Below are 41,847 nucleotides of genomic sequence, written 5' to 3'. Positions count from 1 at the left end.
CCAACAAATATTATAGAACCTAAAAAACAACAGAGTTTGCGAAAATAGCTTTTATTTAAAACTACTCTAATACTGATATCCAAAATAAAAAACGAAGGGCAAATGCCCTTCGTTTAGTTCTTTACCTTGACGGAGTTGACAATCTCCATCATAGTAGCGGCGTCAGATGATAAATGTTTGGTTTTGGATTGAGTGGATATTTTTACGCCGCCAATTCCGACGATCAGTTCATTTTCGTCTTTTTTATCGCTGTTGATTAATAGGAATCCCCTATGTCCATCTTTGGTATAGGTTTCATTCACATCATAATCCTTTTTCTGCTTTACCGTTGCATCGTAGACAACTTTGCTGTTCGGGCCTTCATGAGGATTGTAAAATAGAATATACGTTTTTGATCCATTTTTTAAAATGATGTTATTAGGGCTTTCCTCTTTTACTTCTACCCCGAAAGGCAAATAATATTCTATATCTTTATTCTTATGATTGGTCTTTTCAGATGTTTTGTTGAATGCTTCCTCTGCAGCATTCTTAGCGGCTGTTTGCTCTTCTTCTAATGATGCTGAACAAGCACTGAGCAGTAGTACTGAAATAATAAAGAGCAAGGCTGCGGTGAATCTTTTATTCATACTAAAATCCCCCCTTGCCAGGAAATCTATCATCCTTACTTATCATACATTTCTTCTTAATAGTCTGACAACCCTTCTTGTTGGAAATGACAGCCTTTTCAGTGCGTTACTTCTTAGAAGAAATGTTAAAATATAAGAATCATGCATAAAGGAGGAAAAATTATGGAAATAACCGTATATTTAGCGGGCGAAATTCACTCCAATTGGCGCAGCGAATTAAAAGAGAAAGCAAAATCTCTTCAGCTTCCCATTCACTTTGCAGGGCCAATGGAGAACCATGACCGTTCAGACATGATTGGTGAGGAGATCCTTGGGAAACAGCCTGATGCCATCTTCCGGGATGAAGCAGCTTCAAGCATCAATAATTTAAGAACGCAGCTTCTCATGCAGAAATCTGATCTTGTGATTGCTTTATTCGGAGAAAAATATAAACAGTGGAATACCGCTATGGATGCCAGCGCAGCTGTTACTTTAGGCAAGCCGCTGATCCTGATCCGGCCTAAGGAGCTTCACCATCCATTAAAGGAGCTTTCAAGCAAAGCCAATGTTACTGTTGAAACGGTTAACCAGGCATTAAAAGTATTATCCTATATCTTTGAAACCGAATAAAAAATAGGGGTTAGCCGTAGTGCTACCCCCTTTTTCTATATTCGTATTGTCCAATCAGCAACTTCATAACATGAGAGAACATTTCTGACCGATTTACCTGCCCATTCGTAAAGATCCCTACCGCCCCTTCATTTTTGCGGACATTTATTTTTTTAGCGTAATCATCCATAACCGGTCCTAGCTCTTCGCCAGAAAGCAGTCTTGCCGAAATTTCTTCCGGAAGCGGAATCCTCGCTCCTCCCCCGATAATAGGAGGCTTACCTTCCTCTGCCAATGCACCCCAGTTGCATAAGAAAAGACCGTACTCTGTTTTATGCACGCCTCCTTCAAGGCCAATGCCAATTTGGCCTCCGGCTATTTTAAGCGCTCCAAATGCTCGATTGATCGCACCTTTAATGGTTTCTTCATCAGAAAATGGCTGGTCACTTACGCCTGATGGCACGTCATACGGAATGATTCCAGCTTCATAATCGCTAAAAGCTGTTTGCACCGCCATAATTTTTGCCGGATTCTTTGAACCAATAATGATTTTCATAAGCTGCTCCTTTCTGGAAAAATGCAAGCGCCTTGACCAGCTCGACAAGTACAAGACGAGCTTCACAGGAAGGCGTTCTTTGCCTTATGGGAAGGATCAGTTTGTGACCTCGAGGGGTTAGGCGTGCTGTGTTTAAGCTGCCGAAGCATTCCTTTGTGGAACTTGAAAGTACTCAAAGTTCAAATTTATATTTTTCTCACTCATTGGAAAAAGAGACAGCATTGCTGTCTCTCAAACAATTAACTATTTTGACGAATCGTTTCCACTGTAGAACGGTCACATGATTTAACAAGTTTTACAAGCAGCTCTTTTGCTGCAGCATAATCATCCACATGGACCATAGAAGCATGGGTATGAATATAACGGGAGCAAATGCCGATAACCGCACTTGGAACACCTTCATTTGAGATATGAACCTTGCCTGCATCTGTTCCGCCTTGCGATACAAAATATTGATACGGAATGTTATGTGTTTCAGCCGTATCAAGAACAAATTCTCTCATTCCACGATGAGTTACCATCGAACGATCCAGAATTCGGAGAAGGGCTCCCTTGCCTAAATGGCCGAATTCATTTTTGTCGCCGGTCATGTCGTTGGCTGGGCTCGCATCCAAAGCGAAGAAAATGTCAGGATTGATCATATTCGCCGCTGTCTGCGCACCCCTTAAGCCCACTTCTTCCTGTACAGTCGCTCCGGAATAAAGGATATTTGGCAGCTTTTCGGCTTGGACTTCTTCCAAAAGTTCAACTGCCAAACCGCAGCCATAGCGGTTATCCCATGCCTTGGCCAATATTTTCTTTTCATTTGCCATTGGCGTAAACGGACAAATAGGAAGAATTTGCTGCCCAGGCTTTATGCCGATTTTTTTTGCGTCTTCCCGGTCATCAGCACCAATATCAATCAGCATATTTTTAATTTCCATTGGCTTGTTGCGCTTTGCTTCATCCAAAAGGTGCGGGGGGATGGAACCAATTACACCTGTAACGGGGCCATTGTCCGTAATAATCTGGACTCTTTGTGCAAGAAGAACCTGGCTCCACCAGCCGCCAAGCGTCTGGAATCGGATCATGCCATTATCCGTTATGGAGGTAACCATGAAACCTACTTCATCCATATGGCCTGCTACCATAACAGTCGGACCGTTTTCATCTCCTCTTCTTACGCCAAAGATGCCTCCAAGCTTATCCTGGACCACTTCATCCGTATACTGGCTGATTTGTTCGCGCATAAATTTGCGCACTAAATATTCGTTCCCGGGTGCTCCCGGCAATTCTGTCAATGTTTTAAAAAGCTGCAATGTTTTTTCGTTCATTTTTCTGCTCCTTTAACACTCGCATAGATTGGTTTTGAATTATGTATATTTCTATTTTACAGAACTTTCATACGGCTTGCCACCATTTCAGACGCAAACTTCGTTAATCAAAATTTTATTCCCTCTTACAAAAGATTCATGAACAAAAAGGATTAGCAATGGGATCAATTGACCGTAAACGTCCAGTTCGTTCAACCTGCTATTAGCAGAGAATGGAAATTCGCTTTATTGCGATACGTTATTTATTTTAGTGTTAGCCTTTTTTTGGTAAGATAGAAGTGTGTTAAAGTTATCCGAATTTTTTTGAAAACTATTTTAAGATCCGCTTTTTTTTATCATCCGCTTTGGGAGGTACACTTATGAACTGGAAATCATTTATTTTAGGCGTAGGGGTTGGCTTGGCTGGCGGATACGCTGCAAGGGAACTGCTATCACAAAATGCTTCCGTTTCTCCGGAGAAAGCTTTGGAAAATGCAAAGGAAGCATTCAAACAGGAGGGGCCGATAAGCGGCTCGTGGATTCAAATGAAGGCTGAGCCCTATGAAAAGGGGCATTTGAAATACCAAGTATATAAAGGCGGCATTTCAACATTTTCCGGTGAAAAAGCCGAGCAGTACGAATTTATTGCCGATGCAGGGACTGGAGCTATTTTGGACGTTTTTCCGCTGCATTAAAAAATCCCCGAATGGGGATTTTTATTTTCTTTCTCTTTCCACTTTATCTGAGAAGCTTCTTCCTGTTTCATCCCATTTTACTGCGCGGTAAAATGCATCGTGGTAAAAGGTGAACCAAGCATTATTTTTCATTCCGTATTCCATCCATTTTTGTTTGGCACTGATTGAATCCATTGGATAATCATCGTAAGCCAGTACCCATAATACATTTTGGTGTGCATGTGTTGGCATGATATCAGCCATATGGACAATAATGTCGTTGCCGTCTTCTATGACGAGGATAGAATGTCCGTCGCTATGTCCGCCGGTATGCACCATTTTAATAGGACCAAGCGTCCATTCTCTTTCAAAAACCTCTACTTGGTTTTCTATTGCCTCCCAATTTTCTTTCCAATATGTATTTCTTGACCGAATATTCGGGTTTCTCATCTCTTCCCACTCAATTGCTGAGGCAATGATTTTGGCATTCGGGAAAACAGAAACAAATCCACCGTCTGCTGGTTTTGTCAGACCGCATGCATGATCAAAATGAAGATGCGTCATTAGTATATAATCGATATCATCAGGAGATAGGCCCTGCTCAGCCAGGTCCTGTATAACATTAGACTCTTCAAGAGCCCCAAAGTTGCGCTTTTGTTTTTCATCCAGCTTGCCATTTCCCAATCCAGACTCCACTAAAATACTTTTGCCATCAGCTTGAATCAAAATCGGATCTGACCGCAATTCGATTTGATTTTTGTCATTGCAAGGATATTTTTTTGACCATAACGGCTTAGGAACAACCCCAAACATCGCTCCTCCATCAAGATGCGTTACCCCGCCGCGAAGCCAGGTAAGCTTTATGTTTTGCAGTTCCAATGTTTCCATATTTCTCTCCTCCAAACAAGTGATCTAACTTTATAGTAACACTTAAACTTTCATTTGTAGAAATATTTAAATTATTCATTGGATTAAAAAAAGCCTACCCAAAGGGATAGACTCTAGCTTATCTATACTGCACTTCACATCTGTAAATGCGATTTCCTTTTGAAGAAAACTTCTCCTCATATTCAGTCATAATATTGCCTTCATATTCGCTGTTATGCAGATCAAGGCTCACATAAGTCAGCAGCATGCCGTATTCAGAAAAGCTCATTAGAGAAGATTCAAATAAGCCCTGGTTATCAGTCTTAAAGTGAATTTCTCCTTTATCAATGAGGATGTTTTCATATATTTCCAGAAAACTTCTATAGGTCAGCCTGCGCTTTGCATGGCGTTTTTTTGGCCAGGGATCTGAGAAGTTGAGGTATACACGGTCGACTTCTCCTTTATCAAAATACTCTTGCAGATCATTCGCATTTACATTTAGCAGCTTTACATTAGGCAGTTCTTCTTCAATGATCCGGTCAAGAGCCGTGACAATAACACTGTCAGCCAGTTCAATCCCGATGTAATTGATATCCGGATTAGCTTTTGCCATTCCAGTGATAAAACGGCCTTTACCTGTTCCAATTTCAATATGAAGCGGCTGGTTCTTATCAAATGCTTCATTCCATTTCCCTTTATATTTTTCAGGTTCAGAGATCACATATTGAGGGTGCTCGGCTAATTTATCCTTAGCCCACGGTTTATTTCGCTGTCGCATATTGACACTCCTAAAAATTAATATCGTTCAAACAATATCATGCAAATTGTAGTGGTGCAACTTTATTTTACCTTGTCTGTTTTCTAAAATGATTTATTGATGATTTTAGTGTAACCAATTCGCCCCTGGAACAAATAAATTACAGATGACGACATGAATAAATTAAAAAGGAATCCACAACCTAAAGGTGAATTCCTTTTTGTTTTTCCCGCATTAACGCAGTTCGTCCCCAAGAAAATCAAATGGTGAATCAAAGGGGCGCAAGTGCCAACTGCCGGCAAAAGCCCAATTGATAACCAGCAGCGGGAGTTTCACTTATCTATCTTCAGATTCAGGAAGAAAGGGTGTTTGCAATGCCGCTTGGACAGCAGGATCAGTTAAATTTATTAAAAGATATATTAAGCAATCACCAGACAGATTGCTGTGGCTCTATTTCAGAATGTGAACAATTGGAACGGCTGGTTAAATCCTTAATGGTCAATGGCAATATTAATCAAAATGTCAAAACAGTATTAGAAGAAATATATGAGTACAGTCAGCATGGGATAAATTCTTCCCAGTTGGATAATCATATTGAATCCCATCAGAATGAATTATCACAATGGGTTCATGATATCGATCAGTTTTCCTGATTTTACAGCAGCTCATCCAAAAACGAAACCCATTTATCCATTTCCTGGTACCTGAACTTATTTTTATGCCATTGGATAGAAGTCAATGTTTGAGCAATGACATACCATTTCATTCGAAGCATCAGATCATCAGTAAGCTCGATGCCATAACGTTCTACCCAATTAGGCCATTCCCCTTTTGGGATATACCAGTACAACAGCATCCCCAAATCTATGGCTGGATCCGCAATCATGGCTCCATCCCAATCAATCAAGTACAGCTGGTTGTTTTCCGAAAGCAGCCAGTTGTTATGATTCACATCGCAATGGCAAACTGTTTTTTCCTCACAATGGATATTGGCAACCTCTTTTTTCAAGAAATCAATTGACTCAATGACAGCTCTCAGCTGCTTTAAATCGGAATCAAGTTCTTCCTCAATCATATGCAAAAGTGTTTCAGGCTGCAGCGGGGACTTTCCCATCCGTGTAAGCATGCCCAGCAAAGCATTTGAAGAATGAATTTTCTTCAACAGCTTTGCAACGCTTTCCTGGTTCATGTCCCCTGCTTTAAGCTCTCTTCCATTTAACCATTGCTGAGCAGTAATGACATCCCCATTTTCCATCCTTTTCGTCCAGACGAGCTTCGGGACGATGCCTTCAGCAGAAAGAACTGCCAGAAAGGGCGAGGAATTCCTTTTTAAAAATAGCCTTTGCTCTTCATGCTGGGCATAAAAAGCTTCACCCGTCGCACCTCCGGCGGGAACAATCTCCCAGTCATGTCCAAATAAATGTTCCAAAATTGTTCACCTGCAATTTAGTAAGCTATTTTTTCAAAAATAGCTTTAGTTGAAAAACGTAAGCCCTGGTTAATGGCAATCAAAACTTAATTCTCCCGGCCGATCTGGAATGGCCTATCCAGAAAAAGCTTTCTACCGGATAAGCAAAAACTCATATGGGCATATGGTAAATTTATATTTCAAAAAGTCCATACATAGCCTGTAAAATCGGGTAAATCATACAACGCACCTATACCACGCAGGGTAAACAGGCGAATATATTTTATATGAGGCCCCTTGTTCCAAGGGACGCAGATTGATATCGTAAAATAAAAAAAGAGCTATTGATGCAAGTTTCTCACAATAGCCATCTTTATAAATTTTATTCTTACTAGCTTTTTTCGTCAAGTGTATCTATTTAGGTTTCCGGAATATTGAACGAAAAAATGAAGAACATTCGTCCAATTCCTGCTGTTTTTTCTATATAAGGATAATGTTTACAAAATTAAAGTTTATCCAGCTTTGTTATTGCCTGCAAACCAATACATAGGTGCTGATCGGCATTACGGTTAAACTTTGGGCCATTTTCCCCTTAGGTATTAACCCTGCAGTTTGCCCATCCGCAAGTAGTTCCCAATCCCCGTCTGGCAGTTCTACCCTCTCTTCAGCCATGGTAGGATTGAAAACTACAGCAGCCCGGCTCCACAAAGTATTTTCCTCTCCACTGCTTAAAACAAAACCAATCAATGGCTTCTTCATATCAATAAACCGCATGGAACTTCGGATTAAATCTGCACTTGCAAGCCTGAAAAGCGGGATATTTTTTCTTATATCAATGATTCCTTTAATATATTGAACATTATCAGAAAAACAGCTCTTCCGTTCCCAGTCAAGCTTATTTATGGAATCCGGTGCACGGTAGCTGTTTCCGTTCCCTTCTTTGGTGCGGAAAAATTCCAGGCCACTGTGCAGAAATGGAATCCCCTGCGAGAGAAGCACCATGACTGTAGTAAGGCGATGCTTTCTCTGCTGAGTGGTTTCATCTGCACTCTCGGAGCACACCAGAATTTTATCCCAAAGAGTGTGATTATCGTGTGATTCCACATAATTTACTGATTGGGCAGGAGACAGGAATATACCCTTTTCCTTTTTTTCAAGGCCAATACTGCCGGCCAAAACCTGCTTTGCCGCTTCATAATAGTGCTCATTTCCCAATGCATACCCTTTATCATACAAATTAAAAGTGCTGCCTTTAATGGAGTCCCGGAACCAGTCATTAAATTGGCCAATTCCAGGAATTTTATCCTGATTGCGGATGCTTGCCTTTTGATCCTCCGGGATTGGAGTATTCAAATCCCACCCTTCACCGATAATAATAGCAGTGGGGTCGATCGAATTTACTTTTCTCCGAACGCTGTTCATGGTTTCAATATCGAGTATACCCATTAAATCAAACCTAAACCCATCCAGCTGATATTCCTTCATCCAATACTCAACTGAATCAAGAATAAATTTTCTGGCCATCAGCCGTTCTGAAGCAAAGTCATTTCCGACTCCTGTACCATTTGAAGGCATTCCGAATTCGTCATGGCGAAAGAAGTAACCAGGCACAATTTTTTCAAAAGAAGAATCTTCTCTGATATAGACATGGTTATAAACCACGTCCATGATGACTCTTATCCCCTCGGAATGAACAGCGTTGATCATCGCCTTTAACTCCCTGATCCGTGAGTAAGGATCACCAGGATCAGTGGAATAACTTCCTTCAGGCGCATTAAAGTGCAAAGGATTATAGCCCCAATTATAGTCCTTTTTTGGGCCTCTTTCGTCCACACCTTCATAATCATGGAAAGGCAGGAATTCGATATGGGTTATGCCCAGCTGTTTTACATAGGAAAGGCAGGTTGGATGACCATCATTTCCAGTAGTGTTTACTTCACCGGCTCCAAGGTACAAGCCTTTCCTTGCGGCTCCGCTCCCCGGATGAATGGTAAAATCCCTGATATGCGTTTCATAAATGATTGCGTCTGTCGGCTGCAGGAGAGGAGGGAGCTCAGGCTTAACTTTTTTAGTGCTTTCCAGATTAACCACAGCCCCATATTCTCCATTAACAGCTACGGAAACAGCATAGGGATCAATTGCTTCTCTCCATTCAAGATTTACACAAACAAGGAACGAGTATAAATGACGATCGAGATCACCCGGAATCTCGCAGCTCCACACTCCTTTTTCCCCTCTGGCCATCTCTGCTGTTTTAGCTTTATCATCCACGGTTGCTTTTATCTTGAGCTTGACTTTAGTTGCAGTAGGGGCCCATAGCCTGAAGAGGGTCTTTTCTTTGCTATAAGAAAACCCCAATGGCCCTTCATAGTAAAATTCTTCGTCAAAAGGCACGGTTCGAATAACTGCCCCAATTTGCAGGTCGGTTTTTTCGCCATATTCGTCCACAACCCAGTATTGTTGCCCTATAACCAAATCCTGCTCAATCCGGCATGTATATTTAATGGACTCCTCAATCGGCATGCTGGTCACTATTTCCATTGGAATTTCCTCTGTACCTGCAAGCAGAGAGAACCTTGAGGAACGCCCTTGATGATATTGGAAAGGAAGTAAGATCGTAATGATGTGCATTTCATCTAAATAGGCATAATAGTTCCGTTCAATTGATATCATTGCGAGCTCATCTCCTTTACTTCCTCTTTTTTAAAATGACTGGTAGTTCATTCCTGCATACAGATACTGTTAATGGTGTGCACCCGAGAGGCTCTCCATCAGCATGGGCAGGGATAGGATGTGAAGAACGTATCCTAATCGTTTTGCCTTGAAGAAACGCTACCTCTTTAAATGCAACATGCTTTCCTTTAAAAACAGAAGCAAAAACAAACAATAGTTTAAACTTTGATATATTATGGACAATCGTCAGATTTAGAATTCCATCAAACGGATTAGCATCGGGAGATATCTTCATGCCGCCTCCATAAAACGGCTGATTGGATACGGTTACAAACCAGGCAGAATGAAAAGATTGTTTTCTCCCGTCTACCTCGATTTCTAGGGTGGAGCATTTATAGACAAACAGCTCTTTGATCAGAAAAAGAGCATAAACAAATTTCCCAAGTGATAATCGATTTAAAATTCCTTTCATTTTGGAACGGTTAACTTTTTCGGAGATTTGGGCATCAAAGCCTGCACCCATATTATTAATAAAGTATGTTTCGTTTTTTCCTGTGTGTCTGACCATTCCTATGTCGGTTCTGACTGTCTCAACATCTTTCCCCTTTAAAATCGCAATTAGTGCTGCTACTGGATCTTTGGGAACCCCAAATCCGCGGGAAAAGTCATTCCCCGAGCCCCCTGGAATAAACCCTACTGTCACATTCGGATACATGGCAGTTCCATTAATAACTTCATGAAGAGTTCCATCTCCTCCGACCGCAATAATAGATAATCTCTGGCCGCAGGCTTGTTCTGCATAGTACTCGGCCATCTCCTTGGCATGCCCTCTATATTCTGTGCGGCTGGCGGAATAGGGGACGTTTTCATGCTGCAGCACCTGCTCAACCTTCCTCCAGACCTTCTGGCAATAACCGTTCTTTGCCTGTGGGTTAATAATGAAAATGGTCGGCCTCATCTTATCTGTCCTCTGCTGAAGTGGAGGTTTCATTGATCATCCGAATTCTCCCACTCCAGCCTTCTGATTGATGTTGTCTGGCAATACTGAAGCAGGGCTTGAGCTCCCTTAAGCTGAATATGCTTCAGTGGGGAACGCTGGCTTCTCATTATTTGGAACCATTGCTCATAATTTCTTTTTTCAATAAGCTGGACATCAAAAGGGGCAGCAGGATAATCAATATACCCGTTTCGGCTAATGACTGCCTTTTTAATCGGAAAATCTATTTTATGGACCTCAAATACTTTACGGACAATCTTTTCCGTTCTGGTCAAAGCAAGCAACGGATTAAGAATCTTTCTCTGTTCCCCTGTTCCCTTTTTGATCCAGAACCTATCCTTTGAACCTGAAAATACTGCTAAATCTTCTGCTTCAAGAAAACTGATGCACCAAGTTTCGGTCGGGCTTATTAAAATAGTTTCTGTTTCCACAGGTGCCTGTTTCAGCAGAAAAATAGGATGGTACATTAACAGATAAGTATCAGGAAATCTCTGCAAAAAATACTTCAATTTTTCTTCATAATAGTATCGTTTATCAGGAAAAGACTTTTCCGTTAAAGTGGATGTAGCCCATTTCATTTGAAAACGGTAAAGCTGGTCAAGAAACTGATGTTTTAAATTCTCTGCCGTTTCCGGACGAACCATAAATGAAGCCTCAAAATCAAGTTCATCCGCTATCTTTTTTTCTTCCGGATGTTCTTGTGGACTATACTCATCTTCAGCTTCATTCTTTCCGCGTTTTAATAAACCCTTCAACTTATCCATAAGCGGTTCTTTTTCTTCCTCTGGCCAGTACCCGCCATTCCTTGATAGAGAGGACTGCGGCTCAAAGCTAAAGGCTTCATTTGAATCCCATGCTTTATGCCACTTATCCCATTGCTGTTTCTTCAGCCTGACAAAACGGGATGGATAGACAAAAATATCCTGTTCATAACGTGAAACATAGTCCTGCAATTTAATTAACTGTCCCATTTCTCCTAGCCCTGCTTTCATAAATAACTTCTATCTATTAATTTTAAAATGGTTATGTACCTAATTTTATTCCGGCAAAAGCGGAAAGATGGCAACACTTTCGTATTTAGGCGTTTTATCCAAGTATGTCTGATATAAGACGACCTCTGAAACGGTAAATTCAGGCGGGTTATCACGAAAAGGGTTATATTCATCCAGCATGCTTTTCTGAAATGAATCGATGCCGACCCATTTTCTCGCAATCGTAATATGGGGCTTAAAAGGTCTTGTCTCAAGTTCGAATCCTGCTTTCTTGCATGCGAAAAAAACTTTGTCCCTAAGAGTATGCAGCCGCTCTTCCCGTTGAGTGTCGCACCAAAATATTCTTGGCGTACTTTCTTTTCCAAAGACACCCAGCCGGTTAATGTATAGCGGAAACGGCTGTTCTCCTTTAATCGATTCAGCCACCAGCTTTTCAGCCGTCCGGAGCTTGTCCTCAGGCGCCGACCCAAGAAATGCTAACGTAATATGATAATCCTCATGATGAACCCAGCGGCTAAAACGGATATTCCCTTTTAAATCCTCAATGTATTCTTTCAGCCTATTCTTTGTCTCAGCCGGTATTTTGACCGCAAAGAAAAAATGAGCATTCTGATTTTCCAACTGATTCTACCTCCATATTTTTACCTATTTTATCAAACATCACATAAAATTGGCAGATTCTTTATGCCTGCCTGCTAATTCAGTATATTTGTTAAGAACTTAACCTAAATCCCTTTGATTTGATTGGAATAGTCTGTTTTAGGTATGATGAATATGATATAACATAAATATAGATTTCCTTATTGAGGATTGAATTAAACAGAACCACACAAAATAACAAGAGACTATAGCGAATATTCATTCCCTATCTTGCTTGTTATAAAAAATACCACCTTTATATGAAAGGGAGAGTCAGAGATGAAAATAGTCAATAATCTTGCAGATTTAATCGGAGATACTCCGCTTGTAAAATTAAACAGGCTGGCTCCTGAAAACGGCGCAAGCATTTATGGCAAGCTTGAGTTTTACAATCCTAGCCGAAGCGTAAAGGACCGTGCTGCTTTCAATATGATTGTTGAAGCAGAGAAAGCAGGCAAGCTTAAACCAGGCTCAACCATTATTGAACCAACAAGCGGTAACACAGGCATTGGGCTGGCGATGAACGCAGCAGCACGCGGCTATAAAGCTATTCTTGTTATGCCGGATACGATGACGGCGGAACGCATTAATATTTTAAAAGCATATGGTGCAGAAGTGGTCCTGACACCTGGAGATGAAAAAATGCCGGGTTCCATAAAAAAAGCTAATGAACTTGCTGCCGAAATTCCAGACAGCTTTGTACCCATGCAATTTGAAAACAATGCAAATCCGGATGCACATAGACATTCCACCGCCCTGGAAATTATCGACGGTATGAAACAGATCGGCAAGAACCTTTCCGCATTCGTGGCTACTGCGGGAACAGGCGGTACCATTACAGGGACAGGCGAGGTATTAAAAGAGAATTATCCAGGCTTGGAAGTGCACGTTGTTGAGCCAAAGGGTTCACCAGTATTATCAGGCGGAAAGCCAGGTAAACATAAACTCGTTGGCACAAGCCCTGGATTTGTCCCGGAAATACTCAATACGGATGTTTATGATGAAATTCATCAAATTAAGGATGAAGAAGCATATGATACAACGCGCAGATTGGCAAGGGAGGAAGGGATTCTTGTCGGCCCTTCATCAGGAGCAGCCTGCTATGCCGCCATCCAGGTGGCAAAAAGGCTGAAGCCGGAAGATGTCGTGGTATTTATCGTTTGCGATACAGGCGAAAGATATCTATCAAGCGATCTTTTTCAATTTGAATAAAATTTTTTGGCTGTTTCCTTAAACTTTGTTGCATTTAAACAAGTAGTGAGGAGAGGTTGATTTCCGCTCCAGGATGCTCCCTTTCCGTTGGGCGGGCGGTGAGCCTCCCGCAAAGTCTCGCACCTTACGCTCCAATCAACCAACTTATTTATCAATGTTCTTATTCACAAATCTATTTAAAAACAACTACCTCTTAGAGAACGACCAATTTTCAAGACCCCGGGAGTGAATTCGGGGTCTTTTGTTAGGCTGATTATGCCTCATTTTTTAGTGTAATTTCTGGAAACTAAGTGCTTAGGTGTAGGTTAAAGCCAGCATAATCTGAAATTAAAAAACAGCCGGGCTGTCCGGCTGCTCTGCATTATCTTAATTTTATCGTTAAATCCCCGCACTGCTTTTCAATTTCTTTTTCAAAAAGATCCTGCAAATTCCATGTAACTGGTCCAGGAGTTCCGCTGCCAACCGGCTTTCCTTCAATTTCTGTGATAGGTGTAATTTCCGCAGACGTACTGGACATAAATACTTCATCTGCGTGTTTTAAGCTCTCAAGCGTAAAAGCTGATTCTTCAACGGCAATTCCATTTTCATGGCAGATCTCATTAATTTTGCGGCGGGTAATGCCATTAAGAATCAGGTTAGTGGCAGGGTGGGTGTACACCTTGCCATCTTTTACAATGGCGATATTGGATGAGCTTCCTTCTGTTACTGTGTCTCCACGGTGCTGAATAGCTTCGTAGCAGCCGGACTGTGCCGCTTTTTGCTTTGCTATTATGTTTCCAAGCAAATTCAGGCTTTTAATATCGCAGCGCAGCCAGCGGATATCTTCTATTAAGAGAGCCTTTACGCCATTTTTCATGCTGTCAACCGGCCTTGCAGTTTCACGTGTATAAGCTGTGAATGCAGGCAGCACATCTGCACCAGGATAAGCATGGTTTCTTGGCGATGCACCTCTTGTAAATTGCATATAAACAATTCCCTGTTCCAGCTTATTTTTCATGATCATCTCTTCTAGCTGATGTTTTAGCTGTTCAACGGTATAAGGTATGTTCAATTCTATTTTCTTTCCGCTATCAAGCAGCCGGCCAAGGTGTTCAGCTGCTGTGAACATCTTTCCGTTGTAAATTCGGATAACCTCATAAACCCCATCACCAAATTGATAGCCGCGGTCTTCAATATCGACTTTCGCCTCGGAACGCTCGATAAATTCCCCATTCAAAATGACATATTCCATTCACACTGCCACTCCCTGCATCTGGTTTCTCGTATCAGTTATTTTCTAGTGTAAAATCTTTCAGCCATCATATCAGGTTTCAGCTCTATTTCGCAAGCTCATAAATGGCCTGTGCATAAATAGCTGTAGCTTTAAGCATGTCTTCAATAAACATATATTCATCTTTTTGATGAGCGATGTCTTCCCGGCCTGGGAATAGCGGACCGAAGGCAACACCTGACTTCAAGGAACGTGCATAAGTGCCACCTCCGATGGAAAGAAGCTCTGCCTTATCACCTGTCTGCTGTTCATACACTTTTTTCAGCGTTTGAATCAGGAAATCATCCTCTTCCACATGATGCGGCTTGGAATCCGTAAAATTTTCTAATCTGAAGTGCTCTTTTTCGATCAAGTTCTGCAATTTGTCTTTTGTTTCTGCCATATCATTTGTAACAGGATAACGTACATTAAAACCGAGACGGCCGCCATTCTCCTGGGTATAAGAAAGTTTGCCGACATTGACGGTTAAGTCGCCTGTTATATCATCCGAGCAGGCAATCCCCAGCTTCCTTCCTCTTGAATCATCGCATAAATAATGGGATATAAACTGGAAGTATTGGCACGCCTTCTCATCGATCTGAAGGGAAGCCAGGAAGGATGCCATCAGAATACCGGCATTCTTCCCATTGTCAGGCTCCATTCCATGAGCGGATACTCCCTGAAGTTCAAGAATCAGTTCTCCGTTATCTATGTAATACTTTCCTTTGAGTTCAGTCTTTTTTAGAAAGTCGATATACCTTTGTACGACCTCTGTCGGTTCGAGATGGACGACAAGGCTGGCTCTCGCAAAATCCGGAACCATATTATACCTTCTCCCTGACTGGAAAGAGGTTACTTCCGCCAATACCTCTCTTTCCGTTCCTTCATATTTGCCGATTTGCACAAGGTCAAAATCAGATATTCCCTTTTCCGCGTAAATAATCGGGAAGTCTGCATCTGGAGCAAATCCCATAGATGGCATTTCCTCATGTTTAAAATAGTGTTCCACACAGCGCCAATCGCTTTCTTCATCTGTACCGATAATCATGCGGACACGTTTGCTTAAAGGCAGCTCCATTTCTTTAACTATTTTCATGGCATAGTAAGCAGCCATTGTCGGTCCTTTGTCGTCAATTGCCCCTCTGGCGAATATCTTACCATCTCGGATTTCTGCGCCAAATGGATCGCTTGTCCAACCATCTCCTTCAGGAACAACATCAACATGGCATAACACTCCAACGATCTCTTCGCCTTCACCGAATTCCAAATGGCCTGCCAAATTGCCGACATTTTTCGCTGTGAATCTATCCTTTTCACCCAGCTCCAGCATAAAATCCAAAGCCTCCTTAACTCCTTCTCCAAGCGGAGCATTATCTGTGGCATTTTCTTCGTCAAGGAGACTTTTAATTCGGAGCAAATTTTGCGCATCTTCAATTAGGGCGTCTTTCCTTTTTTCCACTTCTTTTTTCCAATCCAGCACGTTCATACAATTTTCCTCCTTATTATTTGTCGGCTATCAAATTTGAGTATGTATCATGATCACAAATAATATATAAAATAGATCCTGGCGGTATCTTCTCATCAAGCCGGCGGTTAATATTCATATCCTGCCCCGAACTGATTAAGGTTGCTCCCTTTTCTAGCAAGCCATGAAAAGCATCCCTGTAGGTTGCCCACTTTGGGGATGCAGGAAGCTGATACAAATCTTCGCCCACTTTACGGCTCATCAGCTGCGAATATATGGTAGTCGCTCCATTGGAAAGGACAGCTTGTGCAGCCATTCTTGAGATCATTTCATCCGAAATGATAAACTCATCAACAGACACATGCTTAAATAGCTCCATATGCTTCTCAACCTTTAACTCCACTGTTATGTGAAGGTCGCCTGCGAGACGTTCGATTCCAGTGGCAATCAACAAAGATTTCCCATCTGTCAGCTGGTTATCTTCAATGGAGTCATCCGCAAATATAATAACACTTTTCGCTTCTTTAATATTGGCCCTTTCCAGTACTGCTTCATCTGCAGCATCCCCTTGAACAAAGTGGACATTATCATGCTTGACCGGCGTCTTTTCCATCATAGCAATCAGTACGATTTCTTTGCTGGGATCTGCCAGCCTGATTTCCTCAAGGGCATGCTCCGCTTTTTTAGACCAGCCAACCACTACAATATGATTTTTCCCATTATAACTCATTTTGCCCTCCTCTTGCTTAATACGAAATTGAGCAAAGCCTTCGACTAATTTTCCAATCACAATCCCGATAAGGCCAATCCCAATCAAGTACAAAAATACAGCGTATACTCTTCCGGCAACGGATACAGGAAAGAAATCACCATATCCTACAGTCGTTACAGTCGTCATTACCCACCAAAAGGAATCGAAGTAATTCGAAAAAGTCTCCGGTTCTATGAGAGTCATAATAATCGTACTAAAAATAATTAAAAATCCGCTTGAAATAAAAATCAGCCAATTATTCAGCGTATAAAGCCTTTTCAGAAACCTTCTAAAAAGAATGGTCCATCCCTCCTCATCTGACCTTATTATTATAAAGGAATCCCCCCGGCATTTTCCTCAAAAATATATTCAAGAACCAAACCCTCCAAGAATCCCAAACTTGGATAAAACGATTAACCAGCATGCCAGCACCAGCCCTAATAGCATAATCGCCAATAAAAACAATCCCCACACAGTTTTTTTCCTTGCAGAATAATAGAATTCCTTTTCACGATATTTTTTTGTAAAAGGATGGGACATAATGGCCTTATCCCAGGTAATCGACAGCCAGGAGTAGGCTAAAAAAAGGAATATGCCTAAAACAATTGCTTTTATCCATAAAGGTGGAATGATCATGATACCGGCAGCGCTTATCGATATGATCTGAAAATAACTGATGATATACGACGGGTTCCGGATAAATATCTTTAAAAATAATTCAATTAGTCCTGTAACCGGTGTCCTCTTTTTAAAGAGCCGTTTGGATTTTCGAAAAAACAGCGGTTTGCTGCGAATTGAAAAAGCAGGCTTTTCAATTTCAGGAGCCATCATAAAAATCCATTGAATATACTTTGTTTTTACCTTCTGATCCAGCTTAACTTCAAAGTCTATGGCCGAAACCCGATTTAACAGCTGGAATATTCGCGCAAGCGTACCTGCCAGGAGAACCGCTGACGTGATATAAACCGGCAAAACTTCCCCAAGATCCCAAAGGAAATAAACGAGCTGGCTGAACCAGCTAAACAAAACAAAAAGCAAAAAGCCCAGAACATATTTTTTAAATTTATTTTCAATCCTCTTCATCTGGTAGGAAACGGTCATAATCGTCCACTTCAGTATAAGGAAAAAAACGAGCAGGGCAGTAATCTGGCTCCATTCCAAAAAATATCTGTTTATTAGAAACGGTAATAGCAATAGAATCAATGCTGCTGTGCTGATTGCCTGAAGAAGAAACGAATAACCAAGCCCCCATTTTCTCATGCCTAAATAGAGACTCCTATTTTTAAAAAGAAACGCTTTATCTGCTTCCTGAACAAAAAGACGGACATTTCCCAGCCATGAGAATAAATAAAGCAAAAAGAAAAGCAGGAATAAGGGCAAGTTTGCAATCCAATCAGGCGTTTCAGTCCACCAGGAACGGTACATCATCACTAAAATGGCTGTTCCTGGAAGAAGGATGTACAGCCAGATCGTCCAATCTGCGATCGATCGGAATACGCCGTACTGATATTTCCAGCTGCTGATTAATCTACTAAAAAAGATATCAACGCTCCTCATTGCCGGCTCCCTCCGCAATTTGATGGAAACAATCATAGAGTGATCCTGACGGAAGACTGCATTGCTGCCTAATTTCACTTAAAGTACCCGATGCTTTGAGCTGGCCTTCATGCAGAATCAAAAAGCGGCTGCAGACTTTTTCTGCCGTATCAAGAACATGGGTAGACATAAGGATTCCTGCTCCTCTTCTCCTCTCTTTTACAATTGATTCAAGAAACAGTTTCATAGCATTCGGATCGAGGCCAATAAACGGTTCATCAATTATATAAACGTCCGGATTTGCAATCATAGCAAGAATCAGCATAGCCTTTTGCTGCATTCCTTTTGAGTAAGTTCCGGGGAACTTATGGGCATGCTCAGACAGCTTATATTGTTCCAAAAGACCTGCTGCCCTGTTTTTGAATTCTTTTTCAGGAAGCCCTTCTACAGCAGCCGCAAAGTCAAGATGCTCCCAGAGTGTCAGTTCATCGTAAAAAATAGGTCGTTCCGGAATATAAGAATAATTGGCCCCTTCCTTAAAATCTACTAACCCCTTTTTGTGCTCCAGCAGTCCCAGGATCGTTTTAATCGTGGTGCTTTTTCCTGCACCATTTGGTCCAATAAGGCCAATCAATTCTCCTTTCTTAAGTTCAAAATGAATATTATGTATAATCGAATTTTCATTTTCATAGCCTGCAGAGGCAATATCTACATTCAATAAATTCATTTTCTCTCTCCTCCTGTCTATTCTTACGGATGAGATTGGAAAAGGTTTACTATTTTTCATATATTCTCACAATATTTTTTGCCTTTTTTTGAATTTTCTGCACATAATACTAGCCTCCTGCACCATAAGGTATACTAAGAGGCAATTTCCCAGTGAATGTTTAACTCGCTATTTAAAGGGAAATGAAAATACATTAAAAAGGAGGGAGATGTACAGACTATAAACAGGAAGCATTATAAATATTTTGTAAATTTGTTTCCTTAAAGTAGAAATTATCAGATAATAGAGTTACAATATAGTCAGAGGTATGACATCTAGACTAAAAATATCCAGAATACAAAGGGGTTGTCTGGGGAAAAGAAAACTACATACTTTTGAAGGAACTTTTTCTTCAATGTAGCTGTCGGTTGCAGGGAATTGCCATGGGGTTTGAAAAAAGGATAGGGAGTGGTTTTTTGAAACCTTCAACTAACCGGATGTTAAACCGTGTAAAATCCGTCTACATGTTTATTAGTAAGCGCGGAACTGTAACAACTCAGGAGCTTGTAGAGGAATTTGGTATTACTCCTCGCACCATACAAAGAGATTTAAATGTCCTTGCTTACAATGACTTGGTTAAAAGCCCAAGCAGAGGCAAATGGACCATTACCCAAAAGAAAGTAAAGATTTCTTCTTAACACAAACGTTAACCAACATAATAGATTGAAAAAATCGCCCTCGTTAAGGGCGATTTTTTTGTCTTCATTTCACTTCATAATCTAGCAGCATTTCAAGCTCTTCTTCTGTCAATTCCCGATATTCTCCCAATTCCAATGTCTCATCAAGCCGGAGAGGCCCCATTGTAAGCCTTTTTAAATAAATGACTCTTTTACCGACAGCCTCAAACATTCTTTTCACCTGATGAAACTTTCCTTCTGTAATGGTTAATTCAATATCAGAGGTTATACCTGATTTTAAAATCTTAAGTTCTCCAGGCTTGGTTTCATAGCCATCATCCAAGATGACACCTTCTTTAAATGCGGCAATATCTTTATCTGTGACCTCACTGTCAATGACTGCAAAGTAGGTTTTAGGAACATGCTTCTTGGGAGAAAGCAGCCGATGTGCAAGCTGGCCGTCATTCGTCAGCAGCAAAAGACCCTCAGTATCCTTATCCAGACGGCCGACGGGAAACGGGGAAAAAACAAGGTCATCCATTTCCAGCAGGTCCACAACGGTTTCAAACTGGGTATCCTCAGTTGCTGAGATCACGCCAGGAGGTTTGTTCATCATTAAATAAATGAATTCCTTATACTCAACCCTCTCTCCATTAATCACTACAGCATCCTCTTCAGGATTTACATGGTGCTTCGGGTCTTTCACTTTTTCATCGTTAACCGTTACGGCTCCATCCTTTAAAAGCTTTTTAACATCTTTTCGGCTGCCATAGCCCAGATTGGCCAGCATTTTATCAATTCTCATCGTTGTTTGACCCTCCAATTCAAAAAATTTACATGGGCTACTGTCCATGTCACATCCGCACGCAATACATAGACTAATATCATATGTTCGAATAAAAAATATAAAAGAGGAGCTGATTAGTATGTACCCTCGCCAGCAAGGGCAAGGCATATATATTCCACTTCCCGGTATTTCGCCAGGTTATCCTGGATACCCGGGAGGAGGCAATACAGATAGACGACTCGACCGACTCGAACGCCAGGTGCAAAGGCTCGACCAGCAGGTTGACCGGCTCAATCGCAGGCTTGACCGGATCGAAAGGCGTCTCGGCATCGGCGACGGCGGCTATGGCCAGTATTAAATTAAGCGAAAAGGTCTCCATCTTGCGGAGACCTTTTTATTATGCCCTCAGCCTAAGCTTCTTCATCATTCTATCCACTCTTGACCCGAACAGGATAAAGATTAACTTTGTTCTGAAGCTCAAGTAGAAATAGATGCCCGCACCAGCTGCCGCACAGGTGGCGACAATGATGATCGCTTGTAAATCAGTTGCCGGCGATAAGAAAATGGTTAACGTTTTATAGACAATGCTTGTTGCGATGAACATACAAAATGTAAATAATACAATCAGCATGCCTCTTCTTAAGACAAGCTTAAACGGATATTTGGCATACGTTTTAATTACATATAGATTAATTAATATTGCCACTGTATAGCCAAGAGCTGTTGCGAAAACCGCTCCTTGTGTTTCAAACAGCTTAATAAGCGGAATATTCAAAGACAGCTTTACCAGCAGGCCTGTGAGCAAGCTGAGAATCGTAAAGCGCTGCTCATTGATTCCCTGCAAAATGGCTGCCGTAACCGAGAAATAGGCAAATAGGATTGCTACTGGTGCATAAGTTCGTAATACTTCAGTTCCCAGCTCTTTATGCTCGTAAAATAAAGTAAAGACCGGTTCTGCCAGCAGGGACAGGCCGACTACGGCAGGAAGAGTCAGAAACAGAAGGACCTGGAACGTCTGATTGAGCTGGCGGTTTAAATCTGACCGGTCTTCTTCCATAAACGCCTTTGTTACACTCGGAACAAGCGTCAGTGAAAAGGCTGTTGCCAATGATACCGGAATAATGACTAGCTTATGTGTTTCAAAGTTTAGGACAGAGAATGCTGCTACCGCATTTGCTTTCTCACCGATTGATGCCATTGCTCTCATAAAGGTAACCTGGTCAATAAACTGAAAAAGCGGATTTGCAAGACCTACAAACACAAAGGGAGCTGCATAAAGAATGATTTCTTTATAAATATCTTTTAGGGATATATCGACCGTTCCTTTATCATCCTCAAGCAATTTGTCCAAATGAGGCTTGCGCTTATACCAATACCAAAACAGAACCCCGAGACTGCCCAGCCCGCCAATAAACGCCGCAAAGGTGGCAACACTAATTGCGGCAGTAAGCGAGCCTTTCATTACGTTTAAGACAATATACGCACCGACCAGGACAAACAGGATTCGGACAATTTGTTCCACAACCTGTGAAACTGCTGTGGGCCCCATTGACTGATGGCCCTGAAAGAATCCTCTAATTAAGCTCATAAAAGGAATAATAATTAATGCAAATGAAACCGCCCGGATAACGGTGGTCACATCCCCAATGCTGACTTCAACATCTTTTCCTGCAAGTGTCATTTCAGCCACAACCGGAGCCATCAAAAATAAGATGAGAAACGAAAGTATTCCACTGGCCAGCATGATTACCAAGCCTGATTTAAAAAGCTTTCTGCCGACTGCATATTCCTCTATAGCGTTATATTTGGATATAAACTTCGAAACGGCCAGCGGCACACCCGCTGTCGCAATACTAATAAAGATCGTATAAGGTGTATACGAAAAGGAATAAAGCGCGGTTCCTTCCTTCCCGACAATATGGTAAAAAGGAATAACATAAAACAAACCAAGAACCTTTGAGATAATCGTCCCGAGCGTTAAAATGAAGGTTCCCTTTAAAAGCTTAGATGACATATAATCCCTTCCTTAAAAAACTGCAGCCTGCAATCTGTGAGAATCGTATGATAAGGCCGAAGCTAATAGCGACAATGATTTTACCATAAATAATATAAGAATTCGTCAATTTTCTATCTTTTTAGACACACTATTTGTAGTGTACTCTTCTTGACGAAGAAATGCCACTTACAAAACCTGTATATAACGGCATTATTTTTAGAAAACGGATAATTGCATTATAATAGAACTATTGCTTAAAAAGTGAATCAAGATAAGTTGGTGGAAATATGAAATATGATGTAATTGTAATTGGCGGAGGACCGTCAGGATTAATGGCTGCCATCGGAGCAGCCGAACAGAAGGCAAAAGTGCTTTTGATCGACAAAGGGGACAAGCTTGGCAGGAAGCTCGCGATTTCCGGCGGTGGCCGATGCAATGTCACAAATAGGCTGCCAGTAGACGAGATCATTAAACACATACCTGGGAATGGGCGTTTTTTGTATAGCGCCTTCTCCCTTTTCAGCAATGAGGATATTATTAGATTCTTTGAAAACCTGGGCATTAAACTGAAAGAAGAAGATCACGGACGGATGTTTCCGGTAACGGATAAAGCCCAATCTGTTGTGGATGCCCTGATCACAAAACTTAAAGAGTTAAAGGTAGATATTAAAACCAATAGCCCCATCCATGATGTCCATTATGAAAATGGCAGAGTGAAATCGGTAGAATTAAAGACAGGTGATGTTTATGATGCAGATGCTGTGGTCATTGCGGTCGGAGGTAAATCAGTCCCGCATACAGGTTCAACCGGAGATGGCTATGCATGGGCGAAAAAAGCGGGCCATACGATCACCGATCTTTTCCCAACCGAAGTTCCATTGACCTCTGCAGAAAGATTTATTAAGGAAAAAACGCTGCAGGGACTATCTCTTAGAAGTGTGGCGCTAAGCGTTCTAAATCCGAAAGGAAAAGCCCTTATCACCCATCGGATGGATATGATTTTTACTCATTTCGGCATTAGCGGCCCTGCCGTTTTGCGCTGCAGCCAGTATGTAGTGAAAGCAATGAAAAAATGGAATCTAAAAGAAGTTACAATGAATCTGGATACAGTTCCTGACACTAAAGAAGAACCCTTATTCCAGGAAGTTTCCAAAATGATTAAGGATGAACCGAAGAAAAGCATTAAGAATCTGCTTAAAGGGCTTCTGCCCGAAAGGTATTTACTGTTTCTTCTTTACCAAAATGAAATTGACCCTGCAGCACAGGGCGCCACTATCTCCAATGAAAAAATCAGAAGCTTTGTAAAAAGCTGCAAATCCTTTCAGTTTACGGTCAATGGCACTTTGCCGCTTGATAAAGCCTTTGTGACCGGCGGCGGTGTATCTGTTAAAGAAATTGAACCGCAAACGATGGCTTCGAAAAAGATGGAAGGCCTCTTCTTTTGTGGAGAAATCCTTGATATACACGGCTATACAGGCGGATATAACATTACATCCGCTCTCGTAACAGGCAGGCTTGCAGGGATCAATGCTGCAGGCTCCTCAAAAACCGTTTAGTAAAAATATAAGCCTGATGCTTGCCATGCATCAGGCTCTATATATGACCATCGCAGAAAAACAGTATATCTGCTCGTCATCATCCTCTTGTACTGCTGCCACATTATATTTTATATCCAGCAGCTTTTTCTCTTCGATTTTCTCTAAAAAGTGGTTCATATCCTTTTCTAGATCCTTTTCGTGTTCATGATCGAATAATTTCACCTTTATCACAGAACTCTTCCTTTCTGGCTTTTTTAATCAGTTTGGACAATTTTCTTAATTTTTAAAATTATAAACCCAAAAAAACGAAGCCTTGTCGGCTTCGCTTTTGTGTGTTATTCAGTTTTGCCCTGCCAGTTCATCATGCCGCCAACCATATTGCGGACCTTATAGCCTTGTTCATTCATATAGTGGCATACATTTCCGCTGCGGTTGCCGGAGCGGCAAATGAAAATGTATTCAGTGTCTTTATCAAATTTATCAAGGTTTTCCGGAATGGTCCCCATGCGGATATGCCTCGCTCCTGGAATCTTGCCAGATGCAACCTCATCATCTTCCCTTACATCCACAAGCTCAAGCTTCTCTCCTGCTTCCAGCTTCTTTTGCAATTCTTCTGTTGTAATTTCTTCAATACGGTCCATTACTAACACCCTTTCTAAAAAGCTTCTAAATATCAGGCATGTAGCATTGATAAATGCCGCCACTTCTATAATACCCTATATGGCACAAAAAATATAAAGTTCAGCTTTCTTTATGGAGTGGTTTTCTCCATAAAGATTAGCTGAACTTATCGGGCATTTACAGGCAGTTGGCTGATGCTTTTATTTTCAGGGTGCTCTCAAATTTCAGACTTGACCGCTGATATGCGATATGGCTAACTCTTTACACACTTCTCTGAGGGTAATGCCGGAAACTGGTACCACGTAACCCAATGCGCCTAGTTGATGATATTGGGGCTCGACTTGATGATATATAAAGAAATATGACAATAAAAATGTCAGTGTTGACGATATAGCCTTTTTCAAATTAATTTCAAGCTGTTTTATGCACTAACAGTACCTCTTTTTATTCCTTTTTTTCAGCATTTACACAAAAAACCACCCCTTTTTCCTAAAAAAGAGGTGGTTTCAGCTAAAAAGTCTTAATTTGCAACGATATTTACAAGTTTACCTGGTACTGCAATAACTTTGCGGACTGTTTTTCCGTCAATTTGCTCTTTTACCTTGTCATCGCCCATTGCGATTTGCTCCAATAGATCTTTCTTGGCATCTGCAGGAACCATTAGTTTGGCTTTTACTTTGCCGTTGATTTGGATCACGATTTCTACTTCGTCGTCAACCATTTTCGCTTCATCGTATGCAGGCCATGCTTCATAGGCAATCGATCCGCTATGGCCGAATTTTGACCAAAGCTCTTCTGATATATGAGGAGCGATAGGCGAAAGCATTTTTACAAAGCCTTCAACATAGCTTTTTGGAAGGACAGCAGCTTTATATGCTTCATTAATAAATACCATCATTTGTGAAATGGCTGTATTGAAGCGTAATCCTTCGTAGTCCTCAGTTACCTTTTTAACGGTTTGGTGGTATACCTTTTCCAGATTCGTGCCTTCTTCAGTGTCCTGGATTTTCGGACTTAATTCGCCGTTTTCTTCAACAAATAAGCGCCAGATGCGGTCTAGGAATCTTCTTGAACCGTCCAAACCATTTGTAGACCAGGCTATCGATGCTTCAAGCGGCCCCATGAACATTTCGTATAGGCGAAGTGTGTCTGCACCATGGCTCGCAACAATCTCATCCGGATTGACTACATTACCTTTTGACTTACTCATTTTTTCATTATTTTCGCCAAGGATCATCCCCTGGTTGAATAGCTTTTGGAAAGGCTCTTTCGTATGGACAACGCCTACATCATAAAGGACCTTATGCCAGAAGCGGGCATATAGAAGGTGAAGAACCGCATGTTCTGCTCCCCCGATATAGATATCAACCGGAAGCCATTCTTTTAATTTTTCAGGATCTGCAAGAGCTTCACTGTTTTTAGGATCGATATAGCGCAAGTAGTACCAGCAGCTTCCTGCCCATTGCGGCATTGTGTTTGTTTCTCTGCGGCCTTTTTTACCTGTTTCAGGGTCCACAACGTTAACCCACTCATCAATGTTGGCTAATGGAGACTCACCTGTGCCGGATGGTTTAATTTCCGTTGTCTTCGGAAGTACTAATGGCAGCTGCTCATCTGGAACGGCTGTCATTGTTCCGTCCTCCCAATGAATAATCGGGATTGGCTCTCCCCAGTAACGCTGGCGGCTGAATAGCCAGTCACGAAGTCGGTACGTAACCTTTTTCGTTCCAATGCCTTTTTCTTCAAGCCACGCGATGATTTTTTCGATGGCATCTTCTTTGTTTAAGTCATTAAGGAAATCAGAGTTTACATGCACGCCATCGCCAGTGTAGGCTTCTTTCTCAACGTCTCCGCCTGCAACTACCTCTTTAATTGGAAGTTCGAATTGCTTGGCAAACTCATAATCGCGTTCGTCATGAGCCGGAACAGCCATAATCGCGCCTGTTCCATAGCTTACTAAAACGTAGTCTGCAATCCAGATCGGCATTTTTTCGCCGTTAACGGGATTGACTGCATAGGCGCCAGTGAATACACCCGTTTTTTCTTTAGCCAAATCAGTACGCTCAAGATCGCTCTTGCTCTTTACTTTGTCAATGTACGCCTGAACCGCTTCACGCTGCTCATCCGTTGTAATTTTATCAACAAGCGCATGCTCTGGAGCCAGGACAGCATATGTTGCACCGAATAATGTGTCTGGGCGTGTTGTAAAAACAGTGAAAGTACCGTCATGGCCATCTATATTAAAGGTAACCTCTGCACCTTCTGAACGTCCGATCCAGTTTCTCTGCATGTCTTTAAGGCTTTCTGGCCAATCCAACAAATCAAGATCCTCAAGCAGGCGATCCGCATAAGCCGTAATTTTCAGCATCCACTGTCTCATTGGACGGCGCTCTACCGGATGGCCGCCACGCTCACTTTTTCCGTCAATAACCTCTTCATTGGCAAGAACAGTTCCCAATGCAGGGCACCAGTTAACAGCTACTTCATCAATGTAAGCTAGCCCTTTTTCATAAAGCTTTAAGAAAATCCATTGTGTCCATTTATAATATTCAGGATCTGTTGTATTGACTTCACGTTCCCAATCATATGAAAAGCCTAGTGCTTTAATCTGGCGGCGGAATGTATTGATATTTTGCTCTGTAAATTCTGCCGGATCATTCCCTGTATCAAGTGCATATTGCTCTGCAGGCAAACCGAATGCATCCCAGCCCATTGGGTGAAGGACGTTATAGCCCTGCATACGCTTCATGCGGGAAAGGATATCTGTTGCTGTATAGCCTTCCGGATGGCCAACATGAAGGCCTGCACCAGATGGATAAGGGAACATATCAAGCGCATAAAATTTGCGCTTGCCTTTATCTTCAGTTGTTTTAAATGTCTTATTTTCGTCCCAGTAGCTTTGCCACTTTTTTTCAATCTCCTGGTGATTGAAACTCATCTTTGTTTCCTCCTATTAGTGAAAATAAAATAAAAAAACCTCTCATCCCATAAAAGGGACGAGAGGATTATGTATAAATCTCCCGCGGTACCACCCACATTAGTGACCATGTCACTCGCTTCATTCATCCTTAACGCGGAATACGGCAAGCATTACTGCTACTTCACACTTGCTGCTCAAAGGCGAGTTCATGATGTGCCCGGCTGACTTGCACCGTCCGTCAACTCTCTACAATCGGGCTGAAGCACCATTACTATTCCTTATCTAAGCATTTATATATATGAGAATATAGCTATTGTAATAAATTTCCCGCCAGGTTGCAAGTAGGCTTATCCTGACAGGAAATTTAATATCTAAAATATGCAGAGAACACCGAATGTGTGCACAATTCCACATGTAATTTATTTTCTAAAAGATTGTTGTTTTTGAATAGATTTGTGAATAGAAACATTGTAAATAAGGTTGGTTGATTGGAGCGTAAGGTGCGAGACTCCAGCGGGAGGAGTGGGACAGGTGAGACCCCGCAGGCGCTGGCGCCGAGGAGGCTCACCGCCCGCCCCGCGGAAAGCGAGCATCCTGGAGCGGAAATCAACCTTTTCTTTCTACTTATTGAAAAAGCAACAAAATTTGTGAAAACAGAAATAAACAGCACCCCAATTACCCAGTGTTTCGCCCTAAATCTACTTCAAATCAGCAAGATGCGGATGGAAGAACCATAGAAGAATTGCGATAATAGGAACAGAAACCGCCAAAGCGATGCCGGGCTTTTTATAATGCATTCGCAGCATAATGAACATTATTGTATTGAAGAGTACAGACCACCAGAATCCCCAGCTGTTATCATATACGAACAATCCCTTCTTAGAAAACAAATACTCCAGCACTGAAAAATAACTGATCCAAACACCTATATATAGGAATTTTTTCTTTAGGTTCTTTTCAGGGAAGTAACGAAGATAGATCATAACGACGACTGGAATGATAATCAAGGTGAAGGTGATTTCAATCAGAGTGTGGTTTAGCCAATCGAAGGTAACGGCCCTGTAAGCCCAAAGCGTATGATTATAAAACAAAAAATTATAAAGGAAGTTTGCGATCATATAAAATTGGACGGTTGGATAATATTCCTTCCATCTTTTCCAATCAACAAATTTCCATGCGAAAAAAATATAAACAAGAACCACCAATAGTAAATACAAAATATCTCCACCAATTACCTGCAGGATTTAGGTATTTCCAATATACCCAAATTTTACGCTATTTTATTCAACTCCAGGATCAATAGAAAAAGAGGGCAGTAGCAGCCCTCTTTAATATGTAGATAAGATTCGATTCACTTGCAGTTCATAAAGGGTGTTTTAGGCCCCTATTATTACTGAACGGTATAGCCTCCATCAATAACTGCCGCCTGGCCCGTAATCCCTTTTGCTGATTCGCCAGCAAGGAAAATCGCATAGTCTGCAATTTCTTCAACGGTTAAAAGTCTCTTTTGCGGCACTAGTGGATAAATAACCTCTTCAAGTGCCTTTTCAAGCGGTACATTTCTCGTTTTGGCAAGATCATTCAGCTGGTTTCTTACCAGCGGAGTATCTACATAGCCCGGACAAATCGCATTAACAGTGATGCCTTCTTCGGCTGCCTCAAGTGCAGCGACCTTCGTAAGGCCAATTACTCCATGCTTCGCGCTATTATAAGCAGCTTTTCCTGCAAACCCTACCAATCCGTTAATTGAAGCCATATTGATGATTCTTCCTGATTTTTGCTTTTTCATAACAGGCATAACATGCTTAATCGCAACGAACGGCGCGGTCAGCATGACCTTAATGAGAAACTCAAATTTTTCAGTTGGAAAATCCTCAATAAACGAAACATGCTGCAGTCCTGCATTATTGATCAGGACATCCAGCGTCCCGAAATGGCTGACTGTTTCCTGGATCGCCTCTTGTATTTCCTGTTCAGAAGTAACATCGCATTTTAGCCCGATCGCTTCATACCCTTCACTGTTGAGAGTTTCTGCAGCTTTTTCGACGGCATCTTCCTGAATATCTGTCAAAACAATTTTAGACCCGTTTTCCGCAAACCTTTTTCCAATTTCGTAGCCTATTCCCTGAGCTGCTCCAGTTATAAATACTACTTTATTTTTCACCATAAGTATTCTCCTTTCAAAAACAAAGCTGGGGCCCGCTTGGATGAGCCCCTGCCGTAGTTAGATTCCTAGTCCAAGAGAGAACAAGACAATAGCCAGCGCAAGTCCGATTAGCGGAACGATAACCGTAACAGCTGCTACAGCTCCATATGCAGCCTGGTGGGTTTCCCCGCAAATCGCCCTGACAGTGGTAACGACATAGCCATTATGCGGCAGCGAGTCAAGGGCACCAGATGAAATGGCTACTGTCCTGTGGAGGGCTTCCGCATTGACACCCATATCCATATAATGCGGCGCCAATATTGGCAATGCGATTGCCTGGCCCCCTGAAGCCGAACCGGTCATACCGGCAATTACACTAACAGCAATTGCACCGCCAATCAGCGGACTTCCAGGAATGTTTGTCATCATATCTACTGCTGTTGCAAATGCAGGCACTGCCTTGGCAACCCCTCCAAATCCAACCACAGCAGCGGTATTACCGATAGCGATTAGCGCGCCAAGTGTTCCATCAGACACAGCATTCCAAAAGTTCGTAAAGTACTTGCGGTTTAACAAATATGTAGCAATGACACCGCCCAATAATGCAAGAATAAGTGCAGACTGTTTAAGCGAATCATGGAACACAAACGAGATAATTAATACAACGATTAACGGCACAACGCCCATGAAGGGGTGCGGCAGCTCTTTATTTTCAGTAACTGGATCCTGTTTGCGCGATTCGAAGGTTTCTCCTTTGTTCACAGCCTTCGTGATCATGCGCTTCAGCCACCAGTATCCGAATATCATCATAAACACAGCTGCGATTAAACTGACTTCCCATCCAGCATATGGAGTGGTTCCAAGGTATTCGATTGGAATCCAGTTTTGGATTTCCGGTGACCCGGCAGATGTCATGGTGAAAGTTACGGAACCAAAGGCAAGTGCTGCAGGGATAAACCTTCTTGGAAGATTAGCCTGCTTAAATAAACTTAAGGCCATTGGATATACGGAAAAAGCCACTACAAACAAGCTGACGCCTCCGTATGTTAAGATCGCACAGGAAGCAACAATGGCAAGTACCGCGTATTTCATGCCCAGCTTATCAACCACCATTTTAGACACACTGTCAGCCGCTCCGCTATCCTCCATTACTTTCCCAAATATCGCTCCCAATAGGAACATTAAGTACCATGAAGTAACGAAACCTGAAAAACCGGACATATAATTCCCGACCAGATTGGCCTCTCCTTCCCCAGCAAGCTGCGGAAACAGCGGCATTCCGCTAAAGACAGCTACAAACAGTGCAGACAATGGTCCTACAACCAATAGGTTCATCCCCCGCATCGTTAGGAAAATCAGCAGGGCGAGCCCTCCTATTAAACCGATCATACTTAGCATTGCATTTCCCCCTTTATTATTCTTAAATAGAAAAAACTAATTGGCAACCTCCTTCTTGTAACCGTTTGCAAAAAATAAGCTGAACCTTCGTTTTAAAACAGCAATCCGATAGTGGCTTATTTACTAATTGACATTGCAAGAAACATGCCAAATAGAACTACTTTATAGATAGGGGGATGATGAACTATTTATGAATCTTTATTCCGGAATTCCGGAATAAGCAAATAGCAAGGCCACCAAATATACCAGACAAGTTTTCAGATAATTATGTCTAAACCTTGATTAATTAAAAAGAAAATTACTACAATAAAAACAGTCCAGAAATTCGGAACGCATTCCGGGTTTCCGGACTACCTTTTCCTGGTTCTTCATTCTTCACCTTTTCTTTATTCAATTCCATATTTTTTTAGTTTTTCATACATAGAAGACTTGCTGATGCCAAGGGCTTTCGCTGCTTCGCGACGGTCATTGTTAAATTTGCTTAAGCTTTGTGTGAGGATACGCTTCTCTGTTTCTTCTAATATATCCTTCAGTTTCTTTTTGCCAACCGGATAAACAGCCGAATCTTTCAGGTAATCTGGCAATGATTCCGTTGAGATGGTTTCATTGCTGGTTAAATGCACGGATGCCTCTAAAACATTTTCCAGCTCTCTGATATTTCCCGGCCAGCTGTACTGGTGAAATTTTTCGATTACACCCTCGTCAATTGCACTGATTCTCTTGCCTGATTTTTTGGTGATTTTTTCTATAAAATAATCAATCAGGATAGTCAGATCCTCCAGCCTATCTCGCAATGGAGGAACCATAAACGGCACAACATTGATCCGATAAAATAAATCTTCCCTGAAACGTTTTTCTTCCATCATTTTTTCGAGCGGCCGATTGGTTGCAGCAATAATTCTGACATCCACATTAACAGGTTCAGTCGAACCAACGCTTTCGATTTCACCTTCCTGAAGAGCGCGCAATAGCTTTACTTGCATATTGAGAGGCATATCGCCAATTTCATCCAGAAACAATGTGCCTCCATCTGCGAGCTGGAACTTTCCTTTTTTGCCGCCTTTTTTCGCACCTGTAAAAGCTCCTTCCTCATAGCCGAACAACTCTGATTCCAGCAGATGCTCCGGGATGGCACCGCAGTTTATTTTTACGAACGGCTGATGGCTTCTGTTGCTGAGCTGGTGAATGCTATGGGCAAACAGCTCTTTTCCTGTCCCGCTTTCCCCTCTGATCAAAACGGAAATATCGCTTGCGGCTACCATTTTTACTTTTTCCTTTAGGCTCTGGATTTGTTTGGAGCTGCCCAAAATATCGTCGAGACTATATTTAACACTTCGGTCAATGTCCTGGATGTAGCTCTGGATTTTTGTCAGCATGCTCTTCACATGGCTGTTCATTTGCATCCATTCCTTTGTATCCCTGAAAAATACAGTCCCAAATGCTCCTAACACTTCCCCTCCCGCAACGATAGGAATGCGATTTGCAATCATATAATTGCCTTTAATGTATTGAAGGTCAGCAATTTCTTCCTTTCCTGTCGCGGCAACAATGTGCATCCGTGAATTTTCAATAACCTGGGCAACATGCACCCCCAGCACCTGCTCCCTCTCGGCCTCCAGAAAATCGCAGTAATTTTTATTGATATAAATAATTTTCCCTTCTCTATCAACTACCACCAGCCAGCCAAAAGCGTTTTCAACGATGGTTTCGACAATTTCAATTGGCAATTCAAATAATGCGTTTTTCATCTTAATCTCCTCTTTTAAGGCAAGCTCCATTTTATTAATTATTTTATCATATTTTTCTGACAACAAATTTGGCAATAAAGGTATTCTTCCCGCTTTTATTGCCCATACCATTATTAATCGGAAGCTTGGGGAGGTGTTTTGCATGAAAGGCATTTATTTTATCAATCCACATTGGCAGTCCGGAAAATTAACAAAAGAGGAAAGTTCTCAGTTACAAAAACAGGCGCTGGAAGATTACATTGAAGAACAGAATATTTTCACCGTAAAACTCAATCAATGGCAGCTGAACGATTATTACACGATTCCGCACGCCCTTCTATATGACTTAAAACAACATAGAGCGGACCTGGATGTTTTGCTTCTTTATTCGGAAGAGGTGCTGGAAGACTTTATTGACTCCTATCCAGCCAGATGGCTTATATTAAAAAGCTTTTTCAATGAGGTTGTATTTGCGGACAAGCAAAAGGAAGAATTTTTGGAAGGCGCCGGTTAAGGCTTCAGATATAGACTTGGCCGATAAAACTGATGGACTCGTTGATCTACCTAAAATTTCGTTGATATATTGATTTTTCCGTTGATATCTGGCTTAATTTCGTTGATATATTCAATTTTTCATTGATATCTGGCTATTTCGCTGAGAAATTTTATAAACAGAAAAACCTGCAGCGGCAAACTGCAGGCTTTTCTTATGAAGCATGTGCCAATTCTTTGGTCTCCTTCAATTTCCGGTCATATACCATGGTTGTTATGATAGCAAAAACATATAATACCATCAAAACAGCAAATAGCATGGAAATTCCATAAAGGTCAACCAAAATACCGCCCAATAAAGGTCCAATCATGCGGCCGCCTGTTGCTGTGCTGTTAACGATACCCTGGTAAAAGCCTTCTCGCCCTTTAGGCGCAAGCTGATTGGCAATCGTAGGCACCGCCGGCCAAATGAGCATTTCGCCAATCGTCAGAATCACCATTGCAGCAATAAAGGCAGAAAATTGCTGGGCGTTTGCCGCTACCGCAAAGGATCCAATAAAAATGACCATTCCAGCGATCATCTGGGACTTTAATGTTTTGAACCATTTTACCAAACCGCTTATAAAAGGCTGGCCAAGAACAATCAGCGCTCCGTTGATAGACCAAAGCAGGCTGTATTGCTTGAGAGAAATATTCATTTCCTGGGTATATGCTGCAATAGTGGATTGCCACTGCACATATCCAACCCAGCATAGTAAATATCCGACACATAGAATGAGTAATGCATATAGCTTTGTATAGTTTTTAACCACTCTATTTTCCTGTAGAATCGATGTTTGCTGGCCTGATATTGTATTAATGCCCCGATATCCGAATACGGCTATCAGCAGAAATACAATGTACATGAGTGTATTTGCCAGGAAAATTAGCTGGAACGAATACGATGCCACTAGGCCGCCAAGAGCTGCCCCAATCGCCACACCTGCATTCTGTGCCACATAAATGGCATTGAATGCCTTTCGCCCGCCTTCCTTCCAAACCGATCCCGCCATGGCAAACATCGATGGAAAAACAATCCCCGATCCAAAGCCTACAAATGTCAGAAACACCATATACGCTGGCCAGCCATGCCAAAAGGTCAGGCCAAGAAGCGCTATTACGGTAATCCCAATTCCGAGTAGAATGGACCGATAGCCGCCTATTTTATCAAAGAGACTTCCGCCAAACAAATTGCCCACGACACTGGCAGCCGAGTTCAGCATAAGGACAAGTCCTGCTACAGATAAAGATTTCCCTAAATGCTCATGAATGTAAATGGTATTTAAAGGCCACAAAAAAGAAGAGCCGGTTACATTCACTGCCATCCCAATAATTAAGAGCCATAAGGTACGCGGCATGTAAAAACGCCCCTTTAACATATTTATTTTACTTGCCGGAAGACACTTGCCCCCGGCACTATATTTCGAAATCCAAAATAATTTTAGTTGTTTTTTCCTGTCCTTGCAATAGTTTTCTATTCGATTATTATAGACAGAATAATTCTACTTTTTGACGCATAATAAAGCCCCGATACGAAGTGTATCGGGGCTTTTCCAAGTTTATTCAGGAGGATTGTTCAGGTTCCGGATGGAATTTTGATTTGACAGGCTGTCCGCCCGTGTTTTCATACTTCTTTTTCGATTGCTTTACTGCATCAAAATCCTGTCCTAGTTCAAGGTCCTGGCTGTTGACTCCGTTTCGTGTCTTTTGTTCAGGATTATTTTGCTTTGAACGTTTTTTTACCAAATCGATCACTCCTTTAATGAGGAAGTATTATCATCTGATTTTGGAGCTGCTGCAGCTGAAGCCTCATCCGGTGAAGCTGTTCGCGCTGCTGGGAATTGGCGCTATGGGCCATTTGAGTAATATCATTATAAGCAGCTTCTAAAGATTGAAGAGCACCGGAGTAATCCTCATCATTATAGTGTTCCTGTGTCCGCCCGGACTCAAACTGCTCTTGTGCAAAGCGGATCGCATCCTCACATTGCTGCAAGAGTGTATCCATCGATTCACGAGTTGCCATTTTACGTTCCCCTCCTTGAAGAATGGGTATAGAAGCATGCATGCTTCATGTATTAGTTTGTACATTTTTCCGCAATCCTTACTCCCCTATTTCCTGCCAATTCCCCTTGGATAAGGCTTTACGTTCATGTTAAGATTAATTTTGTTAAAACAAGCATTGCTATATGGGTGCACTTCAGTGCTACGTAATTTTATTAAAGGCTTTGTTAAAGCTAATTGTTGATTATGGCACTGAGTTACGGAAATCAACAGGCAAAATTAAAAGAGCTTTTATTAAAAATGTATGCTTTTAACCTTTATAGATAAGTTCACAAAGGGAGGGAACAGGTATGGATCTAACGAATCCTTTTCCGTTTGCATCTGATCATAAGCGATACCATACTTGGAATTATCATTTACGGAATGAATTTGGCCATAAAGTTTTCAAAGTAGCATTGGACGGCGGCTTTGATTGCCCTAACCGTGACGGTACTGTTGCACATGGCGGCTGCACCTTTTGCAGTGCGGCAGGCTCAGGGGATTTTGCCGGAAACCGTGCAGACGACTTGGAAATCCAGTTTCACGAAATCAAGGCAAAAATGCACAATAAATGGAAAGATGGCAAGTATATGGCCTACTTTCAGGCTTTTACAAACACACATGCACCTGTAGGAGTGCTGCGTGACATGTATGAAAGAGTGCTCGCACAGGAAGATGCAGTTGGCCTTTCCATCGCGACTCGCCCTGACTGCCTGCCTGATGATGTAGTTGAATACTTGGCTGAGCTTAACCAAAGAACCTACCTTTGGGTAGAGCTGGGGTTACAGACTGTTCATGAGCGGACAGGCCTGCTGATCAACCGCGCACATGACTACCAATGCTATATGGAGGGAGTAAACAAACTCCGCAAACATGGGATCCGCGTATGCTCCCATATTATTAATGGCCTTCCGCTTGAAACGCCCGAAATGATGATGGAAACTGCTTGTGAGGTTGCAAAGCTTGATGTACAGGGAATAAAGATTCACCTTCTCCATTTATTAAAGGGGACGCCCATGGTCAAGCAATTTGAAAAAGGCATGCTTGAGTTCATGTCTCTAGAAGAGTATGTAAACTTAGTATGCGACCAGCTGGAGATTTTACCTCCGGAAATGATTGTGCATCGAATTACGGGAGATGGTCCGATTGATTTGATGATTGGGCCGATGTGGAGCGTTAATAAATGGGAGGTTCTCAACAGCATTGATGCTGAATTAATGCGCAGAAACAGCTGGCAGGGGAAGTTTTATAGCCCAAGCCAATTGGAGGCAATGTCATGAAGCTTGAAAGAATACTACCTTTTGCAAGGCAGCTGCTTGAGAAAGCAGTATCGCCCGGAGACATCGTTATTGATGCCACTTTAGGGAATGGGCACGATACCGTTTATCTTGCCAACTTAGTTGGGCCAAACGGAAGGGTATATGGATTCGATATTCAGGAAGATGCAGTTATTAATACGAAAGCACGCCTGGCAGAGCATGATCTGGCTGACCGGGCTACCCTTTTTCACTCAGGACACGAATTTATACTTGAAAATGTACCGCCAGTTCATCATGGCAAAATAACCGCTGCCATTTTTAACTTAGGCTATTTGCCTGGAGGGGATAAATCAATTGTTACCCGGCCGCAAACAACTATTTCCGCAATCGACCAGCTGTTGGAGCTGATGGCGCCTGAAGGAATCATTCTTTTGGTCATTTATCACGGCCATATAGAAGGAGCAGTTGAACGGGATTATCTGCTCCGTTATGTGAAACAGCTGGACCAAAGCCTGGTCCATGTCCTGCAGTATCAGTTTATTAATCAAAAGAATCATCCTCCGTTTATAGTGGCGATTGAAAAACGGTAAACAAGTACAAAAAGCCTGCGTGAATGCAGGCTTTTATGTTTTTATAAATGCTTTGCCCACCCCGGCCGGCACCATTTTTTGCAGCGCGCGGTAAGCACGTCCGTTTATATAAAAGAAATAACTGACCATTCCGCCCGTTTTGATCATGCCTTTTGCTAATCGCTGCACATTCCTTTGTTTTCTAACTTTTTCATCTGATAAATAGATGCCCAGCAATCCGCGATTAATCAGTTTATGGAAATGCTTATGTGGCAGTTTTTCGGTATGCTTGTCCGCTTCAAGGACAAAGTGCTTGAGACGTGAAAACAGCTTTTCTTCATTTTCATAATAAAAACAAAAGTTTAAGTCCCCGCCTGCCCGATCTTCCTCCTGATCGATCAAATAATCCAGAAGAATGTGGAGGCCCTGGATATAAGGAAAATAGCCGTTGCGGATATTCACCGCATGTTCCTGCTTAAAATCATCTCTTAAGGCGTAAGAGACAAGGCAGAAAATTCCGAGCGTCGATCCGGAACAGGCTGAAAACTCATACCACTCCATTTCCGGAATATCTTCCCTGTATTGGTCAAACCAGTTTTGCAGTCGTGGAACACGCTCCTCCACAACCACATGTTTATGTATTTGCAGATCACAATAGTAGCGGCATAATTCAAGCAAATGGCTTTTTATATGAGTGTAATGCTCTAGTTCGGACAAAACCTCCCTGCAGGAAGCTGCTAGATCCGCAAGATAATTTCCATCATCCTGTTCGTTTCTCATATGATAATAATTTTTACTGGAGGCATCGATATTTAGGGCATCCTCCATTGACTCATGCAAAGCGGCAAAATCTCCAGGATCCAGTGAGGTACTGCGGTCACAAAGGTTATCCAAATAATCGCTGATTGTCTGATAAGCGACAATAAATTTAATGGCTTTCTCGTATTTTGCCTTGGCCATTAAAGACATAATCGCCCCTCCTTCGCAATGGAAGGTTTTGTTCTCAATGCTGGCAAGTGCCTGTTTCCTTAATTCTGGATCTGGGATGGCTTCTGCCCTGCTTTTCCAATATCCCAGCTCTTTGTGGACTGAAGGCAGAACTTTCCGATATACATGTGACATCAAACTAATTGGCATGGAAGGAACACTCATAACATTACCTACCTCCTTTGGCACAGGGCACCCGCTGTTTATTATTTATTAAAGTTGGTTAAACCTCTTAAAGCTATCCCCGAAAACTGCCGGGTTAACTCCAGCTATTTTTCATCTGACAGCCCATTTATTTTTAGAGGTACTAATTGATTAGTGACCTTTTGCTATCGTAAACCCATTATGGGTGTTAATCTTACTCCAAGCAGGCAGAGTTTGAATTTTCCCCTTTTACACAACATAACCTAACGCTTTTAGCTGGCTGTTAACAAAATCCTTCGCATACTCGAAGACTTCTTCCCGCTCAGGTTCATTAAAAACTTCATGATAGCATTTCGGCCATTCTTTGAATCTTTTTTCGGAGAATGGCGCGGAATTAAACCAATCCCTGACTGTAGTCTTATTGACAATTTTGTCATCTCCGCCCTGCAAAACGAGGAGCGGCACATCCTGTATTTTATCCAGATTTTCAAAGGCAATCTTGATGGATGCAACAAGCTCGCGGTACCACCTGACTGAAACCTTGGTTACATACAGGGAATCATTCAAATCTGCGTCACGCACATCCTGATTTCTGGTTGCCATCTCGACAGATAAGCCTGCATCCATTCTCAGGCTTGGCATCAATGTGTTAAGGCCAAGCGACAAAAAGTTAATGATTTTGGACGGCTGTGTGACCAGTCCTAAACACGGAGACGAAAGAATCACTCCAGCCAAATTCATTCTCTCCTCCTGCAGCAGCCTAATCGCAATCAGTCCGCCCATGCTATGGCCCAATAGAAAAACAGGCAATTCGAACTCACATGCAGCCTGTACCCAGTCCTTTACTTCCAGGATATATTCATCAAAGGAATCAATATGGCCTCTTCTTGACCTGGTCGTCATGCCCTGGCCAGGAAGATCTCCCATGATGACATGGAAACCGGCCAAGCGCCACATTTCAATCAGCCAGCCATAGCGGCGATGATGCTCCATAGCCCCATGCACCATGACAATAACGCCCTTTGCTTCTCCATCAGTTTCCCATTTCCACATAGTCCATCCCCCCAGCCTTTTATTACGAACTATCTTATGTAAATATATTATAGCCTAGATGCTTAAATTGTTCATGAATCAAACACTGCTAAAAATACGCTGATTCTTTTCGCTAATATAACGTTAAAAACGCTTCTTGTGATAGAATCAAAATAATCAAACTGCTTATAGGAGTGTTCAAAGATGATCTATCCATACAAAGACAAAGAACCCAAAATTGCAGAATCGGCGTTTATAGCTGATTTTACGACCATAACCGGAGACGTGGAGATCGGCGAGGAATCCAGTGTATGGTTTAATACCGTCATTCGCGGGGATGTAGCACCCGCCATTATCGGCAAAAAAGTCAATATTCAGGACAATTCGGTTCTGCATCAAAGTCCGAATAACCCATTAATATTGGAAGATGAAGTATCTATCGGCCATCAGGTAATCCTGCATAGCTGCATTATCCGCAAAAAAGCATTAATAGGAATGGGCTCCATTGTGCTGGATCGGGCGGAAATCGGCGAAGGGGCTTTCATTGGAGCGGGCAGTCTTGTTCCACAGGGCAAAAAAATCCCGCCTAATACGCTTGCCTTCGGAAGGCCGGCTAAGATAATCCGAGAGCTGACTCCCGAAGATATTCAAGATATGGAACGCATCAGCAGGGAATATGCCGAAAAAGGGCAATACTATAAGTCTTTGCAAAAGAGCTCCAAGTAATCCTTCTATCCTATTCCCTTATAAAATGAAGGGAACAAATTAAAAGAGTATGGGATATTGCCGATAATAAATTTAGGCTTTTTTCGCAAAGTTTGTTGCTTACAAACTAGTTTTAATTACTGAGTTGATTGGAGTGGAAGGCACTTGATCCTCGAAAATGCATTCGCATTTTCTTCGTGCGGTGTTTATTCGAAGGAGCTGATTCAGTGTCCTGCGGGAAGAGAGGGAGCGGGAGACCCCGCAGGCGTGAAACGCCGAGGAGGCTCCCGTTCCTCCCCGCGGGTTCGCTGCGTGACTGGAGCGGAAATCAACGGGCAAGCTTTATAGTCTAAATAAACAATCTATACAAAAAGAGTCTAAATTTAAAAAGGTACACCGATTTGGCGGGTGAAAAAATTGTATTTATATATAGCGGCAATAGTGGTTTTCCTTTTAATGATTGTGATATTCAGAAGAACATTGCTAAAAACTGCGCCAGTGTTTCTAATCGTTTTCATACTGATTTCCGCTGGATTTGTATATGATCATTTAGTTCGCCCAGCTTCAGCCGTTGATCAGCTAAAGTCTTGGCTAAGCGAACCGGTTAAGAAAACAAGTGCTTTTATAGAGACATCTGTTATTAAAATGAAAGATGCAACACTGATTGATGCTCCCGCTGTTAATCAATTTCCTGAACTGCCAAGAGGGTGCGAAGTAACTAGCCTTTCCATGCTCCTTCAGCATGCAGGCATCCAAGCTGATAAAATTACTCTGGCAAAAGAGATAAAGAAAAACCCTGAACCTTATACTATCGAAAACGGAAAAATTTATTTCGGCCATCCGAATGATGGATTTGTGGGCGATATGTACTCCTTTGATAATCCGGGACTCGGCGTTTACCATAAACCTGTGAAAGAGCTAGCCGAAAAGTATCTGCCAGGTTCCATTAAAGACCTTACCGGGTCCGATTTTACAGAATTAAAAATTCACCTATCAGATGGACGGCCTGTTTGGGTCATTACGAATACTGCATACCGAGTGCTGTCGGAAGATTTTTTCCAAACATGGCATACGCCAAGCGGTACAATCCAGATTACATATAAAGAGCATTCCGTCCTTCTTACAGGCTACGATCAGGAATATGTGTATTTCAACGACCCTCTTACAGGCGAAAAAAACAAACAAACACCCATCTCGGACTTTGAGGAAGCCTGGGTGCAGATGGGAAGACAAGCTATTACCTATCTTTCGCCATAAAAAATGTCCATCAGGATTACCCTGATGGACATTTTATTTTAGCCCTTTAGAGGCTGAAGATCCTTATCTACTAAATACTCTTTTTCAAAGGAGTATTTCTTTTCTACGTAAACTTGATGCCATACCATAAACATTAGAACAGTCCAGATTTTACGGCTGTTATCTGCTTTATCCTGACAATGATCTTCAAGAAGCCTTAACACATATTCTTTGTTGATCAAATGGTCTGTGCTGCTTTCACGAATAATATTTTTAGCCCAATCGTTCATTTCATCTTTCAGCCAATGGCGGATTGGAACCGGGAAGCCAAGCTTTTTGCGATTTAACACATGATCAGGCACAACACCTTCTGCCGCTTTGCGCAGAATGTACTTCGTTGTGCCATTTGCTGTTTTCAGGCTGGTCGGTATGTTGGAAGCTACCTCAAACACTTCTTTATCAAGGAAAGGAACACGAAGTTCAAGTGAATGGGCCATCGTCATTTTGTCCGCTTTTAATAAAATGTCTCCGCGCATCCATGTGTGA

The 41,847-nt window shown here is 41.9% G+C and carries 42 protein-coding genes and 1 other annotated feature; of the genes, 12 read left to right on the top strand and 30 right to left on the bottom strand.

Annotated elements, in window-relative coordinates; translation table 11 throughout:
* Window positions 1-113: 113 nt before the first annotated feature.
* Entirely contained in the window at window positions 114-626 is a 513-nt protein-coding gene (locus J7I93_RS20425; protein ID WP_214728005.1) for a hypothetical protein, read from the bottom strand.
* Window positions 627-788: 162 nt separating this feature from the next.
* Between J7I93_RS20425 and J7I93_RS20420 the strand changes: the two genes are divergently transcribed.
* The gene (locus J7I93_RS20420; protein WP_214728003.1) at window positions 789-1,235 is read left to right on the top strand and encodes a YtoQ family protein; all 447 of its coding nucleotides are present in this window, start codon (window positions 789-791) and stop codon (window positions 1,233-1,235) included.
* Between the two features lie 22 nt (window positions 1,236-1,257).
* On the opposite strand, the gene J7I93_RS20415 is transcribed toward J7I93_RS20420, so the two are convergent.
* Together J7I93_RS20415 and J7I93_RS20410 are read right to left on the bottom strand one after the other, a co-directional pair.
* Window positions 1,258-1,770, bottom strand: coding sequence for a DUF84 family protein (locus tag J7I93_RS20415; protein WP_214728001.1), 513 nt, complete (start codon window positions 1,768-1,770; stop codon window positions 1,258-1,260).
* 239 nt (window positions 1,771-2,009) lie between these two features.
* A complete protein-coding gene (locus tag J7I93_RS20410) occupies window positions 2,010-3,083 on the bottom strand; it encodes a M42 family metallopeptidase (protein WP_214727999.1) in 1,074 nt (357 codons plus the stop codon).
* 359 nt (window positions 3,084-3,442) lie between these two features.
* Here J7I93_RS20410 and J7I93_RS20405 point away from each other — a divergent pair, with 359 nt between their 5' ends.
* A complete protein-coding gene (locus tag J7I93_RS20405; protein WP_214727997.1) occupies window positions 3,443-3,757 on the top strand; it encodes a PepSY domain-containing protein in 315 nt (104 codons plus the stop codon).
* Window positions 3,758-3,778: 21 nt separating this feature from the next.
* On the opposite strand, the gene J7I93_RS20400 is transcribed toward J7I93_RS20405, so the two are convergent.
* Together J7I93_RS20400 and trmB are read right to left on the bottom strand one after the other, a co-directional pair.
* Window positions 3,779-4,624, bottom strand: a complete 846-nt coding sequence (locus tag J7I93_RS20400; RefSeq protein ID WP_214727996.1) for a YtnP family quorum-quenching lactonase — start codon at window positions 4,622-4,624, stop codon at window positions 3,779-3,781.
* Between the two features lie 118 nt (window positions 4,625-4,742).
* Entirely contained in the window at window positions 4,743-5,381 is a 639-nt protein-coding gene (trmB, locus tag J7I93_RS20395; RefSeq protein ID WP_214727995.1) for a tRNA (guanosine(46)-N7)-methyltransferase TrmB, read from the bottom strand.
* 353 nt (window positions 5,382-5,734) lie between these two features.
* On the opposite strand from trmB, the gene J7I93_RS20390 reads away from it, so the two are divergent.
* Window positions 5,735-6,013: a YtzH-like family protein gene (locus J7I93_RS20390; RefSeq protein ID WP_214728011.1), complete on the top strand. Its 279-nt coding sequence runs from the start codon at window positions 5,735-5,737 to the stop codon at window positions 6,011-6,013.
* Window positions 6,014-6,015: 2 nt separating this feature from the next.
* Here J7I93_RS20390 and J7I93_RS20385 read toward each other — a convergent pair whose 3' ends face one another.
* From J7I93_RS20385 to thpR, 5 genes are all read right to left on the bottom strand, one after another.
* Window positions 6,016-6,789: a phosphotransferase family protein gene (locus tag J7I93_RS20385; RefSeq protein ID WP_214727994.1), complete on the bottom strand. Its 774-nt coding sequence runs from the start codon at window positions 6,787-6,789 to the stop codon at window positions 6,016-6,018.
* Window positions 6,790-7,293: 504 nt separating this feature from the next.
* Window positions 7,294-9,441 carry a type I pullulanase gene (pulA, locus tag J7I93_RS20380; RefSeq protein WP_214727993.1) on the bottom strand — a complete coding sequence of 716 codons (2,148 nt, stop codon included), beginning with the start codon at window positions 9,439-9,441 and terminating at the stop codon, window positions 7,294-7,296.
* A gap of 16 nt (window positions 9,442-9,457) precedes the next feature.
* Entirely contained in the window at window positions 9,458-10,432 is a 975-nt protein-coding gene (locus J7I93_RS20375; protein ID WP_214727992.1) for a diacylglycerol/lipid kinase family protein, read from the bottom strand.
* Window positions 10,429-11,409 (bottom strand): NERD domain-containing protein, encoded by a 981-nt coding sequence (locus tag J7I93_RS20370; RefSeq protein ID WP_214727991.1) that lies wholly within the window; start codon window positions 11,407-11,409, stop codon window positions 10,429-10,431. The genes J7I93_RS20375 and J7I93_RS20370 overlap by 4 nt, the downstream gene beginning before the upstream one ends.
* Before the next feature lie 66 nt (window positions 11,410-11,475).
* Window positions 11,476-12,051, bottom strand: a complete 576-nt coding sequence (gene thpR / locus J7I93_RS20365; RefSeq protein WP_214727990.1) for an RNA 2',3'-cyclic phosphodiesterase — start codon at window positions 12,049-12,051, stop codon at window positions 11,476-11,478.
* A gap of 297 nt (window positions 12,052-12,348) precedes the next feature.
* Between thpR and cysK the strand changes: the two genes are divergently transcribed.
* A complete protein-coding gene (gene cysK / locus J7I93_RS20360; protein WP_214727989.1) occupies window positions 12,349-13,281 on the top strand; it encodes a cysteine synthase A in 933 nt (310 codons plus the stop codon).
* A 361-nt stretch (window positions 13,282-13,642) separates the two neighbouring features.
* On the opposite strand, the gene dat is transcribed toward cysK, so the two are convergent.
* The 5 genes from dat to J7I93_RS20335 all read right to left on the bottom strand — a co-directional run bounded on the left by dat (window position 13,643) and on the right by J7I93_RS20335 (window position 19,009).
* On the bottom strand, window positions 13,643-14,512 hold the full coding sequence (gene dat, locus J7I93_RS20355; protein WP_214727987.1) for a D-amino-acid transaminase: 870 nt from the start codon (window positions 14,510-14,512) through the stop codon (window positions 13,643-13,645).
* A gap of 85 nt (window positions 14,513-14,597) precedes the next feature.
* Entirely contained in the window at window positions 14,598-16,016 is a 1,419-nt protein-coding gene (gene pepV / locus J7I93_RS20350; RefSeq protein WP_214727985.1) for a dipeptidase PepV, read from the bottom strand.
* A 16-nt stretch (window positions 16,017-16,032) separates the two neighbouring features.
* Window positions 16,033-16,989 carry a potassium channel family protein gene (locus tag J7I93_RS20345; RefSeq protein ID WP_353050280.1) on the bottom strand — a complete coding sequence of 319 codons (957 nt, stop codon included), beginning with the start codon at window positions 16,987-16,989 and terminating at the stop codon, window positions 16,033-16,035.
* Window positions 16,990-17,115: 126 nt separating this feature from the next.
* On the bottom strand, window positions 17,116-18,303 hold the full coding sequence (locus J7I93_RS20340) for an ABC transporter permease (RefSeq protein WP_214727983.1): 1,188 nt from the start codon (window positions 18,301-18,303) through the stop codon (window positions 17,116-17,118).
* On the bottom strand, window positions 18,290-19,009 hold the full coding sequence (locus J7I93_RS20335; RefSeq protein WP_214727981.1) for an ABC transporter ATP-binding protein: 720 nt from the start codon (window positions 19,007-19,009) through the stop codon (window positions 18,290-18,292). Before J7I93_RS20335 ends, J7I93_RS20340 begins: the two co-directional genes overlap by 14 nt.
* A gap of 455 nt (window positions 19,010-19,464) precedes the next feature.
* Here J7I93_RS20335 and J7I93_RS20330 point away from each other — a divergent pair, with 455 nt between their 5' ends.
* On the top strand, window positions 19,465-19,686 hold the full coding sequence (locus tag J7I93_RS20330) for a DeoR family transcriptional regulator (RefSeq protein ID WP_214727979.1): 222 nt from the start codon (window positions 19,465-19,467) through the stop codon (window positions 19,684-19,686).
* Between the two features lie 64 nt (window positions 19,687-19,750).
* On the opposite strand, the gene J7I93_RS20325 is transcribed toward J7I93_RS20330, so the two are convergent.
* Window positions 19,751-20,470, bottom strand: coding sequence for a pseudouridine synthase (locus J7I93_RS20325; protein ID WP_214727977.1), 720 nt, complete (start codon window positions 20,468-20,470; stop codon window positions 19,751-19,753).
* A gap of 121 nt (window positions 20,471-20,591) precedes the next feature.
* Between J7I93_RS20325 and J7I93_RS20320 the strand changes: the two genes are divergently transcribed.
* A complete protein-coding gene (locus tag J7I93_RS20320) occupies window positions 20,592-20,810 on the top strand; it encodes a hypothetical protein (RefSeq protein WP_214728007.1) in 219 nt (72 codons plus the stop codon).
* Between the two features lie 39 nt (window positions 20,811-20,849).
* Here J7I93_RS20320 and J7I93_RS20315 read toward each other — a convergent pair whose 3' ends face one another.
* Window positions 20,850-22,466, bottom strand: a complete 1,617-nt coding sequence (locus J7I93_RS20315; protein WP_214727975.1) for a putative polysaccharide biosynthesis protein — start codon at window positions 22,464-22,466, stop codon at window positions 20,850-20,852.
* 269 nt (window positions 22,467-22,735) lie between these two features.
* Between J7I93_RS20315 and J7I93_RS20310 the strand changes: the two genes are divergently transcribed.
* Complete coding sequence (locus tag J7I93_RS20310; protein ID WP_214727974.1) at window positions 22,736-24,004, top strand: BaiN/RdsA family NAD(P)/FAD-dependent oxidoreductase; 1,269 nt, start codon at window positions 22,736-22,738, stop codon at window positions 24,002-24,004.
* Window positions 24,005-24,034: 30 nt separating this feature from the next.
* Here J7I93_RS20310 and J7I93_RS20305 read toward each other — a convergent pair whose 3' ends face one another.
* From J7I93_RS20305 to J7I93_RS20275, 7 genes are all read right to left on the bottom strand, one after another.
* Entirely contained in the window at window positions 24,035-24,217 is a 183-nt protein-coding gene (locus J7I93_RS20305; RefSeq protein ID WP_214727972.1) for a sporulation protein Cse60, read from the bottom strand.
* Between the two features lie 104 nt (window positions 24,218-24,321).
* Complete coding sequence (locus J7I93_RS20300; protein ID WP_214727970.1) at window positions 24,322-24,627, bottom strand: rhodanese-like domain-containing protein; 306 nt, start codon at window positions 24,625-24,627, stop codon at window positions 24,322-24,324.
* Between the two features lie 500 nt (window positions 24,628-25,127).
* Complete coding sequence (gene leuS / locus J7I93_RS20295; RefSeq protein WP_214727968.1) at window positions 25,128-27,545, bottom strand: leucine--tRNA ligase; 2,418 nt, start codon at window positions 27,543-27,545, stop codon at window positions 25,128-25,130.
* 51 nt (window positions 27,546-27,596) lie between these two features.
* Window positions 27,597-27,821 (bottom strand) — a binding site (T-box leader).
* Window positions 27,822-28,225: 404 nt separating this feature from the next.
* A complete protein-coding gene (locus tag J7I93_RS20290) occupies window positions 28,226-28,744 on the bottom strand; it encodes a CBO0543 family protein (protein WP_214727966.1) in 519 nt (172 codons plus the stop codon).
* A 173-nt stretch (window positions 28,745-28,917) separates the two neighbouring features.
* Window positions 28,918-29,694 (bottom strand): 3-hydroxybutyrate dehydrogenase, encoded by a 777-nt coding sequence (locus J7I93_RS20285; RefSeq protein WP_214727964.1) that lies wholly within the window; start codon window positions 29,692-29,694, stop codon window positions 28,918-28,920.
* A gap of 57 nt (window positions 29,695-29,751) precedes the next feature.
* Window positions 29,752-31,071 carry a GntP family permease gene (locus J7I93_RS20280; RefSeq protein WP_214727962.1) on the bottom strand — a complete coding sequence of 440 codons (1,320 nt, stop codon included), beginning with the start codon at window positions 31,069-31,071 and terminating at the stop codon, window positions 29,752-29,754.
* 386 nt (window positions 31,072-31,457) lie between these two features.
* The gene (locus J7I93_RS20275) at window positions 31,458-32,819 is read right to left on the bottom strand and encodes a sigma-54 interaction domain-containing protein (RefSeq protein WP_214727960.1); all 1,362 of its coding nucleotides are present in this window, start codon (window positions 32,817-32,819) and stop codon (window positions 31,458-31,460) included.
* 142 nt (window positions 32,820-32,961) lie between these two features.
* Between J7I93_RS20275 and J7I93_RS20270 the strand changes: the two genes are divergently transcribed.
* Window positions 32,962-33,312 carry a hypothetical protein gene (locus J7I93_RS20270; RefSeq protein ID WP_214727958.1) on the top strand — a complete coding sequence of 117 codons (351 nt, stop codon included), beginning with the start codon at window positions 32,962-32,964 and terminating at the stop codon, window positions 33,310-33,312.
* 193 nt (window positions 33,313-33,505) lie between these two features.
* Here the strand turns inward: J7I93_RS20270 and J7I93_RS20265 are convergent, their stop codons facing one another.
* The 3 genes from J7I93_RS20265 to J7I93_RS20255 form a co-directional block, all read right to left on the bottom strand.
* A complete protein-coding gene (locus J7I93_RS20265) occupies window positions 33,506-34,687 on the bottom strand; it encodes an MDR family MFS transporter (protein WP_214727956.1) in 1,182 nt (393 codons plus the stop codon).
* A gap of 205 nt (window positions 34,688-34,892) precedes the next feature.
* Entirely contained in the window at window positions 34,893-35,075 is a 183-nt protein-coding gene (locus J7I93_RS20260; RefSeq protein WP_214727955.1) for a glycogen biosynthesis protein GlgD, read from the bottom strand.
* A gap of 13 nt (window positions 35,076-35,088) precedes the next feature.
* A complete protein-coding gene (locus J7I93_RS20255; protein WP_214727954.1) occupies window positions 35,089-35,352 on the bottom strand; it encodes a YtzC family protein in 264 nt (87 codons plus the stop codon).
* Window positions 35,353-35,680: 328 nt separating this feature from the next.
* On the opposite strand from J7I93_RS20255, the gene mnmL reads away from it, so the two are divergent.
* Window positions 35,681-36,649 (top strand): tRNA modification radical SAM protein MnmL/YtqA, encoded by a 969-nt coding sequence (gene mnmL, locus J7I93_RS20250; RefSeq protein ID WP_214727953.1) that lies wholly within the window; start codon window positions 35,681-35,683, stop codon window positions 36,647-36,649.
* The gene (mnmM, locus tag J7I93_RS20245; RefSeq protein ID WP_214727952.1) at window positions 36,646-37,218 is read left to right on the top strand and encodes a tRNA 5-(aminomethyl)-2-thiouridylate-methyltransferase MnmM; all 573 of its coding nucleotides are present in this window, start codon (window positions 36,646-36,648) and stop codon (window positions 37,216-37,218) included. The genes mnmL and mnmM overlap by 4 nt, the downstream gene beginning before the upstream one ends.
* A 33-nt stretch (window positions 37,219-37,251) precedes the next feature.
* On the opposite strand, the gene J7I93_RS20240 is transcribed toward mnmM, so the two are convergent.
* Window positions 37,252-38,349, bottom strand: a complete 1,098-nt coding sequence (locus tag J7I93_RS20240; RefSeq protein ID WP_214727951.1) for a tetraprenyl-beta-curcumene synthase family protein — start codon at window positions 38,347-38,349, stop codon at window positions 37,252-37,254.
* Window positions 38,350-38,577: 228 nt separating this feature from the next.
* The gene (locus J7I93_RS20235; protein ID WP_214727950.1) at window positions 38,578-39,381 is read right to left on the bottom strand and encodes an alpha/beta hydrolase; all 804 of its coding nucleotides are present in this window, start codon (window positions 39,379-39,381) and stop codon (window positions 38,578-38,580) included.
* 183 nt (window positions 39,382-39,564) lie between these two features.
* On the opposite strand from J7I93_RS20235, the gene J7I93_RS20230 reads away from it, so the two are divergent.
* Together J7I93_RS20230 and J7I93_RS20225 are read left to right on the top strand one after the other, a co-directional pair.
* A complete protein-coding gene (locus tag J7I93_RS20230; RefSeq protein ID WP_214727948.1) occupies window positions 39,565-40,086 on the top strand; it encodes a gamma carbonic anhydrase in 522 nt (173 codons plus the stop codon).
* A gap of 396 nt (window positions 40,087-40,482) precedes the next feature.
* Window positions 40,483-41,322 (top strand): C39 family peptidase, encoded by an 840-nt coding sequence (locus J7I93_RS20225; protein WP_214727946.1) that lies wholly within the window; start codon window positions 40,483-40,485, stop codon window positions 41,320-41,322.
* A 38-nt stretch (window positions 41,323-41,360) separates the two neighbouring features.
* Here J7I93_RS20225 and J7I93_RS20220 read toward each other — a convergent pair.
* Window positions 41,361-41,847, bottom strand: a 487-nt coding sequence (locus J7I93_RS20220; protein ID WP_214727944.1) for an asparagine synthetase B family protein, incomplete at its 5' end; no start/stop codon positions are given.

This window comes from Bacillus sp. ISL-47, from assembly GCF_018613175.1.
Lineage (GTDB): Bacteria > Bacillota > Bacilli > Bacillales > Cytobacillaceae > Cytobacillus.
Note: the sequence above shows the minus strand (reverse complement) of the source record. Positions and strands in the feature narration are given on the sequence as shown.

Excerpts from the sequence above, each read along its gene's own strand:
- J7I93_RS20425 (WP_214728005.1), bottom strand. The coding sequence starts at position 626 with ATGAATAAAAGATTCACCGCAGCCTTGCTCTTTATTATTTCAGTACTA.
- J7I93_RS20420 (WP_214728003.1), top strand. The coding sequence starts at position 789 with ATGGAAATAACCGTATATTTAGCGGGCGAAATTCACTCCAATTGGCGC.
- J7I93_RS20415 (WP_214728001.1), bottom strand. The coding sequence starts at position 1,770 with ATGAAAATCATTATTGGTTCAAAGAATCCGGCAAAAATTATGGCGGTG.
- J7I93_RS20410 (WP_214727999.1), bottom strand. The coding sequence starts at position 3,083 with ATGAACGAAAAAACATTGCAGCTTTTTAAAACATTGACAGAATTGCCG.
- J7I93_RS20405 (WP_214727997.1), top strand. The coding sequence starts at position 3,443 with ATGAACTGGAAATCATTTATTTTAGGCGTAGGGGTTGGCTTGGCTGGC.
- J7I93_RS20400 (WP_214727996.1), bottom strand. The coding sequence starts at position 4,624 with ATGGAAACATTGGAACTGCAAAACATAAAGCTTACCTGGCTTCGCGGC.
- trmB (WP_214727995.1), bottom strand. The coding sequence starts at position 5,381 with ATGCGACAGCGAAATAAACCGTGGGCTAAGGATAAATTAGCCGAGCAC.
- J7I93_RS20390 (WP_214728011.1), top strand. The coding sequence starts at position 5,735 with ATGCCGCTTGGACAGCAGGATCAGTTAAATTTATTAAAAGATATATTA.
- pulA (WP_214727993.1), bottom strand. The coding sequence starts at position 9,441 with ATGATATCAATTGAACGGAACTATTATGCCTATTTAGATGAAATGCAC.
- J7I93_RS20375 (WP_214727992.1), bottom strand. The coding sequence starts at position 10,432 with ATGAAACCTCCACTTCAGCAGAGGACAGATAAGATGAGGCCGACCATT.
- J7I93_RS20370 (WP_214727991.1), bottom strand. The coding sequence starts at position 11,409 with ATGGGACAGTTAATTAAATTGCAGGACTATGTTTCACGTTATGAACAG.
- cysK (WP_214727989.1), top strand. The coding sequence starts at position 12,349 with ATGAAAATAGTCAATAATCTTGCAGATTTAATCGGAGATACTCCGCTT.
- dat (WP_214727987.1), bottom strand. The coding sequence starts at position 14,512 with ATGGAATATGTCATTTTGAATGGGGAATTTATCGAGCGTTCCGAGGCG.
- pepV (WP_214727985.1), bottom strand. The coding sequence starts at position 16,016 with ATGAACGTGCTGGATTGGAAAAAAGAAGTGGAAAAAAGGAAAGACGCC.
- J7I93_RS20340 (WP_214727983.1), bottom strand. The coding sequence starts at position 18,303 with ATGAGGAGCGTTGATATCTTTTTTAGTAGATTAATCAGCAGCTGGAAA.
- J7I93_RS20335 (WP_214727981.1), bottom strand. The coding sequence starts at position 19,009 with ATGAATTTATTGAATGTAGATATTGCCTCTGCAGGCTATGAAAATGAA.
- J7I93_RS20325 (WP_214727977.1), bottom strand. The coding sequence starts at position 20,470 with ATGAGAATTGATAAAATGCTGGCCAATCTGGGCTATGGCAGCCGAAAA.
- J7I93_RS20320 (WP_214728007.1), top strand. The coding sequence starts at position 20,592 with ATGTACCCTCGCCAGCAAGGGCAAGGCATATATATTCCACTTCCCGGT.
- J7I93_RS20315 (WP_214727975.1), bottom strand. The coding sequence starts at position 22,466 with ATGTCATCTAAGCTTTTAAAGGGAACCTTCATTTTAACGCTCGGGACG.
- J7I93_RS20310 (WP_214727974.1), top strand. The coding sequence starts at position 22,736 with ATGAAATATGATGTAATTGTAATTGGCGGAGGACCGTCAGGATTAATG.
- J7I93_RS20300 (WP_214727970.1), bottom strand. The coding sequence starts at position 24,627 with ATGGACCGTATTGAAGAAATTACAACAGAAGAATTGCAAAAGAAGCTG.
- leuS (WP_214727968.1), bottom strand. The coding sequence starts at position 27,545 with ATGAGTTTCAATCACCAGGAGATTGAAAAAAAGTGGCAAAGCTACTGG.
- J7I93_RS20285 (WP_214727964.1), bottom strand. The coding sequence starts at position 29,694 with ATGGTGAAAAATAAAGTAGTATTTATAACTGGAGCAGCTCAGGGAATA.
- J7I93_RS20280 (WP_214727962.1), bottom strand. The coding sequence starts at position 31,071 with ATGCTAAGTATGATCGGTTTAATAGGAGGGCTCGCCCTGCTGATTTTC.
- J7I93_RS20275 (WP_214727960.1), bottom strand. The coding sequence starts at position 32,819 with ATGAAAAACGCATTATTTGAATTGCCAATTGAAATTGTCGAAACCATC.
- J7I93_RS20270 (WP_214727958.1), top strand. The coding sequence starts at position 32,962 with ATGAAAGGCATTTATTTTATCAATCCACATTGGCAGTCCGGAAAATTA.
- J7I93_RS20265 (WP_214727956.1), bottom strand. The coding sequence starts at position 34,687 with ATGCCGCGTACCTTATGGCTCTTAATTATTGGGATGGCAGTGAATGTA.
- J7I93_RS20255 (WP_214727954.1), bottom strand. The coding sequence starts at position 35,352 with ATGGCAACTCGTGAATCGATGGATACACTCTTGCAGCAATGTGAGGAT.
- mnmL (WP_214727953.1), top strand. The coding sequence starts at position 35,681 with ATGGATCTAACGAATCCTTTTCCGTTTGCATCTGATCATAAGCGATAC.
- mnmM (WP_214727952.1), top strand. The coding sequence starts at position 36,646 with ATGAAGCTTGAAAGAATACTACCTTTTGCAAGGCAGCTGCTTGAGAAA.
- J7I93_RS20240 (WP_214727951.1), bottom strand. The coding sequence starts at position 38,349 with ATGAGTGTTCCTTCCATGCCAATTAGTTTGATGTCACATGTATATCGG.
- J7I93_RS20235 (WP_214727950.1), bottom strand. The coding sequence starts at position 39,381 with ATGTGGAAATGGGAAACTGATGGAGAAGCAAAGGGCGTTATTGTCATG.
- J7I93_RS20230 (WP_214727948.1), top strand. The coding sequence starts at position 39,565 with ATGATCTATCCATACAAAGACAAAGAACCCAAAATTGCAGAATCGGCG.